This is a genomic window from Thioclava sp. GXIMD4215, from assembly GCF_045291555.1.
In the GTDB taxonomy this organism is placed as follows: Bacteria; Pseudomonadota; Alphaproteobacteria; order Rhodobacterales; family Rhodobacteraceae; genus Thioclava; species Thioclava litoralis.
Map to the genome: position 1 here is coordinate 510,988 of NZ_CP149515.1, position 56,495 is coordinate 567,482.

54 protein-coding genes and 1 riboswitch (2 of these 55 only partly in view) are annotated in these 56,495 nt (G+C 63.4%); of the genes, 35 read left to right on the forward strand and 19 right to left on the reverse strand.

The features are described 5' to 3' along the window. Positions 1–312, forward strand: partial view of a sugar porter family MFS transporter gene (locus tag WDB86_RS02450; protein WP_406736497.1) — the 3' end only. Its footprint begins 1,143 nt before the window's first position; 312 of the gene's 1,455 nt are visible here — the last part of the coding sequence; its start codon lies beyond the left edge, outside the window; its stop codon occupies positions 310–312. A gap of 27 nt (positions 313–339) precedes the next feature. On the opposite strand, the gene WDB86_RS02455 is transcribed toward WDB86_RS02450, so the two are convergent. The 8 genes from WDB86_RS02455 to queF all read right to left on the reverse strand — a co-directional run bounded on the left by WDB86_RS02455 (position 340) and on the right by queF (position 8,549). Further along, on the reverse strand, positions 340–1,701 hold the full coding sequence (locus WDB86_RS02455) for a cytochrome P450 (RefSeq protein WP_406736498.1): 1,362 nt from the start codon (positions 1,699–1,701) through the stop codon (positions 340–342). Then, entirely contained in the window at positions 1,698–2,936 is a 1,239-nt protein-coding gene (locus tag WDB86_RS02460) for a hypothetical protein (protein WP_339109511.1), read from the reverse strand. Before WDB86_RS02460 ends, WDB86_RS02455 begins: the two co-directional genes overlap by 4 nt. A 57-nt stretch (positions 2,937–2,993) precedes the next feature. Further along, a complete protein-coding gene (locus tag WDB86_RS02465; RefSeq protein WP_406736499.1) occupies positions 2,994–3,722 on the reverse strand; it encodes a M48 family metallopeptidase in 729 nt (242 codons plus the stop codon). Beyond that, positions 3,719–4,387 (reverse strand): DedA family protein, encoded by a 669-nt coding sequence (locus tag WDB86_RS02470; protein ID WP_339107393.1) that lies wholly within the window; start codon positions 4,385–4,387, stop codon positions 3,719–3,721. The genes WDB86_RS02465 and WDB86_RS02470 overlap by 4 nt, the downstream gene beginning before the upstream one ends. Further along, positions 4,384–4,755 carry a hypothetical protein gene (locus tag WDB86_RS02475; protein ID WP_406720821.1) on the reverse strand — a complete coding sequence of 124 codons (372 nt, stop codon included), beginning with the start codon at positions 4,753–4,755 and terminating at the stop codon, positions 4,384–4,386. Before WDB86_RS02475 ends, WDB86_RS02470 begins: the two co-directional genes overlap by 4 nt. Next, positions 4,752–5,933: a vWA domain-containing protein gene (locus tag WDB86_RS02480; RefSeq protein ID WP_406736500.1), complete on the reverse strand. Its 1,182-nt coding sequence runs from the start codon at positions 5,931–5,933 to the stop codon at positions 4,752–4,754. Before WDB86_RS02480 ends, WDB86_RS02475 begins: the two co-directional genes overlap by 4 nt. 108 nt (positions 5,934–6,041) lie before the next feature. Further along, positions 6,042–7,346, reverse strand: a complete 1,305-nt coding sequence (locus tag WDB86_RS02485; RefSeq protein WP_406736501.1) for a DUF2927 domain-containing protein — start codon at positions 7,344–7,346, stop codon at positions 6,042–6,044. 738 nt (positions 7,347–8,084) lie between these two features. Then, a complete protein-coding gene (gene queF / locus WDB86_RS02490) occupies positions 8,085–8,549 on the reverse strand; it encodes a preQ(1) synthase (protein WP_339107389.1) in 465 nt (154 codons plus the stop codon). Between the two features lie 280 nt (positions 8,550–8,829). Between queF and WDB86_RS02495 the strand changes: the two genes are divergently transcribed. The 6 genes from WDB86_RS02495 (at position 8,830) to WDB86_RS02520 (ending at position 14,298) form a co-directional block, all read left to right on the forward strand. After that, a complete protein-coding gene (locus tag WDB86_RS02495) occupies positions 8,830–9,942 on the forward strand; it encodes a Ppx/GppA phosphatase family protein (RefSeq protein ID WP_339107388.1) in 1,113 nt (370 codons plus the stop codon). A gap of 3 nt (positions 9,943–9,945) precedes the next feature. After that, on the forward strand, positions 9,946–10,701 hold the full coding sequence (locus WDB86_RS02500; RefSeq protein ID WP_339107387.1) for an RlmE family RNA methyltransferase: 756 nt from the start codon (positions 9,946–9,948) through the stop codon (positions 10,699–10,701). Between the two features lie 133 nt (positions 10,702–10,834). Beyond that, positions 10,835–11,785, forward strand: coding sequence for a helix-turn-helix domain-containing protein (locus WDB86_RS02505; protein ID WP_406720818.1), 951 nt, complete (start codon positions 10,835–10,837; stop codon positions 11,783–11,785). A 171-nt stretch (positions 11,786–11,956) separates the two neighbouring features. Further along, positions 11,957–13,486 carry an aldehyde dehydrogenase gene (adh, locus tag WDB86_RS02510; RefSeq protein ID WP_339107385.1) on the forward strand — a complete coding sequence of 510 codons (1,530 nt, stop codon included), beginning with the start codon at positions 11,957–11,959 and terminating at the stop codon, positions 13,484–13,486. 75 nt (positions 13,487–13,561) lie between these two features. Beyond that, positions 13,562–13,903, forward strand: a complete 342-nt coding sequence (locus WDB86_RS02515) for a DUF779 domain-containing protein (RefSeq protein WP_406736502.1) — start codon at positions 13,562–13,564, stop codon at positions 13,901–13,903. A 149-nt stretch (positions 13,904–14,052) separates the two neighbouring features. Beyond that, entirely contained in the window at positions 14,053–14,298 is a 246-nt protein-coding gene (locus tag WDB86_RS02520; protein WP_339107383.1) for a hypothetical protein, read from the forward strand. A gap of 274 nt (positions 14,299–14,572) precedes the next feature. Here the strand turns inward: WDB86_RS02520 and WDB86_RS02525 are convergent, their stop codons facing one another. Together WDB86_RS02525 and miaA are read right to left on the reverse strand one after the other, a co-directional pair. Next, a complete protein-coding gene (locus WDB86_RS02525; protein ID WP_406736503.1) occupies positions 14,573–15,457 on the reverse strand; it encodes a helix-turn-helix domain-containing protein in 885 nt (294 codons plus the stop codon). Between the two features lie 97 nt (positions 15,458–15,554). Then, positions 15,555–16,436 (reverse strand): tRNA (adenosine(37)-N6)-dimethylallyltransferase MiaA, encoded by an 882-nt coding sequence (gene miaA, locus WDB86_RS02530; RefSeq protein ID WP_406737069.1) that lies wholly within the window; start codon positions 16,434–16,436, stop codon positions 15,555–15,557. Positions 16,437–16,580: 144 nt separating this feature from the next. Between miaA and pyrH the strand changes: the two genes are divergently transcribed. From pyrH to lpxB, 12 genes are all read left to right on the forward strand, one after another. After that, positions 16,581–17,315, forward strand: coding sequence for a UMP kinase (gene pyrH, locus WDB86_RS02535; protein ID WP_339107381.1), 735 nt, complete (start codon positions 16,581–16,583; stop codon positions 17,313–17,315). Positions 17,316–17,401: 86 nt separating this feature from the next. Then, on the forward strand, positions 17,402–17,965 hold the full coding sequence (gene frr, locus WDB86_RS02540) for a ribosome recycling factor (RefSeq protein ID WP_339107380.1): 564 nt from the start codon (positions 17,402–17,404) through the stop codon (positions 17,963–17,965). Positions 17,966–17,999: 34 nt separating this feature from the next. Further along, positions 18,000–18,776 (forward strand): polyprenyl diphosphate synthase, encoded by a 777-nt coding sequence (uppS, locus tag WDB86_RS02545; RefSeq protein WP_406720814.1) that lies wholly within the window; start codon positions 18,000–18,002, stop codon positions 18,774–18,776. Beyond that, complete coding sequence (locus tag WDB86_RS02550; protein ID WP_406736504.1) at positions 18,773–19,567, forward strand: phosphatidate cytidylyltransferase; 795 nt, start codon at positions 18,773–18,775, stop codon at positions 19,565–19,567. The genes uppS and WDB86_RS02550 overlap by 4 nt, the downstream gene beginning before the upstream one ends. 3 nt (positions 19,568–19,570) lie before the next feature. Further along, positions 19,571–20,734: a 1-deoxy-D-xylulose-5-phosphate reductoisomerase gene (dxr, locus tag WDB86_RS02555; protein WP_406736505.1), complete on the forward strand. Its 1,164-nt coding sequence runs from the start codon at positions 19,571–19,573 to the stop codon at positions 20,732–20,734. A gap of 13 nt (positions 20,735–20,747) precedes the next feature. Next, entirely contained in the window at positions 20,748–22,094 is a 1,347-nt protein-coding gene (gene rseP / locus WDB86_RS02560) for an RIP metalloprotease RseP (RefSeq protein ID WP_406737070.1), read from the forward strand. 155 nt (positions 22,095–22,249) lie between these two features. Beyond that, positions 22,250–24,595, forward strand: coding sequence for an outer membrane protein assembly factor BamA (gene bamA, locus WDB86_RS02565; protein ID WP_406736506.1), 2,346 nt, complete (start codon positions 22,250–22,252; stop codon positions 24,593–24,595). A gap of 40 nt (positions 24,596–24,635) precedes the next feature. Continuing rightward, the gene (locus WDB86_RS02570) at positions 24,636–25,331 is read left to right on the forward strand and encodes an OmpH family outer membrane protein (protein WP_406736507.1); all 696 of its coding nucleotides are present in this window, start codon (positions 24,636–24,638) and stop codon (positions 25,329–25,331) included. 133 nt (positions 25,332–25,464) lie between these two features. After that, positions 25,465–25,926: a 3-hydroxyacyl-ACP dehydratase FabZ gene (gene fabZ / locus WDB86_RS02575; protein WP_339107374.1), complete on the forward strand. Its 462-nt coding sequence runs from the start codon at positions 25,465–25,467 to the stop codon at positions 25,924–25,926. A 10-nt stretch (positions 25,927–25,936) separates the two neighbouring features. Then, positions 25,937–26,737 (forward strand): acyl-ACP--UDP-N-acetylglucosamine O-acyltransferase, encoded by an 801-nt coding sequence (gene lpxA, locus WDB86_RS02580; RefSeq protein ID WP_339107373.1) that lies wholly within the window; start codon positions 25,937–25,939, stop codon positions 26,735–26,737. 25 nt (positions 26,738–26,762) lie between these two features. After that, positions 26,763–27,563: a UDP-2,3-diacylglucosamine diphosphatase LpxI domain-containing protein gene (locus tag WDB86_RS02585; RefSeq protein ID WP_339107372.1), complete on the forward strand. Its 801-nt coding sequence runs from the start codon at positions 26,763–26,765 to the stop codon at positions 27,561–27,563. Further along, complete coding sequence (gene lpxB / locus WDB86_RS02590) at positions 27,563–28,714, forward strand: lipid-A-disaccharide synthase (RefSeq protein ID WP_406736508.1); 1,152 nt, start codon at positions 27,563–27,565, stop codon at positions 28,712–28,714. The genes WDB86_RS02585 and lpxB overlap by 1 nt, the downstream gene beginning before the upstream one ends. A 90-nt stretch (positions 28,715–28,804) precedes the next feature. Here lpxB and WDB86_RS02595 read toward each other — a convergent pair whose 3' ends face one another. From WDB86_RS02595 to cobU, 6 genes are all read right to left on the reverse strand, one after another. After that, a complete protein-coding gene (locus WDB86_RS02595) occupies positions 28,805–29,683 on the reverse strand; it encodes a transglutaminase family protein (protein ID WP_339107370.1) in 879 nt (292 codons plus the stop codon). A gap of 3 nt (positions 29,684–29,686) precedes the next feature. Next, a complete protein-coding gene (locus tag WDB86_RS02600) occupies positions 29,687–32,104 on the reverse strand; it encodes a circularly permuted type 2 ATP-grasp protein (RefSeq protein WP_406736509.1) in 2,418 nt (805 codons plus the stop codon). A 24-nt stretch (positions 32,105–32,128) separates the two neighbouring features. Continuing rightward, positions 32,129–35,461, reverse strand: a complete 3,333-nt coding sequence (locus tag WDB86_RS02605) for a DUF2126 domain-containing protein (RefSeq protein ID WP_406736510.1) — start codon at positions 35,459–35,461, stop codon at positions 32,129–32,131. A 126-nt stretch (positions 35,462–35,587) separates the two neighbouring features. Beyond that, positions 35,588–36,340 (reverse strand): adenosylcobinamide-GDP ribazoletransferase, encoded by a 753-nt coding sequence (locus tag WDB86_RS02610; protein WP_339107367.1) that lies wholly within the window; start codon positions 36,338–36,340, stop codon positions 35,588–35,590. Further along, entirely contained in the window at positions 36,337–37,374 is a 1,038-nt protein-coding gene (cobT, locus tag WDB86_RS02615) for a nicotinate-nucleotide--dimethylbenzimidazole phosphoribosyltransferase (protein WP_406736511.1), read from the reverse strand. Before cobT ends, WDB86_RS02610 begins: the two co-directional genes overlap by 4 nt. Continuing rightward, entirely contained in the window at positions 37,371–37,883 is a 513-nt protein-coding gene (cobU, locus tag WDB86_RS02620; protein ID WP_339107365.1) for a bifunctional adenosylcobinamide kinase/adenosylcobinamide-phosphate guanylyltransferase, read from the reverse strand. The genes cobT and cobU overlap by 4 nt, the downstream gene beginning before the upstream one ends. Positions 37,884–37,931: 48 nt before the next feature. Between cobU and WDB86_RS02625 the strand changes: the two genes are divergently transcribed. The 4 genes from WDB86_RS02625 to cobD are packed head-to-tail and all read left to right on the forward strand — an operon-like array spanning position 37,932 to position 41,346. Continuing rightward, entirely contained in the window at positions 37,932–38,516 is a 585-nt protein-coding gene (locus WDB86_RS02625; RefSeq protein WP_406736512.1) for a histidine phosphatase family protein, read from the forward strand. Between the two features lie 11 nt (positions 38,517–38,527). Continuing rightward, positions 38,528–39,406, forward strand: a complete 879-nt coding sequence (locus WDB86_RS02630) for a propanediol utilization protein (protein WP_406736513.1) — start codon at positions 38,528–38,530, stop codon at positions 39,404–39,406. Next, a complete protein-coding gene (cbiB, locus tag WDB86_RS02635) occupies positions 39,406–40,344 on the forward strand; it encodes an adenosylcobinamide-phosphate synthase CbiB (RefSeq protein ID WP_406736514.1) in 939 nt (312 codons plus the stop codon). The genes WDB86_RS02630 and cbiB overlap by 1 nt, the downstream gene beginning before the upstream one ends. Positions 40,345–40,371: 27 nt before the next feature. Next, positions 40,372–41,346, forward strand: coding sequence for a threonine-phosphate decarboxylase CobD (gene cobD / locus WDB86_RS02640; RefSeq protein ID WP_406736515.1), 975 nt, complete (start codon positions 40,372–40,374; stop codon positions 41,344–41,346). Here cobD and WDB86_RS02645 read toward each other — a convergent pair. Next, positions 41,326–42,771, reverse strand: coding sequence for a cobyric acid synthase (locus WDB86_RS02645; protein WP_339109508.1), 1,446 nt, complete (start codon positions 42,769–42,771; stop codon positions 41,326–41,328). The genes cobD and WDB86_RS02645 overlap by 21 nt on opposite strands. Before the next feature lie 311 nt (positions 42,772–43,082). Continuing rightward, positions 43,083–43,721, reverse strand: coding sequence for a cob(I)yrinic acid a,c-diamide adenosyltransferase (cobO, locus tag WDB86_RS02650; RefSeq protein ID WP_406736516.1), 639 nt, complete (start codon positions 43,719–43,721; stop codon positions 43,083–43,085). Positions 43,722–43,759: 38 nt separating this feature from the next. Next, positions 43,760–43,971: riboswitch (cobalamin riboswitch) on the forward strand. Between the two features lie 90 nt (positions 43,972–44,061). On the opposite strand from cobO, the gene WDB86_RS02655 reads away from it, so the two are divergent. The 7 genes from WDB86_RS02655 to cobJ are packed head-to-tail and all read left to right on the forward strand — an operon-like array spanning position 44,062 to position 52,018. Next, positions 44,062–44,430, forward strand: coding sequence for a DUF1636 family protein (locus WDB86_RS02655; protein ID WP_406736517.1), 369 nt, complete (start codon positions 44,062–44,064; stop codon positions 44,428–44,430). A 3-nt stretch (positions 44,431–44,433) separates the two neighbouring features. Continuing rightward, positions 44,434–45,477 (forward strand): cobalamin biosynthesis protein CobW, encoded by a 1,044-nt coding sequence (gene cobW, locus WDB86_RS02660; protein ID WP_339107358.1) that lies wholly within the window; start codon positions 44,434–44,436, stop codon positions 45,475–45,477. Between the two features lie 3 nt (positions 45,478–45,480). After that, a complete protein-coding gene (gene cobN, locus WDB86_RS02665; protein ID WP_406736518.1) occupies positions 45,481–48,741 on the forward strand; it encodes a cobaltochelatase subunit CobN in 3,261 nt (1,086 codons plus the stop codon). Continuing rightward, positions 48,738–49,928, forward strand: coding sequence for a precorrin-3B synthase (locus WDB86_RS02670; RefSeq protein WP_406736519.1), 1,191 nt, complete (start codon positions 48,738–48,740; stop codon positions 49,926–49,928). The genes cobN and WDB86_RS02670 overlap by 4 nt, the downstream gene beginning before the upstream one ends. Next, positions 49,928–50,557, forward strand: a complete 630-nt coding sequence (locus tag WDB86_RS02675) for a precorrin-8X methylmutase (protein WP_339107355.1) — start codon at positions 49,928–49,930, stop codon at positions 50,555–50,557. Before WDB86_RS02670 ends, WDB86_RS02675 begins: the two co-directional genes overlap by 1 nt. A 1-nt stretch (position 50,558) precedes the next feature. Then, a complete protein-coding gene (locus WDB86_RS02680; protein ID WP_339107354.1) occupies positions 50,559–51,275 on the forward strand; it encodes a precorrin-2 C(20)-methyltransferase in 717 nt (238 codons plus the stop codon). Next, positions 51,272–52,018, forward strand: coding sequence for a precorrin-3B C(17)-methyltransferase (cobJ, locus tag WDB86_RS02685; protein WP_406736520.1), 747 nt, complete (start codon positions 51,272–51,274; stop codon positions 52,016–52,018). The genes WDB86_RS02680 and cobJ overlap by 4 nt, the downstream gene beginning before the upstream one ends. Here cobJ and WDB86_RS02690 read toward each other — a convergent pair. After that, entirely contained in the window at positions 52,000–52,779 is a 780-nt protein-coding gene (locus WDB86_RS02690; RefSeq protein WP_406736521.1) for a cobalt-precorrin-6A reductase, read from the reverse strand. The two genes, cobJ and WDB86_RS02690, sit on opposite strands and share 19 nt — an antisense overlap. Here WDB86_RS02690 and cbiE point away from each other — a divergent pair. The 5 genes in view from cbiE to cobA are tightly spaced (each overlapping or abutting the next) and all read left to right on the forward strand, a layout consistent with a single transcriptional unit that may run on beyond the window. Further along, positions 52,778–53,968: a precorrin-6y C5,15-methyltransferase (decarboxylating) subunit CbiE gene (gene cbiE, locus WDB86_RS02695; protein ID WP_406736522.1), complete on the forward strand. Its 1,191-nt coding sequence runs from the start codon at positions 52,778–52,780 to the stop codon at positions 53,966–53,968. The two genes, WDB86_RS02690 and cbiE, sit on opposite strands and share 2 nt — an antisense overlap. Next, the gene (locus WDB86_RS02700) at positions 53,965–54,354 is read left to right on the forward strand and encodes a cobalamin biosynthesis protein (protein ID WP_406736523.1); all 390 of its coding nucleotides are present in this window, start codon (positions 53,965–53,967) and stop codon (positions 54,352–54,354) included. Before cbiE ends, WDB86_RS02700 begins: the two co-directional genes overlap by 4 nt. Beyond that, a complete protein-coding gene (cobM, locus tag WDB86_RS02705; RefSeq protein WP_339107349.1) occupies positions 54,351–55,136 on the forward strand; it encodes a precorrin-4 C(11)-methyltransferase in 786 nt (261 codons plus the stop codon). The genes WDB86_RS02700 and cobM overlap by 4 nt, the downstream gene beginning before the upstream one ends. Next, positions 55,133–56,443: a cobyrinate a,c-diamide synthase gene (locus tag WDB86_RS02710; RefSeq protein WP_406736524.1), complete on the forward strand. Its 1,311-nt coding sequence runs from the start codon at positions 55,133–55,135 to the stop codon at positions 56,441–56,443. Before cobM ends, WDB86_RS02710 begins: the two co-directional genes overlap by 4 nt. Further along, positions 56,440–56,495, forward strand: the beginning of a protein-coding gene (gene cobA / locus WDB86_RS02715; RefSeq protein ID WP_339107347.1) for a uroporphyrinogen-III C-methyltransferase. The gene runs 679 nt beyond the window's last position; only the first 56 of its 735 coding nucleotides appear in the window; the start codon lies at positions 56,440–56,442; the stop codon falls past the right edge of the window. The genes WDB86_RS02710 and cobA overlap by 4 nt, the downstream gene beginning before the upstream one ends.

Below are 56,495 nucleotides of genomic sequence, written 5' to 3' on the forward strand. Positions count from 1 at the left end.
TTCGGTGCCAGCTGGGGGCCGGTCATGTGGGTTCTCTTGGGCGAGATGTTCCCCAATAAAATCCGCGGCATGGCGCTTGGCGTGGGGGGCGCGGCGAATTGGCTGGCCAATTTCGTGGTGTCGACCACATTCCCCGTGCTGGCCGCGATCGGGCTGGATCTGGCCTATAGCCTCTATGCGGGCTTTGCGTTGATCTCTTTCTTCATCGTCTGGAAAATGGTGTCGGAGACGCGCGGTATGAGCCTAGAGGATATGGTCGAGGGCAAGCCTTCAGGCCATATCCCCGAGGCCGAACGGGTCGCCGGAGAATAAGCTGAGACCGCCCTTCGGGGCGGTTTTTCATTGGCGCGGCGTAAGGGTCAGCCAGATGCCGTTTTTGCTGCGCACGGTCAGCTGGGCGGCAGGCCGGGGCGGGCGCTCGGGCAGGGCGGTCAGGCGGAAGTCGCGCAGGATCAGCGACAGGAGCAGCACACCCTCGGCCATCGCAAATCCCGCACCGGGGCAGACGCGCGCACCGGCTGAAAAGGGGATATAGGCCTGACGCGCGCAGCTTTTGCCGTTTTCCGTCTCCCAGCGGGACGGGTCAAAGCCATCGGGATTGTCCCACAGCAATTCATGGCGGTGCAGATGCCAAGGCGAGATCACCACCTGCGATCCGCGTTTAACGGGGCGCTTGCGGAAGGTCTCGGGGCAGGTGGTCTCGCGCACGAACATCGGCACCGGCGGATATAGCCGCATGGCCTCGCGGAAGACGGCGCGGGACAGTTTCAGCTGTTTCAGCAGCGCCATATCGGGGGGGGCGGTCGCAGGCAGGCAGCGCGCCTCCTCGGCCAGTTGTTCCTGCCAGTCGGGGTGGGTCGCCAGCAGATAGAGCGCCCAAGCCAGCGCCGAAGCCGAGGTTTCATGCCCCGCCAGGAAGAAGATCGCCACCTGATCGACCATCTCATCGGTGCTGAAACGGGTGCCGGTTTCGGGATCGGTCATGGTCATGATCTTGGTCGCCAGATCATCGGGGGCTGTGCCCTGCGCGATCTCTTCGGCGCGGTGGCGCGTGAGCTCTTCGATCAAGCGCCGGATCTGGGTCGCCGTTTCGCGGGTCTGGCGCGAATGCGGGCGCGGCAGCCAGCGCGGCAAGGGCAGAAGGGCCGCCAGATTGACCACAGGGGCCGACATCTGATGGGCGCGGAAGGCGGTAAATACCTGCGCGGCAGTGCGGTCCTCGATCGGTAGCGAAAACAATGTGCGAAAGATGACATCTGCCGCCACATGCGAGGTTTCCGGTTCTATATCAATAGGCTGTCCGGCACTCTTGTGAAGGCGCTTCAGGCAGTTCAACCCTGCTTGCCACATATCGGGCAGGCTTTGATGTAGCTTGCCGCCCTCGAAGGCGGGGTCGATGATGCGGCGCTGGCGGGCCCATGTCGGCCCATTTGTCACAAAGACCGAATTGCGCAGCAAAGGGGCCAGACCCTCGCGGATACGGTCGGATTTCGGAAAATCCTGCGGGCGGGCGCGCAGCACCAGATCCACCAGCTCGGGCGTGTTGCACAGATAGGACCGGAAGAAGGGCGTGCGGAATTCCGCCATCTTGGCGCGATAAAGCCGTGCCGGTTGCGCCGAGAGGATATCCTGTTTGAACAGCCGGATATAGCGCCAGAGCGAGACCTTATCGGGGCGCGGTGCGGGTTTCGGCGGGGTCATGACATGGACCGGAAGCGGTTGACGGGCGTGGCAAGCCTGCTGGGCGAAGGTGCGCGCGTGGCATAGCGTTGGGCCAAGGTCAGCGGGCCTGCGGTGATGCGGAAGTAATCATAATCCTGCACGCGATCAAAGGCGCATAAGTATTGGAAATGCAACCTGAAAAACCGTCTGCGTTCAGCCTTCCAACGCGCCTCGCTCAGGCTTTGCCGGAATGCGGCCGAGAAGATCAGGGGGCCGGTCTGTCGGGCGGGGGCAACCCCGCTGACCCCTGCCGGATCGCAAAGCGCGAAACAGCAGCCGTCGCCCATAGCCGTGACATCCACCCAAGTGACCCTGTGGCTGGCGGCAAGCCTGTGCAGGTCGCCACGCAGCCGCTCTGCCTTGGGCAGGAAGCTGACCATCGGCACGACATGGCCAAGCGTCAACAGGGCCAGAGGCGTGTCAGAGGCGGGCGCGCGCCGGTCCAGCTCTGCCAGAACCGAGATTGCCACATGCGCTCCCGAACTATGGCCGATCACCAGCACCTCGTCCCAATCCTCGTGCAGGGCATGGGCGATCCGGTCTGCGAATTGCTGGATGCGGCTGTCGAGCGTTGCGGGATAGGCCCCGTTCCAGCGGGCGGTGAAGGCATAATCATGCAGCAGGTAATAGGCATAGAAGCGGTTATCATGGGCGCGAAACCAGCGCAGGATCACGCCCAGCACCGCGCCCGCAGGCAAAAGCGCCAGCAAGGCGAGCGGGTGTCGGCCAAGCCCCAGCGCCTCGCCCGCCCAGAATGTGGCCCCATAGACCGCCGTGGCCGCCAGAAGGCCCAGCAGCAACTGGGTCAGCAACGCCACCACCGGATAAAGCGCGGCAATCACCGGCCCAAGGCGGAGCCGCATCAGGCGGAACAGCGCCGCGCTGCCGATATAGCGCCACGCGGTCTGGACCAGTTGCAGATAGGTGGCGGCGATAGAGCGCCCCATCGACGCGCGCACGATATCCGACCAGAGCAGCACCTCGATCACCGCCTCGACCTGTTGCCCGTCTTGCGTTGAACTTACCTGCCAGCCGTATTTACCCGCGCTTCCACTGGCTTTCTGGCTGATCTCGTACCCCGAGATCGCTGCCTGCTGGGCGCTTTCGCGGCGATAGAGTTCGCGGTAGCGGCGCGGCGGAAACGGATCATAGCCGGGGATATAGAACACCCGCCGCCTGCGCAGCCCCTGATCTTGTGATTGCTGGTGCACCATTGACCCTGCCTGATCTCTTTGCGGCACGATAGCGCCTAAATCCTGCGAAAGTAAGAATTATTGCAGGCGGCCCGAAGGCGGGGCCGATGGCGGCTTTGATCCCGTGCCCGTCCATTTCGCAACATTCCGGCGGATGGTCTCGACCCGCAGGCGGGTCTCGGGATGGGTCATCAGCCATGCGGGCGTGCTGCGTGGTCCCTGCCGGGTCAGGGCATCGAGCTTTTCGAAAAGCCGGATTTGCGGCTCGGCCCCGTAGCCCGCCTTGATCATCAGCGCGGTGGCGAATTCATCGGCCTCGTATTCGTCCTGCTGGCTGAGGCGCGCGGCCAAAGCCCGCGTGGCCAGATTGGCCAGCAGCGGACCGAGAAACGGCACCATCCGCCCCAGAACCGAAAAGATCAGCATCCGCACAAGGTTCTGTCCCGCGAAGTCGATCATCCGCCGCTTCGAATGCCCCAGTGCCACATGCCCCAGCTCATGCGCGATGACCGAGAGTAACTCTTCGGCGCCGACCTCGGCGCTTTCGTAGCGCCGCAGGAAGCCGCGTGTCAGGAATACCCGCCCGTCCGGCGCGGCAAGGCCGTTGATCGTGGGCACTTCCTGCACATAGACCGGAATGGCGCGCAACTCCATCGCGGCGGCCAGTCGGTCGACCCCTGCCAGCAACAAAGGGTCCTTCAGGCGTGTCGCGCTTTTATCAAGGCGCCGCGCAAGGGACCATGCGGAGACCTGCCACATCACCACTGCGGCCAGCACCGGCAGCAGAAGAACCAGAAGCCGTATCATTCGGACACCTGCGGTAGGCCCTCGACGGGGACCTCCGGCAGCATTCCCTCAGCATCGGAGACCTGATGCGGTGCCTTGCGGCGGACACTGCGCCATAGCCAGCGCCCCAGAAAAATCGCGACCGTGGCGGCGGCAATCGTGCCGATGATGCTGCCCGCCAGATCCGACGCCGCCGAGAGATTGGTCCCGAACACCATGCCCAGCCCGATATAGAGCGAGACCCAGACGCTTTCGCCCGCAACCGAGGCCAGCCAGAAGCGGTGGCGCGGATAACGGGCGGTGCCTGCGGCAAAGTTGACATAGGGGCCAAGCGGCGAGAACAGCCAGCGCGACAGGAAGATCGCCCAGCCGCCATTGCGGTCCAGACGGGTCAGCGCCTTGGCCATCAGGCGCGCGCGCTTGCTTTCGGGTTCGGGCAGGTGGCGGGCCACGATCCGCCCGATAGCATAGCCCAGCCTGTCACCGCAGACCGCCCCCAGCAGCGCCGCCGGAAACAGTGACCACAGATCCAGATCGCCCGAGGCCACAAAGGCGCCGCCTGCCAGCATCACGAGCGAGGCGGGCACGGGCAGGGCAAGGCAACTGCCGAAGGTAACCAGTGCAATCAGCCATGGCCCCCAAAGAGGAAGCAGCGCCAGAAGCTGGTCTGTCAGCTGCGCCATCATGGGCTCTGCTCCGCGCGGACCATAGCGGGCAGACCTGTTTTCAAACGGTCAATCAAGACGGATACCGGTACTCCTTCCGCGCGCGCCAGATCGCGCAATCTCGGTTTATGCCCCAGCTCGGTCTGATCGGACAGATCCAGCAGGACCTCGACCCGATCCTGCGGCAGGTCCCATGAGCGGGCAATATAACGCGGTGTCATCCAGCTTTCCGGCGTTCTTTCGTGATGCCCCGGATCGGCCCAGTAAACCGCGCGGTCGATCGTGTGCCAGGCAAAGACCGCCGTCAGGCCGACCGCCAGAACGAAGACCAGCGAGAGTAGCCGATGGCGGCACCAGATACGGTGGCAGCGGATGAGATTGGAGTTCATGAGAGTGCCTTTACCCCTTGGGAGATACCGTCCAAGGTCAGGGGATACATCTGGTTTTCGAAGATCTGCCGGATCATCTGGGTGGAGTGGGTCCGGGCCCACAGAGACTGCGGCGCGGGGTTGAGCCAGATATGGCGCGGCCATTGCTGGCGGGCGCGCTCCAGCCAGATCTGGCCCGGCTCGTCGTTCCAATGTTCATTGGCGCCACCCGCAACCGCGATTTCATATGGCGACATGGCCGCATCGCCGACAAAGATGCAGCGGTAATCGCTGCCATACTGGTGCAGGATGTCCCATGTCGACAGCCGCTCCGTGAAGCGACGGCGGTTCTCTGTCCAGACATATTCGTAAAGACAGTTATGGAAATAGAAGTGCCGGAACTGCCGGAACTCGGTCTTCAGGGCCGAAAACAGCTCGTCCACCAAGGTGATATGGTCATCCATCGAGCCGCCCACATCCAGAAACAGCAACAGTTTCACACCGTTGCGCCGCTCGGGACGGGTTTTGACATCAATATAGCCCGCATCGGCGGAGGCGCGGATCGTGTTGGGCAGGTCCAGCTCGGTGGTGGTGCCCTCGCGCACCCATTGCCGCAAACGACGCAACGCGATTTTCATATTGCGCGTGCCAAGATCGAGACCATCATCGAAATCCCGAAATTCCCGCTTATCCCAGACCTTTACGGCACGTCTTTCACGTGATCTATCCTGCCCGATCCGCACCCCTTCGGGATTATAGCCATAGGCCCCGAAAGGGGACCGACCCGCCGTACCGATCCATTTGCTGCCCCCCTGATGGCGGTCTTTCTGTTCGGCCAGACGCGCGCGCAGGGTGTTCATCAGGTCTTCGAAACTCCCCGCACCCTCCATCATGGCCTTTTCCTGCGGGCTGAGCGTGGCCTCGGCAAGGGCTGTCAGCCACTCTTCAGGCAGATCGAAGGCGGTAAGGACATCGTCTAAAGAAAGCGTCTCAAGCCCTTGAAAAGTGGCAGAGAAAGCTTTGTCGAACCGGTCGATATGGGCTTCGTTCTTTACCAGCGCGCTGCGGGCGAAATAATAGAACGCCTCGCTGTCATACAGACATAAACCGCGCGAGAGACCTTCCAGAAAGGCCAGATATTCCCGCAAGGATACGGGCACCTGATGCTGGCGGAGGCGAAGAAGGAAGGGACGGAACATCTCGGGTATCTTTATGGGCGGGTCGGGAGCCAGTGTGGCATATCCGGTTGCAAAAGACAGCCGTAATAGACGGGGCCGCTACAGGAAAATGCAGCGGCCCCGTCGGGATCATTCCGCGAAAGCCATCATCGCGCCGCCGCTCTGTCCCAGCGTTTTTTGCGCCTGCTTGCGGATCGTTTGCAGCTCGTAGGCCAGCTTTCCGTTGCCCGAAGCGCTGGAATTCTGCAATCCGCGTGTGCTGAGGAGGATGGCCTGATCGGCGCGTCCGGACCCCAGCGCAAAGGTCGCAAGCTGCATATCGGTATGCGCTGTCTGCATATAGGCCCGTGGCGTGATCGCAAAATATTCGCTGGCTTTCAGATAGGCCTGAAGCGCCTGATTGGGATCATTGGGCGACAGCCGTCCCAGAAGATACCATGCAAACCCCATGCGGGTATCCGTCCAGCCCTGCGCCGCCGCGATCTGGATCGCCTGCCGCGCCGCCGCCTGCCGGCGACCGGCCCCGCCCGAGGCCATCGCGCGGTTCACGGCATCCTCGTAGCTGCGCGGTGTCGGGTCCGACAGCACGCGGCTGAACTGCCCGCCCGAGGGATTGATCCGCGACAGCACAGCGGGCAGCGCCGCCATGACTTCGGGCTGGCTCATGCCCGAATGCAGTGCCGGATCATACCATGCCCGCAGGATCGTCATGTCATGACGGGTGAGGGTGGAGACGAAGTTATCATCATTCCAGACCGAATCCGGAATGCGATACAGATCGTTCAGCGGCCCGAGCCCCTGACTGATTTCCTCGTTCAGGCAGTCATGCAGCTCTTGCGCTGACACATCTGCCGGAATGAACACCGCCGCACGGGTCCGCTGCTTCACGCGCGTCCAGTCCGAGACCGCGGAACGCCGCGTTTTGCGGTATTCCTCCCAGGAGGTGACATTGGGCGTCACGAAACAGGCGACACTTGGCACCAGGCTGCGCATCTCGCGTCGTGGCACAAATTCGACCGTTATCCTGTTGGAATTACCGGTTTTAGCCGAAATCGGTATGCCCGCTTCGCGTTGCAGCCGCGAGATCAGCGTGCCCAGCTCGCTGGGCGCTCGCGCCGGAACCTTGCCGGTGAGAACCACCGAAATCGGCCCCTCGAAACGCGTGAACTGTGCCAGGGGCCGCCCCGATTCAAGCTCGAACCCGAGTTCGAGGAAATCGGTGGCAAGCTGGCTGTTGCTGGCCATATTGCTGGATGACACACGCGGCGCGACCTGTCGTGACAGGTCATCATGCGAGGCCGCAAATGCGGCAGTTGAAGCCCGCGCGGATGGCGTGACTTTCGGGTGATCGACCGTGCATCCCGAAAGAAGCGCAGCCGTCGTGCCAGCGGTCAGACCCGCTAGAACACGTTTTGTAAAGTTGCTCTTGGGCATAGCCAATGAGCGCAGTGGACACGACCCCTCGTGTCTCACTGCATTACGCAGAAATTGGAACCGCATGGCAGTGCGTTCCCCCAGTTATTTTACCCCACTACACGCTAAAACGTGCATCTTCGTGAGTAAACGTTTGGTTTACGATTGTATAAACTTTAAGGCAAATTTGGACGAAATCCGTCGGTCGCATCTTCATTTTGCCGCAATGAGACCATCTTTTCCGATGATGCCCCTGAAATCGAGGGTTTTGGTCACATTCCCGCCATAAAGCCCTTTGATCCTTGGGTGAAATCTTGGCAATTCAACGGTTTGTTTCTCAAACTTAAGCTAATATTTAACGATCAGAGCCATAGATTTCCGCTTTTTCACGGGATGTAGGCTGACCGTTTTCTGAGCAAGCTCAAAATGTTCCGTTTACGTTCCTGATGGGCCTTCAGAATCAAGACGTTCATTCCCGCCCGAACAGGCTGCCATCAAGTGCGGGCGGGAATGAGAGCGCTTCGACGGATCGCGTAATGGGGTGAAGAGCGACGCCGGAACGCTTTACGTAAGGAGAAGATCGCGCATATCGGTTACGGTATTATAAACATGCTTATTATGAGTTGATCTTTCCTGTTAAAATGCAATTAACGGTTTAGTTTCCCTAGGGGCCGGAAGTCAAGCGGTGCCTGCGGATCGTTTGCGCAAACAAAAACGCGCCCGAAAGGGGGCGCGTTCTTTCTCACTGTGAAAACCTGCTCAGCCGCGGCCACGATAGGGCGGAACGCCCTGATCGGGGATCCAGACGCCCTCGGGCTGGGGGCCGGTCTGGAAGAAGACGTCAATCGGAATGCCGCCGCGCGGATACCAGTAGCCACCAATGCGCAACCATTCGGGGTCCAGTGTTTCGGCAAGGCGCTTGCCGATGCCGACGGTGCAGGCTTCGTGGAAATCGCCATGATTGCGGAACGATCCCAGAAAGAGCTTGAGCGATTTCGACTCTACCAGCCAGTCGCGCGGAATATAGTCGATCACCAGATGCGCGAAATCGGGCTGCCCTGTCATCGGGCAGAGCGAGGTGAATTCGGGGGCGACAAAGCGCACGGTATAGCGCGTGCCGGGATGTGGGTTGGGCACGCGTTCCAGAACCGCCTGATCGGGCGAGAGCGGCAGCTTGGTCTCGCCGCCGAGCTGTGTGAGATGGCTATAGATGTCTTCGGTCATGTCAGATCTCCTGTTGGTCTTTTTCTACGGGATGGGCGGCTGAATGGGAATATCGCAGCGCGGCCTATTCGTGATTCGATGCGCGGACCCGCGGCTCGCGCCAGAGGATCACGCAGGAGATCCGGAGCCGGACAGGCCACTGCCGCATTCGGGGCCGTATCCAGTGTCATTTCAGGTGTAGACGGTCTGGCTATTCGCGGGGCGGATTTGCTTTGGCTCTCTTGATACTCCGGAGGGGAGTGGATAGATTGGAGGCAACTTGAAATCGGAGGGCGTGACCATGACGCCCAAGCGTCCCAGGGCTGCGGGCGCGTTCCCGAATATATCGGTAGAGCACCCCGTGCGCCCGAGTCCAGACTCCAACGAGCTTTATGCCGCGCTGGATCTGGGCACCAATAGCTGCCGCATGCTGATTGCCCGTCCGAAGGGCTCTCAGTTCCATGTGGTCGACAGCTTCTCGAAAGCTGTCCAACTCGGTCAGGGGCTGGAAGCCTCGGGTCGGCTGTCGCGCTCTGCGATGGCGCGAACGGTGCAGGCGTTGCAGATCTGCCGCCGCAAGATCGAGAAACACCGCGTCAAGCGGATGCGATTGGTGGCCACCGAGGCCTGCCGCCGCGCCCGCAACGCGCGTGACTTCATCCGCTATGTCCGGCGCGAGACCGGCCTGCCGCTGGAGATCATTCCGGCGGAAGAAGAGGCCCGCCTTGCGGTGATTTCTTGCGGGTCTTTGGTGCGGCCCAATACCGAGCAGGTGCTGGTGGTCGATATCGGGGGCGGCTCGACGGAACTCGTGTGGATCGACCTCGAGGATGTCCCGCCCGGAGATCGGGCGCGGGCCATCATGCGGCTGGCGAACGGATTTGACCAAAGCAACATGCCGGGGCCTGCCGCGCGGGTGGTCGACTGGATTTCGGTGCCTTTGGGGGTGGCCACGCTGAAGGACCAATATGGCGATGTCGAGGATGATGCGGCGCGCTTTGCGCTGATGAGCTGGTTCTTCGAGGAAAAGCTGGCCGATTTTACGCCCTATGCCTCGGGCAGCCCGCAGGAAGGCTTCCAGATTATCGGCACCTCGGGCACGGTCACCACGGTTGCTGCTTGCCATCTGGGCCTGCGTCGCTATGACCGCAATCGGGTTGACGGGCTGATGATGAACACCTCGGAGATTGACGGGGTGATCCGGTCCTTCCTGCGGCTTGGGCCTGACGGGCGGCGGCTTGACCCGCGCATCGGGCGGGACCGTCATTCGCTGATCATGTCGGGGGCGGCAATCCTGCAGGCCCTGATGCGGGTCTGGCCCACCAACCAGCTTTCCGTGGCCGACCGTGGCCTGCGCGAGGGCCTGTTATATGCACAGATGGCCGCCGATGGCGTCCTTGAAGAACTGGAGTAGAGTATGGTCAAGACACCTACGGGCAAGAACACCTCGGGTCGGGGCCAGCGCGATCTGCGCGTGCGGGTCAAAACGGCAAAGGGCCGCAAGCTGAGTTCGACGCTCTGGCTTGAGCGCCAGTTGAACGACCCCTATGTCGCGCGGGCGCGCAAGGAAGGCTATCGCGGGCGGGCGGCGTTCAAGATCCTTGAGCTTGATGACAAATACCGCTTCCTCGTGCCGGGGGCGCGGGTGGTTGACCTTGGCTGTGCGCCGGGGGGCTGGTGTCAGGTGGCGGTCAAGCGTGTGAACGCGCTTGGCGAGAAATCGGGCAAGAAGGTGGGCACCGTTCTGGGCGTCGATCTGCAGGAGGTCGATGCGATTGCGGGGGCCGAAGTGCACCAGCTGGATTTCCTTTCCGAGGGTGCTGACGATAAGGTGAAGGCGTGGCTGGGCGGGACGGCCCATGTGGTGATGTCCGATATGGCGGCGGCTTCTTCGGGGCACCAGAACACCGACCACCTGCGCATCATCGCCTTATGCGAAGCGGCCGCCTATTTTGCCTTCGATGTGCTGGAAGAGGGCGGCACCTTTGTGGCTAAGGTCTTGGCAGGTGGGGCAGAAAACGAATTGCTGACCATCTTGAAAAAGAATTTTACGAAGGTTGCCAATGTCAAACCTCCGGCGTCCCGCTCGGATAGTTCGGAGAAGTTCGTGGTGGCGCAAGGCTTCCGCGGCAAGCGCCATGAAGGCGAGGACGACGAAGACGGAGAGCTTTGATCTCCTTGACTTCGGGTCTGAGCGGCGCCCATCGCTCAGACAGCGTTTGCATTGAAAAGCGCTTCCGGCCTATCCTTCGCTTGTGCAGGGAAGAGAGGGGAGGCTTTTCAATTTGCGTATTATGCAAGAGTCCATGAAAGACCGTCATAGCGATCGTATTCAGGCTGTGATTGCGTCGAATTCTGCGGCAGGACGTTCGGGCGTCGCTGCAAGCTGGCGCCGTTCATTTATTCACCACAAACTGGACCCTTCGGTTGCACCGGGCCGCGAGCGCCTGACATCCAACGAGATTCGTGACCGGCAGGAGATCGTCGGCCCGATGATCCGGCTGGCGGCCTCGCATCTGGACCGGCTCGCCGCGACCGTGGCCGATAGCGGTTGCAGTGTCTTTCTGTCGGATGCGCATGGTGTCGTGCTGGATGAACGTATCCGCAGCGCCGATATCGACGGGTTCCAGTCCTGCAATCTGGTCACCGGCACCGATTGGTCGGAGCAGGCCGAAGGCACCAATGGCATCGGCACCTGTGTGGCCGAGGAACGCCCCGTCACGATCTGGCGCGAGGATCATTTCCGCGAGAGCAATACCGTGCTGTGCTGTAGCGGGGCCCCGATTTTCGGACCGAGCGGGCTATTGTCGGGGGTGATTGATGTCAGCTCCGCGCGTCTGGATCTGGATGCCTCTTATGCGCGGCTGCTGGCGGTCAGCGTTCAGGACACCGCGCAGCGAATCGAGACGGCGCTGTTCCGGTCGCAATATTCCGATGCGCGGATCGTGTCGCTGGCCGAAGAGGAAAGCGGTGGCCAGAGCGTGGCGTTGCTGGCGCTTGACCGCGATGATCTGGTGGTTGGGGCAACCCGCGCGGCACGGCGCAGGCTGAACCTGAACTGCGGTGTGCTGGGGACGATTCCCGCCGCCGATCTGCTGGATCTGGCCCCCAAACAGGGGCTGGATGCCGCCCAGCGGGCCGAGATGTCGCGTGCTCTGGCGCGCAGCGGGGGCAATGTGACCGCTGCCGCCCGTGCCTTGGGGATCGGGCGCGCAACCTTTTATCGCAAGGCAAAATTTCTGGGCCTGAAGGTCTGACGCGGCCGCGTGTCTGACCGCGTGTCTGGCGGCGGGCAGAAGGCGGGCTGTCTCACCTGTGAGACATCTACGACTTTCTTCCTATGCATAGCGCCTATGCAAAGCGGTTGTTTGTTGTAAAGATACATCCAGACCGGCGCATATGCCGGAGTTCTTTGGGAGGAGACAAAAATGGCCAATGATCTGGCATCCGAATTCAAAGGCGTGATGGTTTCGCCTTTCCGTCAGCGTTATGACAACTTCATCAACGGTCAGTTCAAAGCTCCGAATGCGGGCCGTTATTTCGAGAACATCACGCCCCTCACCGGCGGTGTGATCGGCGAGATCGCCCGCTCCGATGCTTCGGACGTCGATGACGCGCTTGATGCCGCCCATGCTGCAAAAGAGGCTTGGGGTCACAAAACCTCGCCCGCGCAACGCGCCGCTGTCCTTCTGGCCATCGCGGACCGTATGGAAGCCAATCTCGAACTGCTGGCAACGGCAGAGACCTGGGATAACGGCAAGCCGATCCGTGAAACCCGCGCGGCAGACGTTCCGCTGGCCATCGACCACTTCCGCTACTTCGCAGGCGTCCTGCGCAGCCAGGAAGGCACCATGTCCGAGATCGACGAGGACACCGTGGCCTATCACTTCCACGAGCCGCTGGGCGTTGTCGGCCAGATCATCCCGTGGAACTTCCCGCTGCTGATGGCAGCATGGAAAATGGCACCGGCACTGGCGGCAGGCAACTGTATCGTTCTGAAGCCGGCAGAGCAGACCCCCGCGACCATCATGGTCTTCGCGGAACTGGTCGCCGACATCCTTCCGCCGGGCGTGCTGAACATCGTCAACGGGTTCGGCCTCGAAGCCGGTAAGCCGCTGGCGTCGTCCAAGCGTATCTCGAAGATCGCCTTCACCGGTGAAACCACCACCGGCCGTCTGATCATGCAATACGCGTCGGAAAACCTCATTCCGGTGACGCTGGAGCTGGGCGGCAAATCGCCGAACATCTTCTTCTCCGACGTCTGCCGCGAAGATGATGCCTTCTTCGACAAGGCGATCGAGGGCTTCGTTCTCTTCGCGCTGAACCAAGGCGAGGTCTGCACCTGCCCGTCGCGTGCGCTGATCCAGGAAGACATCTACGAGCAGTTCATGGAGCGCGCCATCAAGCGCACCCAGGCGATCATCCAGGGCGACCCGCGCGATGCGGCGACCATGATCGGTGCGCAGGCTTCGGCCGAGCAGAAAGAGAAGATCCTGTCCTATATGGATATCGGTCGTAAGGAAGGCGCGGAAGTGCTGACCGGCGGTGCGGCGGCTGAAATGTCGGGCGAGCTGGCCAATGGCTACTACATTCAGCCGACCATTCTGCGCGGTCACAACAAGATGCGCGTCTTCCAGGAAGAGATCTTCGGACCGGTTGTCTCGGTGACCACCTTCAAGGATGCCAATGAGGCGCTTGAAATCGCCAATGACACGCTCTTCGGTCTGGGTGCGGGCGTCTGGTCGCGCGATGCGAACACCTGCTACCGCTTCGGTCGCAACATCCAAGCGGGCCGCGTCTGGGTCAATAACTACCACGCCTATCCGGCGCATGCGGCCTTCGGTGGCTACAAGCAGTCCGGTATCGGCCGCGAGACCCACAAGATGATGCTCGACCACTACCAGCAGACCAAGAACATGCTGGTCAGCTACAACCCGAACAAGCTGGGCTTCTTCTAAGCGCCGTTCGAGGGTAAAATGTTCCGGATCGCCCGGCCCGCGAGGGTCGGGCGGTCTGCCAAGAAGGGAAAGAGCATGACACAGGTCAGCGCAACCGAACCCGCCCTGACGCTTTTGGCAGAGATCGTGGCCGAGCATGGTCCGGTTCTGTTTCACCAATCCGGCGGGTGCTGTGATGGCTCTGCGCCAATGTGCTATCCGCAGGGCGAGTTCCGGCTTGGCGAGAATGACGTGAAGCTGGGCGAGATCGGCGGAATGCCCGTTTACATGTCCGGCAGTCAATACGAGGGCTGGAAGCATACGGACCTGATCATCGATGCGATCCCCGGTCTGGGTGGCGGCCAGTTCAGTCTTGATAACGGGCGCCCGATGCGGTTTCTGACGCGCTCCGATATCTGTCGCCTGCCCGAAGACTAGGCAGCGCGGCCCGGAAATGCACGTTTGGCGAAAGTAAGTTTTCGTTATAACGGGGTTTGGCTTAAAACTGTTAAATGCTTGTTAACTGTTTCATGTAACCTCCTGACTGTAACCAGGCGAAACTGGCTTGCAGTAGGGAGGAAGTGTGTATGTACCAGTCCCGTATCTTGTCGCGGGAGAGTGCGACAGATCCTGTCTTGGAGGATGACCGGTCCTGTGTGGATCGCGAGACCCGTTCCCATGACGATCATGGCCGCGCTTTGCGCCAGATTACCCATCATACCCGCCGTATTCAGGCGACAGAGCTGCATGTCGATGCGCAGCGCCGCAAGATCAGCCTTGAGTTGGGGCTGATACAGCAGGGGCTAGGGCTGGGCATGGGCACGAAACGCTAAGTCACGCGAGACCTGCGCCCCTAGGGGCGTGGTGTTTCCGGTCCTTTCCGGAGCCATGCTTCCGTTGAACATGCCCCCCCCCTGAAAGGGCCGGGCAGGCAGGGGAACGCCTTGGCAGAGCCTTTTTTGCAAGGTGTTCGCCAAAGAGACCCGCCAAGGGCGGGGGCAGCCGTTTTCCTCTCTATCGCCACTGGAGTGATATCTGGTCAAGCGCGTTGAAGGGCGGGCTGGCTTATTGCTCTGCGCTATGCCCGAGGGCAAAATGATCGAGGTGTCAGGGTCTTGTCTGCCGGAAATGACTGGGCGTGCTCCCGGTCTGGCTATGGAAACTGCGCGCGAAATAGGTCTGGCTGCGGAACCCCAGCCGCGCGGCGATGTCCTTGATGGGCATGTCGGTATCGTGCAGCAGTTTGCGGGCCTCGTAAAGCCGCCGCTCCTGCAGCAGATCCGAAGCCGGACGGCCACAGGCATCACGGCAGGCACGCGACAGATGGGTGGGCGTGACCCGCAGCTTCATCGCGTAATCCGAAACGCTTTGGGTCGCGCGGAAGTCGCGCTCCACAAGGGCGGTGAAACGGTTGACCAGTTGCCGCGTGGCCTTGCCGCGCAGATCGTCGCGCGGTGACAGCGCGATCTGACGCTCCAGCCAGACCGATAGCAGGCCGAGATAATGCTGGGCGGCGCGTGGTGCGGCGGGTCGGGTAGAGCACGTCTCGCGCCCGAGATTGTCCAGCAGGCCCGTCAATTCGCTCTGGTCCTGAAGGTCGCGTATACGCAGGTGGTGGGGATGCGCCGGAAAGGAGGGGTCGTGATCTTGCCCGAGAAACAGTGCAAGCCCTTGTGTTGTATTGCTGATTTCCAGCCCATGCATGATACCGGCTGGCAGATAAAGCGCGTTATGGGCCCCATAGCCTCGTTGGATGCCGCCGATTGTCACACGGCCCTGACCGCGGGTGATCCAGTAAAGGCAGGGTTCGGACAGGGCGCGCAGGGCCTCCATCCGCCAGCGTCCGGCCTGCGACAGATGCGCGATGGGCTCCAGCCGGTAGGGCGGCGGCGCAGAGGATGTGCCGGAGAGCGAGGGAGAGCAGACATCTGGGGGATCAATCGGTAAAGAACGTCCGGTTGCAGAAAACGGCCTTGCAGAAAAAATTGCCATAACAAACTCCGAGCACTCGGATACACCCCGTCTGGAAGACTAAGACCGGTGTCGCGCTTTGACCAAGCGTTTTTTGCATTTCGGCAGGGCTGGGCGGTCAGGGGCGCGGTATCTTGTGCCAGAGCTTCATCCGGCTACGAAACCATGTGCGCTGACGTTTGGCATATTGGCGCGAGGCCGCCTGCGCCAGTGCGCGCGCCTCCTCTAGCGTCAGGCGACTCAGCAGATGTTCCACCAGTTCGGGCGCACCGATGGCTTTGGCCCAGAGCGCCTGCGGGTCCCAATAGGGCAGCACGGCGCGGGCCTCGTCGATTGCGCCTTGTTCTAGCATCAGATCGAACCGGCGGTCGATCCGCTTGGCAAGCCAGTCGCGATCGGCCTCGATCACCAGACAATGGGCCTGATCACGCGGCAGCAGAGGCGGCGGGGTGTCATCCTGCCACGCGGCCAGTCCGCGCCCTGTGCTGCGCTGCACCTCCCATGCGCGCTGGATGCGCATCGGGTTGAGCGTATCGATGCGGGCGGCGGTGGCGGGGTCCAGCTCGGCCAGAAGGGCTTCGGCGCCTTCGGTTGCGCGCCGCTGGTTGGCTTCAAGCCGGATGGCCTCCGGCGTTGCGGGAATATCGGCCAGCCCCTCGGTCAGCGCGCTCAGATAAAGGCCCGTGCCGCCAACGATGATCGGGCGCGGCCCGCCCGCACGATGCGCGTCAAGGATCTGCGCCACCTCCCGCAACCAGTGCCCGACCGAGTAGTTTTCTCCCGGTGTCTTATGGCCGTAAAGCAGGTGAGGGGCCTCGGCCTCCTCTGCGGGGCTCGGGCGGGCCGATAACACGCGCCAGCAGGACCAGACCTGAAGCGCATCGGCATTCACCACCACGCCCCCTTGCGCCTTGGCAATCGCGATCGCCAGCGCCGATTTTCCGCTCGCAGTCGCGCCCCCAATCACAACCGGACGATTTTCTTCAAGATTTTCCACGATATCGCCCGTCTGCACGAAGTTACCTCAAGTCGGATGTTACCAAATATCGCCGAAACCGCCATTCGGCGCATTTCCCGAGTTGAACCCGACGCGCATTTGCGACATTTTGCGCCCCGATGACAACTGACAAATGAGGAACCCGAGATGTCTGCGGACCAACACCCGGCAGCGAAGTATAAACGTGTCCTCTTGAAAATCTCGGGGGAAGCCCTGATGGGCGACCAAGGCTACGGCCTACACCCGCCAACCGTTGCCCGTATCGCCAGCGAAGTGAAATCCGTCCATGATCTGGGCGTCGAGATCTGCATGGTGATTGGCGGCGGCAATATTTTCCGCGGTCTGGCAGGCTCGGCCCAAGGCATGGAGCGCACCACCGCCGACTATATGGGAATGCTGGCCACCGTGATGAACGCGCTTGGCATGCAGGCGCAGCTTGAGGCGCTGGGTATCCATACCCGTGTGATCTCGGCCATCCCGATGGATGAGGTCTGCGAGCCCTATATCCGCCGCCGTGCCGTGCGTCACCTCGAGAAAAAACGCATCTGCATTTTCGCGGCAGGCACCGGCAACCCCTATTTCACCACCGATACCGCCGCGACGCTGCGCGCCAACGAGATGAACTGCGAAGCCATCTTCATGGGCAAGAACGGGGTCGACGGGGTCTATGACAAAGATCCGAAGAAATTCGACGATGCCAAGCGCTATGACCATGTGACCTATGACGAGGTGCTGCAAAAGAACCTCAAGGTGATGGATGCCTCGGCGATTGCGCTGGCACGCGACAACAACCTGCCGATTATCGTCTTCCCGCTGGACGAGCCGGGCGGCTTCAAGGGGATACTGGCAGGTCAGGGGACCTATACGCGCGTGCAGGGCTGACCCGCCCGCACCCGCGCGGCCTATACATTTGCGTGATTGCGCGCTAGATACTGTTCAAGCAAGACAAAGAAGCAGACGGAGACGACATGTCTGACGATTTCGAAATCGACACCGATGATCTGGAGCGCCGCATGGAAGGCGCAATGGGCGCGCTGAAAACCGAATTTGCCTCGCTGCGCACCGGTCGTGCGGCGGGCTCCATGCTCGACCCGATCACGGTTGATGCCTATGGTCAAATCACCCCCATCAACCAGCTTGGCACGGTCAACGTGCCCGAGCCGCGCATGGTCACCATCAATGTCTGGGACAAGGGCATGGTCGGCAAGGTTGAAAAGGCCATCCGCGAATCCGGTCTGGGCATCAACCCCCAGCTCAACGGCACCATCATCATGCTGCCGATCCCCGAGCTGAACGAGGAACGCCGCCGCGAGCTGACCAAAGTGGCCGCCTCCTATGCGGAATCCGCGCGTGTGGCCGTGCGCAACGTGCGCCGCGACGGGATGGACCAGATCAAGAAAGCCAAGGGCAATGGCATGTCGGAAGACGATGTGAAGCTCTGGGAAGGCGAAGTTCAGGACCTGACCAACAAATATACGGCGATGGTCGACAAGGCGCTTGAGGGCAAGCAAGCCGAGATTATGCAGGTCTGAGCCTCGACGGAATGCAGTGCGAAAGGCGGCCCAAATGGCGCTGAGCAAGCGAAAGCAGGGCAAGGACCTGTCGGCTTCGACGCAAGGTGGCGACATCGATTACGGTGTACGCCATGTTGCCATCATTATGGATGGCAACGGGCGTTGGGCCAAAAACCGGGGCTGGCCGCGTCTGGCCGGTCACCGGCGCGGTGCGGAACGGATCAAGGAAATCACCAAGATCTGTCCCTCGCTCGGCGTGCGCTACCTGACGGTCTATGCGTTTTCGACAGAGAACTGGAAACGCTCGACCGAGGAAGTGCTGGGCCTTATGGCCATTTTCTCGCGCTATATCGAGAAAGAGGCGGATTCGCTTTCGGCGCTTGGTGTCAGGATGCGCTTTATCGGTGCGCGCGGGCGGCTGGATGGCAAGCTGGCGCGGCTGATGGCCAGTATCGAAGACCGCACGAAACATAATGACCGCCTGACCATGACGGTGGCGATCAATTATGGCGGACGGCATGAACTGGGCCGTGCGGCAGCGCAGATGGCGCGGGATTTTGCTGCCGGTCTGATTTCCGAGGAGGCGCTGACAGCCGCCGCAGAGGCCACGCTTGAGGCCCGCCTCGATACGGCGGGGCTGCCCGATCCGGATCTGGTGATCCGCACCTCCGGCGAGACCCGTACCTCGAATTTCCTGCCTTGGCAGGCCGCTTATGCGGAATATGAATTCACCCAGACACTCTGGCCCGATTTCACACCGGCAGAGCTGGAAGGGATTTTGGCGCGGTTCGGCAATCGCGACCGGCGCTTTGGCGGGGTGAAGGCATGACCCAGACGGCTGGACGCTGGGGGGATCTGCGCAAGCGGGTCGCATCCGCGATTGTCATGGCGGCGATCGGCGCGGTCGCGGTGGGCTGGGGCGGTCTGGCCTTTGCCACCGTCTGCTGCATCGTGACGGGACTGATGATCTGGGAGCTGTCGGCGATGACGGCCCCCGACCGCACCGCACGCGCCATCCTTCTGGGGCTGATCGCAGCGGGGACGCTGGCGCTGATCCTGTTCATGCATTCGCCCTTCTACCTGCCGCTTCTGATCCTGCCGCCCATCGCGGGGCTTTGGCGTCCGCGCCGCGACCGGCGCTTTTTCACCAGCTATGCGCTGGCGATCATGCTGACGGGCTACGGGCTTGTGGCTCTGCGTGAAGGGCAGGGTGTGGGGGCGATCACCTGGATCATCTGTGTGGTCGTGGTTTCCGACGTGTTGGGCTATTTCGTGGGCCGCATGGTTGGCGGGCCGAAATTCTGGCCCAAGATCAGCCCCAAGAAAACATGGTCCGGCACCGTGGCAGGCTGGGTCGGGGCGCTGGTTCTCGGCTTCGGCTTTGTGCAGCTGGGCGGAGGCGCCGCACTGATCTGGATGTCCCCGCTTCTGGCCTTTGCCGGTCAGCTGGGCGATATTTTCGAGAGCTGGCTGAAACGGCGCTCGGCGGTCAAGGACAGCTCGTCGCTGATCCCCGGTCACGGGGGGGTGCTGGACCGTTTCGACGCGCTGATCGGCGTGGTGCTGGTGCTTCTTCTTCTTGCACAATTCGGAGAGCTGCCGCTGACGGCAGCCGGTTAAACAATGCGCATTTCAGTTTTCGGGTCGACGGGGTCTATTGGCGAAAGCACTTTCGATCTCTTGCAGCGATCCGATCATCAGGTCGTGGCGCTGACGGGCGGGCGCAATGTGCGGCGTCTGGCCGAACAGGCCATCGCGCTGAAGGCCGAACTGGCGGTGACCGCCTATGACGACTGTCTTCCCGCGCTGCGCGAGGCGCTTGCAGGCACCGGCATCGAGACCGCCGCAGGTACACAGGCCCTGATCGAGGCTGCCGAGCGCCCTGCCGACTGGGTGATGTCGGCGATCGTGGGGGCTGCGGGTCTTGCACCGGGGTTCCGCGCCCTGAAACAGGGGGCCACGCTTGCGCTGGCCAATAAGGAAAGCCTGGTGACCGCAGGGCCTTTGCTTCTGGCCGAGGCCGAGCGTCACGGTGCGCGCATCCTGCCTGTCGATAGCGAGCATTCTGCCGTGTTTCAGGCGCTGGTGGGCGAGGATATCGCGGCGGTCGAGCGCATTATCATCACCGCTTCGGGCGGGGCGTTCCGTGACTGGCCGATGGAAAAGCTGGCCACCGCGACGGTGGCGCAGGCCTCCAGCCATCCGAACTGGAATATGGGGCAGCGGATCACCATCGATTCCGCTTCGATGTTCAACAAGGCGCTGGAAATCATCGAAACGCGCGAGTTTTTCCGCGTGGCTCCCGAGAAGATCGAGGTGCTTGTCCATCCCGAAAGTATGGTGCACGCGCTGGTCGGGTTTCGCGACGGGGCGCTGATGGCGCATATGGGCGCGCCCGATATGCGCCATGCCATCGGCTATGCGCTCAACTGGCCCGAACGGGCCGAGCTGCCTGTCGAGCGTCTGGATCTGGCCAAGCTCGGTGCGCTGACTTTCCGTGCGCCCGACGCCGCGCGTTATCCGGCGCTGCGGCTGGCCTATGAGGTGATGGAGATCGGCGGCACGGCGGGGGCGGCCTTCAACGCCGCCAAAGAGATCGCGCTTGACGGGTTTATCGATGGCCGGATCGGTTTTCTGGATATGGCCACCGTGGTCGAAGAGGTGCTGGACGAGATGTCGGCACGTCAGGGGCTTTGCAATTCGGCGCTAAGTCTGGATACCATCGCTTATACCGATGCCGAGGCCCGTGCGCTGGCGTCGCATTACCTGACCAAAGTCACCAACTGACGTAAAGCAAGGAATTGATCGCGTGGATTTGCTGCCGGATCTGGGGAATTTCGTCTTTACGGTCGTGAGCTTCGTGGTCGCCCTGTCGATCATCGTCACGATCCATGAATTCGGGCATTATATCATCGGACGCTGGTCGGGGATCAAGGCCGAGGTGTTCTCGTTGGGTTTCGGGCCGCGTCTGATCTCGCGCACCGACAAGCATGGCACACGCTGGCAAATCGCGGCGCTTCCCTTTGGCGGCTATGTCAAGTTTCTGGGCGATGCCAATGCGGCCTCGGCCAAGGCCAATGACGCGGAAATGGCGCAGCTCAGCCCCGAAGAGCGCCGTCACACCATGCATGGCGCGCCGCTCTGGGCGCGGGCGGCGACGGTGATCGCGGGGCCGCTGTTCAATTTCATCCTGTCCATCGCGGTGATTGCGGGGCTGATGCTTTACACCGGCACCGCCACCGATAAGCCGGTGATCGGGACGCTGTTCGAGCTGCCTGAAGGCACGGGCGATCTGCAAAGCGGCGACCAGATCCTGTCGGTTGCGGGCAAGGCCACGCCCGATTACCCCGCATTCAGCGAGGCGCTGGATACGGCGCCCACCGGTCCGGTGCTGCCGATGCAGGTGGACCGCAACGGCCAGACGATCGATCTGGACGGGCCGCAGCTTTTCCCGCCGCGCTTTACCGGCGTGACCCCCAAATCCGCCTCTTATGCGGCAGGGCTGGGCGAGGGCGATGTGGTTACCTCGATTGACGGCATGCCGGTCTGGACCTTCGAGGATCTGCGGCAGGCGGTCGCAGGTTCGAATGGCCGGACACTGAAGCTGACGGTCTGGCATCCGGCAACGAAAGAGACCACCGAGGTGGCCCTGACCCCCAAACGCACCGATATTCCCGCGCCCGATGGCGGCTTCGAGACGCGCTGGATGATTGGCGCGACCGGCGGGTTTGTCTTTGCCCCCGAAACCCGCCCGACGCGGCTGGGCGAGGCGCTGAACGGAGCGGTAAGCCAGACATGGGGCATCGTCACGCAATCGGTCTCGGGGCTGGCCAATATGGTGGCGGGCAATATTTCCTCGTGCAACCTGCAAGGGGCCATCGGCATCGCGCAGGGCTCTGCGGCGGCGGCCAAATCGGGGCTGGAGAATTTCATCTGGTTCATTGCGGTGCTCTCGACCGCCGTGGGCTTTCTGAACCTCTTCCCGATCCCCGCTCTGGATGGGGGGCATCTGATGTTCTATTGCTATGAGGCGATCGTCGGCAAACCGCCCTCAGACCGCATTATGAACGTGCTGATGTCGATCGGGATCGCCGCTGTGCTGAGCCTGATGGTCTTCGGTCTGTCCAACGACATTTTCTGCCCCTGATTGACGGGAACCGGCCAAGGCTCGGGCGCTGGGGCAGCCGAAGCGCCGAATTGATGAAAACCGTCTGGACAAAGGGGTTCTTCGCTTTGACAACCCCTCACAGACTCGGTATCGACAGATTAACAAAGAAGGCTGCCGAAAGGGTGGAGAGGGCGATGTTGAACAGGCAAGAAGGCCGGCAAGGTCTTGGACAAATTTCCGGTATTCTCGCACCAGCGGCCCTGTCGCTTGCTGTGGCACTGACAAGCGTGGCACTGCCGGACTCGGTTCTGGCGCAAAGCTACAGCTTCTCGTCGGTGTCGATCTCGGGCAACGAGCGCGTGGACAACGCCACCGTTCTGGGCACCGCAGGCATCAAGGCGGGCGAAAGCCTCAGCGCGGGCCAGCTCAATGAAGCCTATCAGAAGCTGCAATCCTCGGGGCTGTTCGAGAAGGTCGATCTGGAGCCGCAAGGCAGCACGCTGAAGATCACTGTGCAGGAATATCCGACGATCAACGTGATCAGCTTCGAGGGCAACCAGCGGATGAAGGACGAGGCGCTTGCCAAGATCGTCCAGTCGCAAAGCCGCCGTGTCTATAGCCCCGCCACCGTCGAGGCCGATGCCCAGCTGATCGCCGAAGCCTATGCTCAGGGCGGTCGCGTCAATGCCCGCGTCGAGCCCAAGGTCATCCGCCGCTCCAATAACCGCGTGGATATCGCCTTCGAGATCAAGGAAGGCAAGGTCACCGAGATCGAGCGGATCTCCTTCACCGGCAACCATGCTTTCTCGGATCGCCGTCTGCGTCAGGTCCTGCAAACCAAACAGGCGGGCATCCTGCGGGCGTTCATCCAGCGCGATACGTTCGTGGCCGACCGCGTCAATGTGGATCGCCAGCTGTTGACCGATTTCTACCGCTCGCGCGGCTATCCGGATGTGCAGGTCAATGGTGTCTCCTCCGAGATGACCCGCGAACGCGACGCCTTCTTCATGACTTTCAATATCAGCGAAGGCCAGCAGTTCAAATTCGGCAAGATCTCGACCGTCTCCGAAGTGAACGGGGTAAGCGCGGACGAGTATTCCAAGCTGAGCAAGATCCGCGCGGGCGCGATCTACACGCCCACCGCCATCGATCTGGCCGTGACGCGGATGGAAGAGAAAGCCCGTCAGGCCGGTCTGAACTTCGTTCGGGTCGATCCGCGTGTGACCCGCAACCCGCGCACCGGCACGCTGGATGTGCAGTTCGCGCTGGTCAAAGGCCCGCGTATCTTTATCGAGCGCATCGATATCGAGGGCAATACCGCGACGCTGGACCGTGTGATCCGTCGTGAATTCCACTCGGTCGAAGGCGACCCCTATAACCCGCGCGAGATCAAGCGCTCCGCCGAGCGTATCCGCGCCTTGGGCTATTTCTCGAATGCCGATGTGAACACCCGCAAGGGCACCAATGATGATCAGGTCATCGTTGACGTGAACGTGACCGAGCAGCCGACCGGCTCGCTGACCTTCGGTGCAAGCTATGGCGCCTCTGCCGGTTTCGGGATTAATGCCTCGCTGAACGAGCGCAACTTCCTCGGGCGTGGCCAGCAGCTTTCGATCGGCATCGGGACGACCTCGGATAACCAGACCTCGGTGATCAGCTTCACCGAACCCTATCTCTTCGGGCGCGATCTGGCGGCAACGGGGCGGCTGTTCTATAGCACCACCGATAACGACAACTCCGATTACTCGACCATGCGTGCGGGCATCCAGCCCTCGATCGAGTTCCCCGTGGCCGAGAATGCGCGCCTGAAACTGCGCTACGAGTTCAGCCGCGAAGAGCTGTCCGATGTGGACACCTATGATGCAAGCGCGGCAACCGGCTCGTCGCCGATCCTGTCGCGCGAAGAGGGGGCCCGCTACAAATCGGCGGTGGGATATACCTATACCTTCGACACCACGGAGACCAATATCGACCCGCGCTACAGCTATCTGCTGCGCTTCGATCAGGAATTCGCGGGTCTGGGCGGCGATGTCGAGGCGGTGACGACAACGGTTCTGGGCCGCGCACAGCGCAAGGTCTGGAATGACGAGGTGACGCTGCGTGCCGAGCTGGAAGGCGGCGCGATCATTGCCTCCTCCGGCAATACCACCATTCTGGACCGCTTTACCGGAAACGGCAAAATCCGCGGCTTCGAATCCAACGGGATTGGCCCGCGCGATACGGCCGCGCCCAACGAAGACGCGCTTGGCGGTAAATATTTCGCAGTCGCCCGCCTCGAGGCGCAGTTCCCGCTGGGTCTGCCCGAGGAATATAAGCTGGGGGGCGCGGTCTTCCTTGATGCCGGCTCTGTCTGGGGTCTGGACGATACCGATGGTGTCGAAGAGGTCGATGACGGGTTCCACCTGCGCTCGGCCATCGGTGTCTCGCTTCTGTGGGACAGCTTCATCGGCCCGCTGCGTCTGAACTTCTCCAAGGCCATCGTCAAAGAGGATTACGACGAAGAGCAGAACTTCGACCTGACCGTGTCGACGAAGTTCTGATCCGATGCGATGGGCGTGGTATAGGGCGGGTGCTTCGCGGATGATCGGTGCTGCGGCGCTGTTTGTCCTGCCCGCCTGTATCCTGCCGGTTGCTGTCATGGCGCAGGACGCCAAAGGGGTCACCGTCTCGCGCGATGGGGCGGTGGCGGCCAATATGCCGATCCTGACGCTTGACTGGGAAGAGCTTTACCAGAAATCGGCCTGGGCGCGGCGCGTGAAGCAGCAGCTTGCGCAAGAATCGACACGGCTCGCGGCCGAAAACAAGCGCATCGCCGATGATCTGATCGAGGAAGAGAAGACGCTGACGCGGCGGCGTGCCACCATGACCCCTGAGGCTTTCCGAAGTGCGGCCGATGCGTTTGACGAAAAGGCCACCGGCATCCGTGCGGCACAAAAGGCCAAGGCCGAGGCGCTGGCCCGTCAGGTCGAGGCCGAGCAACAGGCCTTCCTGAAGGCGGCGCTGCCATTGCTGGATGATCTGCTGCAGCAGAAGGGCGCGCAGATCGTCATCGACCGGCGGGTGATCATCCGTGGCCTTGCGCAGATCGACGTGACCGATGACATGCTGGAAATCGTCGATAGCAAGCTGGGCACCGGAGAGCCGCAGCCCGTGCCGAAAGAGCTGGGCGGGGATGCGCCCGATCCGCCTGCACAGCCTGCGCCGGCGTCAAATTCCGGCACCGCGCCCGATCTTCTGGAGGAAGAGCCGCTGCCATCCGGTCCGAGCGCGCCATAAACGGCCGACCACCCGCAATCCGGAGGCGGGTATCGCTTTCGCTTTTCTTGCAAAGTTCTGATTGGCTTGCTAATCCATGCTCCCGGCCTCATTGGCTAACTATGTCGTCGGCAAAAGATAAAAGGGACAGAAAATGACCGAAGCCGCCCCCTATACCGAGGCCGATCTGGCGCTCATCAAACGCATGCTGCCGCATCGCTATCCGTTCCTGTTGGTGGACAAGGTCATTGACATTGTCCCGATGGAAAGCGGCGTTGGCATCAAATGTGTCACGTCCAACGAACCGCATTTCGAAGGCCATTTCCCGCAAGAGCCGGTGATGCCCGGGGTGCTGATCGTGGAAGCAATGGCACAGACCGCTGCTGTGATCACGGGCATTTCGAAGAACCTGATCGACAAGGATATGTCGGTGTATTTCATGTCGATGGATGGTGTGAAATTCCGCCGCAAGGTCGTGCCCGGTGATGTGCTGCGCATGGAGCTGACGCTCAAGCGTGGCGGTGGCAAGGTCTGGAAGTTCGAGGGCCGCGCGCTGGTTGATGGCGAACTGGCCTGCGAGGCGCAGCTGACCGCCATGATGGCGACGGCGAAGTAAGGAGACAGGCATGGCGATCGATCCTACCGCCGAGATCCACGCATCTTCCATTGTGGAAGAGGGGGCCGTCATCGGCCCGGGCTGCAAGATCGGTCCTTTCTGTCTAATCGGCTCCGAAGTGGTTCTTGCGGCCAATGTCACGCTCAAGAGCCATATCGTGGTCACCGGTGCGACCGAGATCGGCGAGGGGACAGAAGTGTTTCCCTTCGCCTCTCTGGGACAGATCCCGCAGGATCTGAAATTCAAGGGCGAGAAAACGCGGCTGGTTATCGGCAAGCGGAACCGCATCCGTGAATATGTGACGATGAATACCGGCACCGAAGGCGGTGGCGGTCTGACCAAGGTGGGCGATGACGGGCTGTTCATGTCGTCCTGCCATGTCGGCCATGACTGCATCATCGGTGACCGGGTGATCTTGGTCAATTCGGTCGCTGTGGCGGGGCATTGCCATATTGATGACGATGCGATTGTCGGCGGGCTTTCGGGGGTACACCAATGGGTGCGGATCGGGCGCGGTGCCATGATCGGGGCGCTGTCGATGGTGGCCGCCGATGTCATGCCCAATGCGCTGGTTGCCGGTCCACGGGCGCAGGTCGAGGGGATGAACCTTGTCGGACTGCGCCGCCGTGGCACGGACCGCACCGAAATCAATGCCTTGCGCGATCTTTATAAGGCGTTGGGCGAGGGCAATTTCCGCGAGGTGGCCCGCGAACATAACGAGGCCGGACCGGAGAGTGAACTTGTGCGTGAAGTGCTTGATTTTATTCTGGGACCGTCGGATCGTTCGTTCCTGACGCCGCAACATAAATAAGGCCCGAAAGAGAATGGACGGACAGATGAACCCCAAGACGATTGCCCTGATCGCCGGTCAGGGAGCCGCACCGAAGCTGTTGGCGCAGGCTGTGCCGGGGCTGACGGTCTGCGAGATGGACGGGTTCCCCTGCGAGATCGGCGGCGAAGAGGTGATCCGCTTCCGCTTCGAGCGGCTGGTGCCCTTTCTCGACGAGCTTGTCGGGCGCGGGATCACCCATGTGGTCTTCGCGGGCGCGCTGAGCCGTCCGAAGATCGAACCCGAGATGTTCGATCTGAAAACCGCGCAACTTGTGCCGCGGATGCTGGGGGCTATGCAGCAGGGCGATGATGCCACGCTGCGCGCGGTCATCGAACTGTTTGCCGAATGGGACATCCAGACGCTGGGCATTCACGAACTTCTGCCGCAGCTTCTGCCGCCTGCCGGATTGCGCCTCGGCGCGATTTCCGAACGCGACGAGAAAGACGCCGCGCGGGCGGCGGCGATTGTCGCGGCGATGGGCGCTGTGGATGTGGGGCAGGGTTGCGTTGTGTCGAACGGGCTCTGTCTTGCGGTTGAGGCCCAGCCGGGCACCGATGCGATGCTGGATTTTGTCAGCCTGCACAAGGCACTGAACCCCGGTGGCGGGGTCTTCTACAAGGCGCCGAAGCCGGGTCAGGACCGCCGGATCGACCTGCCGGTGATTGGTCCGCAAACCGTGGCGCGGGTCGCCAATGCGGGGCTTGCGGGGATTGTCATAGAAGCCGGCGGTGTGATGGTGCTGGATCAGGCCGCCACGGCGGATGCCGCGACCAAAGCCGGAATCTTCCTCTGGGTGCGCCCCTGATGCGGGTGTTCGTCATCGCGGGCGAACCGTCGGGTGACAAGCTTGGCGGCGCGTTGATGGCAGGGTTGAAATCGCTGGTGCCCGAGATTTCTTTCACGGGGATCGGCGGGGTGCATATGGAAGAAGAGGGGCTCAGGAGCCGCTTCCCGATGGAAGAGCTTTCGGTGATGGGGATCGCCGAAATCCTGCCCAAATACCGCGAACTCAAGCGCCGGATCCGCGAGACCGCCGAGGCCATTCTGGCGGAGGCGCCGGATGTGGTGATTTCGATCGACAGTCCCGATTTCTGCCTGCGCGTCCACAAGATCGTCAAAGCGACGCGTCCCGCGCAGAAGGTCGTGCATTATGTCGCGCCCTCGGTCTGGGCATGGCGGGCAGGGCGCGCGGCCAAGATGGCGAAGACCGTCGATCATGTTCTGGCGCTTTTACCGTTCGAGCCGCCCTATATGGAAGCGGCGGGGATGAGCTGCGATTTTGTCGGGCATCCGGTGGTGACCGAACCGCGTGCCACCGCCGAAGAGGCCGCAGCCTTCCGCGAAACCCATATGATCGGCCCGAACCAGCCCTTGGTGCTGTGTCTGCCCGGATCGCGCAAATCCGAAGTTGCGCGTCTGGGGGCACGGTTTGACGAGGCGCTGATGCAGCTACGCGACCGCGAGCCGGGCCTGCGGGTGGTGGTGCCGACGGTGCGGGGGGTCTCGAAATTCGTGCGGCAGATGACGGCCCGCTGGCCGGTTGCGCCCATCGTTGTCGAAGCCAGCGAGGACAAGCGCGCGGCTTTTGCGGCGGCCGATCTGGCGCTGGCGGCCTCGGGCACGGTCTCGTTGGAGCTGGCCGCTAACCGCACGCCGATGGTGATTGCCTATGATGCCTCGCGCATCACATGGCATATCGTCTGGAATATGATGAAAATCGACACGGTAACCTTGGTCAATCTGGTTTCTGACACCCGTCAGGTGCCCGAATTTCTTGGCCCCAACTGTCAGCCGCGTCTGATTTCGGAAAAGCTGTTGCAGCTGCTGGAAGATCGCGAGGCCCGCGCCGGTCAGATCGCGGCGATGGAGCTGACCATGCAGCGTCTGGGCGAGGGGGGCGATCCTCCCGGTCTGCGCGCGGCGCGCTCGGTGCTGGGCTTTCTGGATCGCGCCTGAACGGATCCGGGTTTGATTGGGCCATAGACCTGCCAAACGGGAAAGGTCTCGGCCCCTGAACGTCCTCGGCTTTGCCCGCATCCCTCTTCCCTATGGGCGCGGGATCACATCGACCGCTTGCGTGGTCGTGGCCCCGCCCATAGACCGTAGCGCGCCGCGCACGGGGGCCACATCGGCATAATCGCGCCCGTAGCCCACCACGATATAATCGGTCCCCGCGAACTGGTTATTGGTCGGGTCGAACTCGACCCAGCCCATTTCCGATCCCGCCCATGCCCGCACCCAGGCATGCATCGCATCGGCCCCTTCCAGCCGCTCCTGTCCGGGCGGGGGATTGGTGCGCAGAAACCCCGACACATAGCCTGCCGGAATGCCGACCCCGCGCAGCGCGGTGATCATGATATGGGCGAAATCCTGACAGACCCCGCGCCGTGCGGTGAAGGCTTCGGTAGCGGATGTGTCGACGGTGGTGGCGCTTGCATCAAATTCCATCTCGCGGTGCAGCGCATGGCCGATCGCCTCGATGGCCTCAAGGGTGCTCATCTCGCGGATCAGGCAGTCCTGCCCGAAAGCGGTAATGGCGGGGCTGCGCAGGATACGCGCCGACGGTTGGGTGAAATGATGCGGCGCGAGGGGGGCAAGGCTTGCCTGCTGCGCCAGCTCGCGCGGGAGGGTCTGCAGGCTTGCCGAGACATCCATCGCGCGCGGATCCTCTTTGCGCTCGACCTTGGCTGTGACCTCGAACCGCAGCGCCGAGACAGGGCGCGCCCATGCCACCTGACTGGCGGATGTGCCGAAATAATCGGTGAGATCATGGCGCTCGTCAGGGCGGGGCGTAACGACAAGGGCGGCGGCCTGCACCTCTTGCAGACCCGCCAGCCGCGCAGGCATCAGCCGCAGCATATTGCGGGCGCGATCCGTGGGGTAATCGTAATGGTATTCGATGACAAGTTTCAGATCATAGAACATCGGTCATCTCAGATAGGCGGTGGTCAGAAGGTCGGAGACCTGTCCCAATTCATGGCGCAGGTGGCGCAGGCGCTCGGGGGTCAGATCGTCGGGTTCGGCACAGCTGAATTCGGTTTCAAGCTGCATCAGCGCCCGCATCAGCGCATTGGGGCGGCCATGATCCATCGCATGGGGCATCCGCCGCGCCAGATCGCACATGCGCGTCATCAGAAAGGCCAGCGCGCGCGGGTTGTCGCCATCCAGCGCCAGCAGGTCCAGCACGGTGTCGCGGCTGGTTTCCACGCGGAAGCGCCGTTGATGGGTGATCACGCTGTCACAGACCTCGACCGCCAGATCCAGCCCGCCTTCGGGGCTGTCGGGGGCGGCGTAGAGTTCCAGCAGGGTGGTCGTGGCATCAGCGCGTTCCAGCGCTCGCCCGAAGGACAGGAAATGCCATGCGGAAAAGCGATACATATTCTCGTGCACCAGCCCCGAAAAACCGGTGATCTTGCGCAGGAAAACCGACATGGCGCGGGCGGCATCATCGCCCGGCTTTGCGGTTTTCTGCAAGCGCCGCGCCGTGGACAGAAGATCGCCAAGCGCGTTCCAGCCATCGGTGGAGAACCGGTCGCGCACCTTGGCCGCACAGCCCTGCGCCATCTCTAAACGTCCCAGAAGCGTGTCGGGGATCGCTTTCTCGAATGTATAGCCCACCGAGGCAAGGTAGCTGCGCATCAGCTTGAGCCGCGGATCGGCGCTGTTTCCGGTGGCCGCCAGCCGCAGATGATAGGCGCGAAGCAGGCGGATCGCGTCCTCGGTCCGTTCGATATAGCGGCCCAGCCAATAAAGGTTGTCGGCAGCGCGTGCCGGCAGAATGCCCGGATCGCTGCGCAGGAAACGGCCGGTCTTTTCGGGGGCAAGGCTCTCTTGCGAGACCGGATGATCGGCCACGATCCAGACATCGGCCACCGAGCCGCCCCGCTGCATGGCCAGCGCCGTGGGGTCTTCGGAGCGCCCGATACGGGCATAGCCGCCATGCAGGAAGCGCCAGCCGGTTTCGGTGCGCGCGGCAAAGACCCGCACGGTCATCGGGCGGGGGGTGATCTGCGCCTCTCCTGCGGCATTGCGCGACCATGCAGGCGTGGTGGATAGCGTCACGGCTTCCTGTCCCACAAGGCTGCGGCCTTCCTCTTCAAGCCATTTTGTCACCGACTCACGGGCCGAGCCGCGAAACTGCCCGCCCAGAGCCGTGGTGGCATTCAGGTCAAAGGGCAGGTTCACCGCATAGGCGGAGCCGATCATCATCCGCTTGGCATTGGCGTTGACATAGGCACGGGCATCGGCGGCCCCGCACCACCATGTCGCGATATTGGGCAGGGTCAGCGGTTTGCCGGTCAGCACCTCGCAGATGCGCGGCAGGAAGGCCAGCATGGCGCGCATCTCCAGAATGCCCGATCCCAGCGCATTGGCCATGCCAAGATGGCCCTGCCGGATGGCCTCCATCAGCCCCGGCGTGCCGATCTGGCTGGTCTCGTCCAATTCGATCGGATCGGCAAATCCGGCATCAATCCGCCGCCAGAGCGCCCCGAGCGGCTGTGGCCCCGAGATGGTGCGCACTTTGGCCCGCCCGTCCTCGACGACAATATCTTCCCCCTCCAGCAGCGGGATGCCCAGATAGCGGGCGATATAGGTATGTTCGTAATAGGCTTCGTTCGAGGGGCCGGGGGTCAGGATTGCCGGTGTCGCGCGCAGGTGCTCGCGATCTTCGGCAAGCCGTTCGGACGCTTGCAGAAAGGCCCCGAAAAATCCGGCATGACGATGGATATAGGCACGCGGGAACCGTTCGGGAAAGGCGCGCCCCGTGGCCATGCGGTTTTCCAGCGCGAATCCCGCCCCCGAGGTAGCCTGTGTCCGATCGCCCAGCACAAACCACGACCCGTCCGGCGAGCGCCCGATCTCGAAGGCCAGAAAATGCAGGTAATGCCCGCCCTTGGGCTGCACCCCCACCATCGGGCGCAGGAATTGCCTGGACCCCGCGATAAGTTCTGCGGGCAGGTGGCCTTGCGTCACCAGATCGGCAGGCCCGTAAAGATCGGCCATCACCTGTTCCAGAAGATCGGCACGCTGGGTCAGCCCCTCGCAGATACCGCGCCATTCCGCCTCGTGCAGGATGACCGGAATATGGCTGAGCGGCCAGCTACGTTCGGTCAGCGGGTCATTGGAATATTGCCGGTAGAACACGCCCGCATCGCGCAGATACAGATCGGCGCGTTCGAAACGGGCCTCGATCTCCTCGGGCGAGAGCCGCAGGAACCGCTCGACAAAGCGGCGCCAGACCGGTCGCATCCGGCCTGTCGCGTCGAAAAGCTCGTCCGCCACCCCCTTTACGGGTGTATACCCTGCCAGCAGCGGGCTGGCAGGCGGGTTTGGTCTATCGGCCATCGCTTCGCCCTAAATGTTCTGCGCCTAGATCAGCCCGACTGGGCGGCGCAGGTCAAGCGTGAGCGGAAATTCGGGGTGGGGCTGTTCCACCTTTGGCACATAGGCGCCGGGTGTGTGGCCGAAGGGCTGGAAGCGCGCGAGACGCCGCGCCTCGGCCTCATTGGCATTGACGGGGAAAGTGTCATAATTGCGCCCGCCCGGATGGGCCACGTTATAGGTGCAGCCGCCAATCGCACGGTTCGACCATGTGTCATAGATGTCAAAGACCAGAGGCGCATTGGTGGGCAGCGTCGGGTGCAGCGATTCCGGCGGCTTCCATGCCTTATAGCGCACCCCCGCGACCGAAGTTCCCGAGGTGCCCGTGGGGGTCATCGGCATGAAGCGCCCGTTACAGGTGACCTTATAGCGGTCTTGGTGCAGCGAGGTCATCTTGACCTGCATCCGCTCGACCGAGCTGTCGGTATAGCGGACGGTACCGCCAATCGCGCCGGTCTCGCCCAGCACATGCCACGGCTCCAGCGCCTGTTTCAACTCCAGATGGACGCCCTCGACGGTGATCTGCCCGCAGAAGGGGAAGCGGAATTCTTCCTGCGCCACAAACCAAGCGGGGTCGAAGTCATAGCCATGCAGGCTGAGGTCTTCCAGAAGCGAGAGGAAGTCCTGCCAGATGAAATGCGGCAGCATGAAGCGGTCATGCAGCACGGTGCCCCAGCGCACGGGGCGGCCCTCGATGGGCGATTTCCACGCGCGGGCAATGATCGCGCGGATCAGAAGCTGCTGGGCCAGCGACATGCGCGGATGGGGCGGCATTTCGAAGCCGCGGAACTCGACCAGACCCAAACGCCCTGTGGGGCCATCGGGCGAGTAAAGCTTGTCGATGCAGATCTCGGCGCGGTGGGTATTGCCTGTCACATCAATCAGGATATTGCGCAAGAGGCGGTCGGTCAGCCAAGGCGGCACCGACATATGCGGCTGGATCTGGTGGAGCGCGATCTCAAGTTCGTAAAGACTGTCATGGCGGGCCTCGTCGATCCGTGGCGCCTGCGAGGTCGGGCCGATGAACATGCCCGAGAAGAGATAGCTGAGCGAGGGGTGCCGCTGCCACGTCAGGATCAGCGATTTCAACAGATCGGGGCGACGCAGGAAGGGGCTGTCATTGGGGGTCTCGCCCCCCACCACCACATGGTTGCCGCCACCCGTGCCGGTATGGCGCCCGTCGATCATGAACTTGTCAGCGCCCAGACGCGAGAGGCGGGCCTCTTCATAGATCGCCTCGGTGGTGGCCACGCAATCCTCCCAAGAATGGGCAGGATGGATATTGACCTCGATCACGCCCGGATCGGGGGCCACGCGGATCACATTCAGGCGCGGGTCATTTGGCGGCGCATAGCCTTCGATATGGACCTTCAGCCCCAGATTGGCGGCGGCGGCTTCGGCGGCCCGCAGAAGGTCCAGATAATCCTCCAGCCAGACCACAGGCGGCATGAAAACGCATAGCCGCCCGTCACGCGGTTCGACCGAAAGGGCGGTGCGCACGAAACCGTCGATCTCGGGCGAGCCCTGTGGGACAAAGCCCTGCGTCACAGGCTCGGACGGGATGAAAGAGGCCATCGGCTGGCTGAGCCGTTCCGCCGGTTTCACCGGATCGCGCTTGGGCAGAGGCGGGCGCGGAATCGTCGGATCGGCGGGGTTGTGATAGGGGTATTGCGCGGCACTCAGATGTGGCAGCGAGGCCAGCGGCAGGCGGTAGCCTGCGGGGCTGTCACCGGGTGCCAGCAGCATCGCACCGCGCCGCAGCTTCCATTGTTCAGAGCGCCAACCCGCACCGCCCGCCTTGGCCTGCCAGCGCTGCACCGGCAGCACAAAGGCCGTGGGCGTGGTCAGGCCGCGATCAAAGACTCGGGCAATCCGGTGACGCGCCTCGGCATCTTCCAGTTTCGAATTCTTGGGCGTCACATTCTCGGGCAGCTGGGCTTCTTTCACCAGCCATTCGGCGGGGTCCTCATAGGCGGGGATGACATAGTTTTCATCGACATCCAGCTGATGGGCGATCTCGCGCATCAGCTCTTGCGCCTGATGGGGCGTGGCATCCTGCGAGGTGCCTTCGGGGGCGATCAGGTCATTATTGGACCAGACCGGCTGGCCATCATGGCGCCAATACAGCGAAAACGTCCAGCGCGGCAGGGTCTCGCCCGGATACCATTTGCCCTGACCGTAATGCAGGAAGCCACCGGGGGCAAAACGCGATTGCAGCTTGCGGATCAGCACATCGGCGCGGTCGCGTTTTTGCGGGCCGACGGCGGCGGTATTCCATTCCTCGGACTGGAAGTCATCGATCGACACAAAGGTCGGCTCGCCGCCCATCGTCAGGCGCACATCGCTTGCGACAAGATCGCGGTCAACCTGTTTGCCCAGATCATTCAGCGCGTCCCAAGCCTCGTCGGAAAACGGCTTGGTGATCCGGGGATGTTCGGCCACGCGCGTGACCTGCATGTCGAAATCGAACGCGACCTTGGGCGTGCCATCGGCGGTGAAGCCCCCCGCAATCGGCGCGGCGGTGCGGTAATGGGGGGTGGCCGCCAGCGGGATATGGCTTTCGCCCGTCATCAACCCCGAGGTCGGGTCCAGCCCGATCCAGCCCGCGCCGGGCAGATAGACCTCGACCCAGGCGTGCAGATCGGTGAAATCATGCTCGGTCCCCGAGGGGCCATCGAGCGCCTTCACATCGGGTTTGAGCTGGATCAGATAGCCCGAGACAAAGCGCGCGGCAAAGCCCAACTGACGCAGCACCTGCACCAGAAGCCAGCTGCTGTCACGGCAGGAGCCCGACTTCAGCGTCAGCGTTTCCTCGGGCGTCTGCACGCCCGGTTCCAGCCGGATGGTGTAATCGACAAGGCCGGAAATCTGCGTATTCAGCCCGACCAGAAAATCCACCGTGCGGGTCTTCTTGCGCGGAATGCTGGCGACAAAGGCGTCCAGCAGTTTGGTGCTTTTTTCGGGCGTGCGATAGACTGCCAGATCGGCGGCATAATCGGCGGGGTAGTCGAAGGGCCAATGCTCGGCGGATTCCTCGACGAAGAAATCGAACGGGTTATAGACCGTCATATCGGCCACAAGATCGACCTCGATCTTGAATTCGCGCACGGGCTCAGGGAAGACGAAACGCGCCAGCCAATTGCCATAGGGGTCCTGCTGGAGGTTCACGAAATGCTCGGCAGGCGTCACTTTGAGCGAATGCGAAATCACCTTGGTACGCGAATGGGGCGCAGGCCGCAGCCGGATGATCTGTGGCCCAAGCATGACATTTCTGTCGTATTTGTAATGGGTAAGGTGATGAATGGATGCATAGATCGCCATGACGCGCTGTCCTTCCAAGGCTGTTAAGACAACCTAGGCAAGCCATGCGCGCAAGGGCCAGCGATTTCGGCGGGCCGCTGGAAGTTTCCCGCCGCCCGCCGGTGTGCGATTATTTTTTAGGCAAATTCAGATCAGTGCCATAAGGCCGATCCAGCCCATGATTTCGGCCACTTGCTGGCTGGCCCCTAAGACGTCGCCGGTCTGGCCGCTGATCTGGCGCCGCGCCACGATGGCGACAGCCCCGCCGCCAGCCAGAACGCATAGCGCCACAACCGGTGCCATCCAGCCGGTCAGGCTCAGCCCCAGCGCGCCATAGAGCAGCGCCAGTGTCAGTGCCGACCGTGGCACCCCATGCGCGGCATGGCCCATCCCGTCCGTGCGGGCAACCGGCATGACATGCTGCCACAGCGCGATCTGTGCCCGCGAGGCCATCGACAGCGCGATCAGGGCTGCCGCCGCCAGATGCGGCCCGTGGGTGTAAAGCGTGGCAATCCCGCAGGCGCGCAGACCATAGGCCAGCACCAGCGCGGTCACCCCGTAGCTGCCGATCCGGCTGTCACGCATGATCTCCAGCTTCTTCTCGCGGTCGCGCCCGCCGCCCAACCCGTCGGCCAGATCGGCCAGCCCGTCCTCATGCAGCGCCCCTGTAAGAAAGGTCAGCGCAACCAGACAAATCAGCGCGGCGGCAAAGGCGGGCAGCCCCAGAAGGGCCGATAGCCAGAGGCTGAGCGCACCGCCAACCCCGATGACCAGACCGGCAATCGGATAGGCCCAGACCGTATGTCCCAGACTGATCCGTTCTTCGGGCAGGCGCCCTGCGGGCAGGCGCGACAACAGCATGATGGCAAGTTGCAGCTCGGCCAGACGTGCGCGGATCATTGTGCGGACACCGCCGGTTCTTCCGCCCCGTCGACCCCCGCTTCGGCAAAGGTGGCCATTCCGTTATGGCATTCCAGCGCCGAGCGCAGGATCCCCAGCGAAAGGGCCGCGCCCGTGCCCTCGCCAAGGCGCATGTCGAAATTGAGGATCGGTTGTTTATCAAGCGCCGCCAGCAGCTTGCGATGGCCCGGCTCGACGCTGACATGCCCCACAAGGCAATGCGCCAGAAGGGCGGGGTCTACGCCGTGAAGCGGGGCCGCCGACGCGGTGCAGATAAACCCGTCCAGCAGCACGGGGATACGATGCATCCGCGCCGCCAGCACCGCACCGCAGATCGCGGCCTGTTCACGCCCGCCCAGTGCCGCCAGAATATGCTTGGCAGACAGTCCCTTATGGCGCTCCAGCCCGCGGCTGATGGCCGAGATCTTGCGCATCACGCCCGCATCATCCGATCCGGTGCCGCGCCCGACCCAATCGCCGACCTCACCGCCAAACAGGGCCGCGGCCAGCGCCGCGGCAATGGTCGAGTTGCCGATCCCCATCTCGCCCAGAATCAGCACATCCGCTTCGGGGTCCACCGCCGCCGCCCCGCGATTGAGCGCGTCCAGCGTTTCGGCCTCGGTCATGGCGGGCGCTTGCGTGAAATCCGCCGTGGGCGTGTCCAGATCCAGCGCCACAGCCGAAAGTTCGGCCCCGTTGGCACGGCAAAGCTGGTTGATCGCCGCCCCGCCATGTTCGTAATTGGCCACCATCTGCGCGGTCACCGATTGCGGGAAGGGATTCACCCCTTGGGCACAAACCCCATGATTTCCGGCAAAAACAAGGGCTTGCGCCTTGCGGATATGCGGGCGCTCGCGGCGTTGCCAGCCCGCCATGAAGATCGCCAGATCCTCCAGCCGCCCCAAAGACCCCGGCGGCTTGGTCAGCTGGTCCTGACGGGACTTGGCCAGATCGGCCGCAGCATGATCGAAGACCGGCAGCTTGTCGGCCAGAACGTCCAGTTCGGACAGGGCGGAAAGAGGAAAGAGGCTCATTGCGGTTTGACCTTTAACGCATAGCCGCAGGTGACCAGATAGACCTCGTCTGCTAGCGCGGCTATTTTTTGATTAACGTGCCCCTGCGCGTCTCTGAAACGACGCGCAAGAGCGTTTTCGGGGACGATTCCCATACCAACCTCGTTGGTGACAAAAACCACCGGAGATGTCAGGCGAGACAAAGTGGCAAGAAGCGCGTCCAGCTCCTGTGCCAGATCGCGGTCTTCCATCATCAGATTGGTCAGCCACATGGTCAGGCAATCGACAAGGCGCGGGGCGGTGCCATCTGTCTCGCGCAGGGCTCGGGCAAGATCGATCGGGGCTTCGATATCGCGCCAGCCCGTCACGCGGCGGGCACGGTGTTCATCGACACGCTCCTGTGTCTCGTCGTCCCAGATTCGGGCGGTGGCAATATAGATCGCGGGAGAGCCAAGGCGCTGTGCCTGCTCCTCTGCAAGGCGGGATTTGCCCGAACGGGCCCCGCCGGTCATTAGTATGATCTTGCTCATCGAGCGATGACAAAGCAGAAAAGGGCTGAAAAGCAAAGAGGAAGATTCATGTCGATCACGCCCGCGTCAGAGGCGACCGAGCTGGTTCTGATCCGGCACGCGCCTGTTATCGGGGATGGCTGCGTCTATGGGCGGCGCGATCTGGCAGCCTGCCTTCCCGCGCCCGAGCAGCTGGCGCGGGTCGCCCTGACGGTGGGGGCGGTGGACCGGATCGTGGCCAGTCCCGCGCTACGCTGCCAGCAGACAGCCAAAGCGCTTTGGCCCACAGAACCGATCACCCTGAACGCCGATCTGTGGGAGCAGGATCTGGGGGCATGGGAAGGGCGCGCCTATGCCGAGCTGCCCGATCTGGGGCCGCTGCCGCTAAAGGATCTGGCGGCGCATCGCCCCCCTGACGGGGAAAGCTTTCTGGATCTGGGGCAGCGGGTCATCCGCGCGATCGACACGCTCGCGGCGTCACCGGGGCGGATTGCGGTGGTCGCCCATGCGGGCAGTATCCGTGCGGTTCTGGGCTGGGCCACAGGCGCGCTGCAGGGTGGATTGCGCTTTGGCATCGACCCTTTGTCGCTCAGCCATGTGACAGTCCTGCGGCCCGAGGGAGCGGTGATTACCGCCGTGAACCGATGCGTCTGAGCGACCGCCCGATGCCGCGCCACGCCGCCGTTCGGGTCAGTGGCCATTTCGGGGAATTCCTGCAGGGGCGGCTCGGGCCTTCAGGGCCGGTGGCGCTGGTGTCGGTGCCTTGTGCGCCACTACAGGCGGTGCTTTCGGTGCAGCCGTCCCGCGTCTTCGGGCTGCATGATCCGATGCGGCTTTTGCCACGTGACGCGCTGCGCCGGCTTGGACAGTTGCTGCGCCCGCTACGGGGTGGCCCGCTACGGGGGGGCAGGCTTCCGGGGCGGCTAAGGCTGGCCACCAATATGCTGCCCGGCGCGGGGACGGGGGCCTCGACTGCGGCCTTGGTGGCGGTGATTCGCTATCTGGCCCCCTGGCTGGCCCCGCAGGAGGTCATGCGGATCTGCTGGCAGATCGAGGGGGCAACCGACCCGCTGGCCTTTGTCGAACCCACAGCGCAGCTTTGGGCCTCGCGCTTGGGGCAGGGGCTGGTGCCGCTTCCGGCCCCGCCGCCGATGCGCATCATTGGCGGGCTCTGGGGTGGGCCCGAACGGACCGATCCGGCAGATAGCCGCTTTGCCGATCTCTGCGATCTGGTGCCACAATGGCACGGCGCGGCGCAGCGGGGCGACTTGCCGGAGATTGCCCGTCTGGCATCGTTGAGTGCGGCGCGCACGGCAGCCATCCGGGGCCCGACCGCCGATCCTACCGCAGAGATTGCAAGCCAGCTTTCCTGCCTCGGCTATCTGCGCGCGCATACCGGTTCTGCCCGTGGGCTGATCCTCGAGCGGACGGCGCCGCCTGCGCAACGTCAGGCGGCACATGACAAATTGCGTGCGGCAGGATATGGGCGGGTGATGGAATTCACCCTTGGGGCCATGTCGCCGCAAGACGGGCGGAGAGAATGATGACAGGCGCGCTTTTGATGGTGATCGGGCTGGTGGCGGATGGCCTCTTTGGCTGGCCGCAGGCCGTGTTCCGCCGCATCGGTCATCCGGTCACATGGATCGGGGCCCTGATCAGCGCGCTCGAGCCGCGTCTGAACCGGTGCCACTGGTCCGACCGGCAGCGGTTCTGGGGCGGGGTGACGACCTCTGTTCTGGTGATCGGGGTCACCACGGGCATGGCCTGTCTGGTGCAATGGATGCTGCCCGAGACGTGGATCGGCACGCTTTTGCTGGGGCTATGCGCGTGGCCGCTGATCGCGGCGCGTTCGATGTATAGCCATGTGGCCGCTGTGGCGCGCCCGCTTTGTGCGGGCGATCTGCCGCAGGCACGGATTGCGGTGTCGATGATCGTCGGGCGCGATCCCTCCCGTCTGGACAGGGCGGGGGTCGCCCGTGCCGCCCTCGAGAGCCTCGCCGAGAACACCTCCGACGGGATTGTGGCACCGGTCTTCTGGGGTGTCGTGCTGGGCCTGCCGGGGATTGCGGCCTATAAGGCGATCAATACGCTGGATTCCATGATCGGCCATCGCAACGCGCGGTATGAGTGGTTTGGCAAATTTGCGGCGCGGCTGGATGATCTGGTCAATCTTGCGCCTGCACGGCTGAGCGGGGGACTTTTTGCGCTGGTTTCCGCGCCGATGCGCGCGCTGCGGGTGATGCGCCGTGATGCGGGGCTGCATCGTTCGCCCAATGCGGGCTGGCCCGAAGCCGCTTTGGCCGCAGGGCTTCAGGTGCGCCTGTCCGGTCCGCGCATCTATGGCACCCATATGGCCGACGAGCCTTTCGTGAATGCCGCGGCCCCCGATCCCGTGCCGCAGGATCTGCAACGCGGATTGCGGCTTTATCTGCGGGCGATGGGGCTTATGGGGCTCTGTCTTCTTGCTCTGGCCTTTGTCTGAAACGGCCCCTGTTCTGAAAGGTATCCTATGCGCGATCACGGCGGAAATCTCGATCAGGCGATGGCCATATTCGGGGGCGATGACTGGATCGATCTCTCGACCGGCATCAATCGCGTGCCTTATCCCGTGCTCGCGCTGCCGTCGCAGGCCTATACCGATCTGCCGACGCGCAGCGCGATGGAGGGCCTTCTGGCCGTGGCGCGCCGGACCTATGGCCTGAAAGAGGCCGCGATTGCCGCGCTGGCCGGTGCGCAGGCCGCCATCCAGACCCTGCCGCATATCATCGGCGGGCCGAAACGGGCGCGGGTGCTTGGCCCTACCTATAACGAACATGCTGCCAGCCTGCGACAGGCGGGCTGGGAGGTGCAGGAGGTCACCACGATCGCAGAGCTGCACGGGGCCGATCTGGCGGTTGTGGTCAACCCCAACAACCCCGACGGGCAGAGCCATCCCGCCACGACATTGCTGGCGCTGCGTCAGGAGGTCGGCGCGCTGGTGGTCGATGAAAGCTTTGCCGATCCGCGCCCCGATCTGTCAGTGGTGGCCCATCTTGGTGCGCCGGATCTGTTCGTGCTGCGGTCCTTCGGGAAATTCTACGGTCTGGCCGGGCTGCGCTTGGGTTTCGTGCTGGGGGCAGAGGCCCAGATTGCGCAGATCCGGCAGATGGCGGGTCCGTGGCCGGTTTGCGGTGCGGCGCTGGCGATCGGGCAGCAGGCGCTGGCCGATACCCGCTGGCAGCAACAGACCTGCGCGCGGCTGCATGAGGATGTCATCCGTATGGACAGCCTCGCACAGCGCGCGGGCTGGCAATGGGCGGGCGGGGCCGAACTGTTCCGGCTATACGAGACCCCCGATGCCACAGGCGCGCAGACCCGCCTCGCGTGTGCCCGCATCTGGAGCCGGATTTTCCCGTGGCATCCGCGCTGGATCAGGCTGGGCCTGCCCGGTTCCGCGCAGGAATGGGCACGGCTGGAGGCGGTCCTAACGGGCGAGGGCCAGTAGCCCCGCCACATCCAGATGCGCTTCCAGATGGTCGGCAAGCCGGTCAAGCGTCGCCTCGACCAGCGCGCCGTGATTCATGCCGCTAGACTGTGCCCCCAGCGCGCGCAGCCATGCGCTGCGGAACCCGTCATCACCGAACATCCCGTGCAGATAGCTGCCGCTGACCCGTCCATCCGCCGATATCGCCCCCTCGGGCGTGCCCTCGACATAGGCAAAGGGGCGCGCCCTATCGGGGCCATCACTGCGCCCGATATGGATTTCATAGCCGGAAAACATCGCGCCCGAGGCGGCATGACGGGCGCTGACGCGGGTCAGGCGCTTTTGCGCCACCATCTGCGTATCGACCTCCAGAAAGCCCAGCCCCGCCTCGGTGCCCGCAGGCCCTTCCAGCCCGTGCGGGTCCTGAATGCTGCGGCCAAGCATCTGGTATCCCCCGCAAATCCCCAGAATATGCCCGCCGCGCCGCAGATGAGCCTGCAGGTCGATATCCCAGCCTTGCGCGCGCAGGAAGGCCAGATCGCCGCGCGTCGATTTCGATCCGGGCAGAATCACCAGATCGGTGTCTCCGGGTAGGGCCTGACCGGCCCGCAGGATCGAGACCTGAACCGAAGGCTCCTGCATCAGGGGGTCGAGATCATCGAAATTGGCAATGCGCGACAGCCCCAGACAGACCACTTTCAGCCCCGCCCCTTGCGAGACTTTCGGCAGGTCCAGCGCATCCTCGGCAGGGAGGCGACCGGCCTCGGCAAACCACGGCAGAACGCCGAACCCGCGCCATCCGGTACGTGTCTCGATCAGCCGATAGCCCTCATCGAAAAGCCGTGGATCTCCGCGGAACTTGTTGATCAGGAAGCCGGCAATCTGCGCCGCATCCTGCGCGGACAGAACGGCCTGCGTGCCCACGATCTGCGCGATGACCCCGCCGCGGTCAATATCGCCCGCCAGCACCACCGGCACATCCGCGGCACAGGCAAAGCCCATATTGGCAATGTCATTGGCGCGCAGATTGACCTCGGCAGGGCTGCCCGCGCCCTCGACGATCACCAGATCATGGCGGGCGCGCAAACGGTTGAAACTGTCCAGAACCGCGCCCATCAGGGACGGTTTCAGCGCGGCATAGTCCCGCGCACGCACGGTGGTCAGGCGCTGGCCCTGCACCACGACCTGCGATCCCGTCTCGCTTTCGGGCTTGAGCAGGACAGGGTTCATATCGGTGACGGGCTCCAGCCCGCATGCCAGTGCCTGAAGCGCCTGCGCCCGACCGATTTCGCCACCATCCGCCGTGACCGCAGCGTTATTGGACATGTTCTGCGGCTTGAACGGGGCCACCGTCAGCCCGCGCCGCCGTGCGGCCCTGCAAAGCCCCGCCACCAGCATCGATTTGCCGACATTGGAGCCCGCGCCCTGAATCATCAGCGCCACCATCACGCAGCCCTCCGGCCTGTCACGTCACGCTGCGCCGCGCCAGGGCAGCCCCGTCCCCAAGCCGCCGAGCACGGGCGGGACTGCACCGCATCTCGACCAAGACAGTGGCAGCTGGCTTCGGGAAATGCGGTGCGCCCACCTTCTGCCAGCTTCGGGACCCTGCCGAATGTGGCAGGAGCATCATGGCGTAACATCGTTAAAATAACCTTGTTTTCCCTCATCCCGAAAGCCCCGCATATAAACTGGTCCGGCAGGGCTTCCAAAGGACGATGCGTCAAGCAAGCCTTTTCGCAAAAACGGCCCGCGATCGTTCAGAATTCCACGCCTTTCTGGCCCTTGATCCCCGAGCGGAACGGGTGCTTGACCAAGGTCATCTCGGTGACCAGATCGGCGACCTCGATCAGCGCGTCCTTGGCATTGCGCCCCGTCAGCGCCACATGGGTCATCGGCGGTTTCTCGTCGCGCAGGAAGGTCACGACCTCGTCGATATCCAGATAGTCATAGCGCAGCGCGATATTGATCTCGTCCAGCAGCACGAAACGGATTTCCGGATTGCGGATCAGCTCTTTCGCTTTTTCCCACCCGCGCTTGGCCATCGCGACATCTCGGGCGCGGTCCTGCGTTTCCCAGGTAAAACCTTCCCCCATCGCGTAGAACTGGCAGATATTGGAGAAATGCTCTTCGATCAGACGACGTTCGCCCGTATCCCATGCGCCCTTGATGAACTGCACGACAGCGCAGGGCATTTCATGGGCGATACAGCGCAAGATCATCCCGAAACCGGCAGAGGATTTGCCCTTACCTGCGCCGGTATTGACGATGATCAGACCTTTTTCGCCTTCCTTGGTGGCCATGATCTTGTCACGGGCGGCCTTCTTCTTGGCCATCTTGCTGGCATGGCGGTCGGCCATATCTTCGGGCGAGGGGGTCGTTTGCGATGTCTCGGGCATCGGGATCTCCTTCCTTGACAAAGGCGGGGCACTCACGTCTTTTAGCCCTGCGTTCAGGTTCCTGTCTATGACAGGTGAAAAGGGAATGCGATAGGGACGGTGCGACACGGTCCCAAGCGCAGCCGCCCCCGCGACCGTGACCGAAGAGGCCGCATGCCACTGGAGCCATCCGGGAAGGCGCGACCGGCAGGAGGAGTCTCTCTTCCTGACTTCGCAAGCCGGGAGACCTGCCTGAGACGCGGATGAGAACGGGCGATCGGGGTGTGTCGTGGCCGGACGGAAGGGGAAACCGGTGGTTTCGGCTTTCGGCCAGTGCTATGCGCCCTGTAAGGGAGAGCATATGACAGATGTAACCGTGACAATCTGCACCACCTGCCGCCGCGCAGGGGACGAGGCCGATCCGCGTCCGGGAACGCGGTTGCATCAGGCGCTGCAGCACGCCGACCTGCCGCAGGGCGTAAAGGTGCGGGCTGCCGAATGTCTTTCGGCCTGCACGCGGTCCTGTTCGATGATTCTGGCCGGCGGGGCGCAGCGTTGGACCTATGTCTATGGCGATCTCGATCCCGATCTGCATCTTGAGGATATCCTTAGCGGGATCCGCGCCTATAAGGACACCACCGATGGTCTGGTGCCTTGGCGCGCACGCCCGGTAATCTTTCGCAAACAATCCATTGCGCGTATTCCGCCGCAAAATGATCCGCAGGAGTGATCAATGACCAATCTCGCAAAGGTTCCGGTAACGGTTGTCACAGGGTTTCTGGGCGCGGGCAAAACCACGCTGATCCGCCATCTGATGCAAAACCCGCAAGGCCGCCGTCTGGCCGTGCTGGTCAATGAATTCGGCACCGCAGGGGTGGATGGGGATATCCTCAAATCCTGCGCCGATGAAAACTGCCCCGAGAATAACATCCTCGAACTGGCCAATGGCTGCATCTGCTGCACCGTGGCCGATGAATTCATTCCCACCATCGAACGCCTACTGGCGCTGCCTGAAACCCCCGACCATATCCTGATCGAGACCTCGGGGTTGGCGCTGCCCAAACCGCTTCTGAAAGCCTTCGACTGGCCTGCGATCCGTTCGCGGATCACGGTGGACGGGGTGATCGCGCTGGCGGATGCCGAGGCTGTCGCCTCCGGCCAGTTCGCGCCCGATCTGGGAGCGGTCGATGCACAGCGCGCCGCCGATCCCTCGCTTGATCATGAAACGCCGCTGTCGGAGGTCTTCGAGGACCAGATCGCCTGCGCCGATATCGTGCTTCTGTCCAAAGCCGATCTGGCGGGCGAAGAGGGGCTGGCAAAAGCCCGTGCCGTCATCGAGGCCGAGGCCCCGCGCAAGCTGCCGATCCTGCCGATGACCGAAGGCGAAATCGACCCGCAGGTTATCTTGGGGCTGAATGCGGCGGCGGAAGACGACCTTGAGGCGCGCCCGTCCCATCATGACGGCCACCACGACCATGAACATGACGATTTCGACACGATTGTCGTGGATCTGGGCGAGATCGAGGATATCGCAGGGCTTGAGGCACGCATGATCGCGATGGCGGGGGATCTCAATATCCTGCGGATGAAAGGCTATCTGGCGGTGAAGGGCAAGCCGATGCGCTATCTGGTGCAGGCGGTGGGCACCCGCCTGCGCGGCCAGTTCGACCAGCCTTGGGGCAGCCGTCCGCGTGCCTCGCAGCTGGTGGTGATTGCCGAGCATGATCATATCGACCGTGCGGCGATCGAAACCGCTTTGGGACTGGTATCGGCCTAAATCATGCATGTCGTCTTTCGCGAAACTCACGGGCTTGATCAATCCGATCAGCCGCAGGATCTGGCGCAGGCCCCTGCGGATCTGGTGGTGCTGTCCTTTTCCGATAGTGATCTGGGCGCGTTCGCGGCAGGCTGGAAACGTGCGCAGGGGGGCAGCCCGCTGCCCTCTTGCCGACTGGCCAATCTGGTCGCGCTGAAACATCCGCTTTCGGTCGATACCTATGTCGAACAGACCCTTTCGGGGGCGAAGGGCGTGCTTGTGCGGTTGATTGGTGGCGAAAGCTACTGGCCTTACGGGCTGGCCTGCCTGCAGGATCTGGCGCGGCGCAAGGGCATCGCACTGGCGGTCCTGCCTGCGGACGGGCGCGAGGATGCGCGCCTTGATGCGCTTTCCACGCTGCCGGTCTCGACATTGCGGCGCTTGCAGGCGCTGTGCGATGCGGGCGGGGCGGTGGCCGCACAGGCCGCGCTGGCCCAGCTTGCTCTGGCTGCGGGGCTGTATGCGGGGCCGGTGGCGGGGCTGAAATCGGTGCCCGATTACGGGTTCTACCTGCCCGAAAAGGGCGTTATTGCGCCGCCCGAGGACACCGGGCCGGTGGCCTTTGTGACCTTCTACCGGTCCTATCTGACGGCGGCCGATACCGCCCCTGTCGATGCCTTGATCGAAGCGCTTCGGGCGCGGGGATTTGCAGCTTTCGGGGTCTTTGTGCCCTCCCTGAAAGCGGCGGGTGTGCCGGATTGGCTGCGCGGTGAGATTGCGCGGCTCAAACCGGTTGCAGTCGTCAATGCCACCGCGTTTTCGGCGCAGGGTGCCGAAGGTGGCTCGCCCTTGGATCAGGCCGATGTGCCGGTGGTGCAGGTGGCGCTTTCCACCGCGCAGCGCCGCGATTGGGCCGCCTCCGAGCGCGGTCTCGCCCCTTCGGATCTGGCGATGCATGTTGTACTGCCCGAGGTGGATGGCCGCCTGTTTGGTGGCGTGATCTCGTTCAAAAGCCCCGGCAAACGCGATCCGGATCTACAATATTCCCGTTTCGCCCATCGCCCCGATCTGGGGCGGGTCGCGCAGGTTGCCGAACGGGTTCTGGCGCTGTATCGGCTCGGTCAGATGCCTGCCGCGCAAAAACGTCTGGCCTTCGTGCTTTCGACCTATCCGGGCAAGAGCTACCAGATTGCCCATGCGGTGGGGCTGGATGCCTTGGCCTCGGTGGAACATCTGGTGGCGACGCTTGCGGAAGAGGGATATCCCCTGACCAAAGTCAGCGATCTGGGCGCCGTCTTGCAGCATGCCGTGCTGCACTATTCGCTGGATGACTACCGGCTGGCGCTGGCCAATCTGCCCGACAGTCTGCGCGATGATCTGGCCGAGGCATGGGGTGCCCCCGAGGATGACCCCGCCTGCCGCAACGGGCAGTTCCGGTTTCCGGCGATCCGCTGTGGTAAGGGGGTCGTGGCTTTGCAGCCCGAACGCGCCGATCGTGCCTCGCGCGAGACGGATTATCACGATCTGTCACGCGTGCCACGTCATGCCTATGTGGCCTTCTATCTCTGGCTGCGTGGCCAGACCGATGCGGTCCTCCATATGGGCGCACATGGCACGGTTGAATGGCTTCCCGGGAAATCTGTCGCCTTATCAGAAGCTTGCTGGCCAGAGGCCCTGCTGGCCGCCTGTCCTGTCATCTATCCGTTTATCGTGAATGATCCGGGCGAGGCCGCACAGGCCAAGCGTCGCATCGGCGCTGTAACGATTGGCCATGTGCCGCCGCCCTTGGCGCAGACCGCGATGCCTGAAAGCCTGATGCGGCTGGAGGCGTTGATGGATGAATATTCCACCGCCGACGGGTTGGACCCCGCCCGCCGCGACCGCCTTATTGCCGATATCCGTGCCGAGGCACAGGGGCGCGGGGTAGAGGCCGATCTGGGGATCGCAGAGGCCGCCTCGGCCGCCGAGGCGATCACCCGCCTGGATGCGTTCGTCTGCGACATCAAGGAAAGCCAATATGCCGAAGGGCTGCATGTGTTTGGCACCGGTGCCTGCGGCACGGCGGAGACGCAAGGGGTGATCCGCGCGCTGGCGGGGCGTTTCGTGCCGCCCGGTCCTTCGGGCAGTCCGCATCGGGGGCGGGCGGATGTGCTGCCGACGGGGCGCAATCTCTTTACCACCGATCCGCGCGCAGTGCCGTCGCGGGCGGCCTATACCCAAGGGGTCAAGCTGGCCGAAGAGCTGATCCGCCGTCACCTGCAGGATCACGGGGATTGGCCACAGGGGCTGGTTGTCGATCTGTGGGGGTCGGCCACGATGCGCACCGCAGGCGAAGAATTTGCGATGGCGCTGCATCTTGCCGGTATCAAACCGGTTTGGGATAGCAATTCCGAACGGGTTTCGGGGTTCGAGCTGGTGCCGCTGGCCTTGCTCAACCGTCCGCGGATCGATGTGACCTTGCGGGTGTCAGGGTTGTTCCGTGACGTGTTTCCGGGGCTGGCGCAGCTTTTCGAACTGGCGGCAGAGGCTTTGGCACAGCGCGAGGAAGCGGCAGAAGACAATCCCTATCTGGCCAGAACCCCGCGCGTTTTTGGCCCCAAACCCGGTCTTTACGGGTTGAATATGGGAGAGGCGCTTGAGGATTATTCCGATGAGGGGCGCGTGATGGCGGGGGAGGCATGGCTGAATGCTTCGTCCCATGCGATTGATGCCAAAGGAAATATCATGCCCGCCCGTGCGGCACTCGAGATGCGGCTGGCAGAGGCGGATACATTCGTGCATCTGCAGGATCTGCCCGAGACGGATCTTCTTGTGGCTTCGGATTATGCCGCGCATGAGGCGGGGTTTGCGGCAGCAATGGCGCGTCTGGGGCAGGCGGCCCCGAAATCCTACCATCTGGATGCCACCCGTCCCGATCAGCCCCGTGCCCGTGCCTTGACGGAAGAAATCGCCCGTGTGGTGCGGGCGCGCGCCGCCAATCCGGATTGGGCCGATAGCATGATGCAGCACGGCTTTCGTGGCGGGGCTGAAATTGCCGCGACACTGGATCATCTTGCCGCGTTCGCGCATCTGTCACGCGCTGTGCCGAGCCATCTGTTCGACCTCTATTTCGAGGCCACTCTGGGCCGCAGCGAGGTGGTCGATTTCCTTGAAAAGGACAATCCGCAGGCACTGGCGGCGATGTGGGATAGGTTTCGGGCCTTGTCTGATGCTAACCTCTGGGTTACGCGGCGCAATTCGATTCAGGATGCGCTGGCTCAAACCGCTTTGGGAGCAGATGAATGACACAGGCCACAGGGCAGCCGCAGGCCCCGCAAGGCAATGCAGCGCAGATCAGGGGGTGGTGCCCCGGTGCCCATAGACCGATGCTGTCGGGCGACGGGCTGGTGGTGCGGGTCCGGCCTTGGTACGGGCGGCTGACGAAAGGGCAGGCAGGGGCGCTGGCGGGCCTGTCCGCGCAATTCGGCAACGGTCTCATCGACCTGTCCTCGCGCGGCAATCTGCAGCTGCGGGGGATCCGGCCCGAAGATCACGAGGCCGTGCTGAAGGCGCTGGCACCGTTGGGGCTGCTTGATCATTCGCTGGCTGCCGAGACGCGGCGCAATGTCATCACCCAGCCCTTCTGGCAGATGGGCGATCTGACCCAGCGGCTTGGCGATGCGCTGAGCGCGGCGCTGGCCGGTGAGGACGGCCCCGCGCTTCCGGCGAAATTCGGCTTTGCGGTGGATTGCGGCGAGGTGCCCCTGTTGCAGGACGCCTCTGCCGATATCCGGCTCGAACACGGGCAGGCGGGGTTGATCTGCCGTGCGGACGGGGCCAGCGCCGGACGTCCCGTGACCGTGCAAACGGCTGTGGCGGCCTGTCTGGAGATGGCCGAATGGTTTCTATCCAGCGGCGGCATGACCGAAGGGCGTGGCCGGATGCACCGGCATCTGGCGCAGGGGGCGGATCTGCCGCCTGCATGGCGCGAAAGCCCCAAACAGAAGGGGGCGGCGCCCCCCGCTCCGGAGCTTTTGCCACAGGGTGCGTTTTTTGGCGTGGCCTTCGGGCAGATCAGGGCCGAGGAACTGGCCGAGATTGCCAGCTATGGCAAGCTGCGTCTGACGCCGTGGCGCATGGTTCTTGTCGAGCAGGCCCGTGAATTTCCGCATATTGCCAGTGCTGTGACCAGGGCCGATGATCCGCGCCTGCGGATGTCTGCCTGCACGGGCGCGCCTGCCTGCCCGCAGGGTCTCAGCCCGACGCGGCCTCTGGCACAGAAGATCGCCAGACAGGGCCTGCCGGCTGGCGGGCACCTGCATATCTCGGGCTGCACCAAGGGCTGTGCCCACCCGCAGGACTGCGACATGGTGGCGGTGGCGACCGCCAGCGGATGGGCCTTTGGCCGGAACTGCCGGAGTTCGGCGCTGGCTGCGGGGCATTTGAGTGAAACCGAATTGACCAAAGAAATCAGAGAAGGCGCGGGGGACTAATGCCGCATTTATACGAAACCGACGGGGCCAAAATCTACGCGGAGAGCTTTGCGACGATCCGTGCCGAGGCCGATCTGGCACGGTTTGACACGGATGAAGAACCGGTTGTGGTGCGGATGATCCACGCCGCGGGGCTGGTGGGGCTGGAACGCGATGTGATATTTTCGCCGGGCATGGCCAGCATTGCCCGCGCCGCCCTTCAGGCGGGGGCCCCGATCCTGTGTGATGCGCGGATGGTCTCGGAAGGCATCACCCGCGCGCGGTTGCCTGCGCAAAACGAGGTGATCTGCACCTTGCACAGCCCCGATATCGTCGAGCGTGCGAAGGCGATGGGCAATACGCGTTCGGCGGCGGCGCTGGAGCTGTGGCGCCCGCATCTGGCCGGTGCGGTGGTGGCCATCGGCAATGCGCCCACGGCCCTGTTCCATCTGCTCAATATGCTGGAAGACCCCGACTGCCCGCGTCCGGCGGCGATTATCGGCTGCCCTGTTGGCTTTGTGGGGGCGGCGGAATCCAAAGAGGCATTGATGCAGGATCTGCCCGTGCCCTCGGTCATCGTGCGCGGACGCTTGGGCGGCTCGGCGATTACCGTGGCGGCCGTCAACGCGCTGGCCAGCCGGAAGGAATAAGATGGGCAAGCTTGTCTGTGTGGGGCTTGGCCCCGGCGATCCCGATCTGATGTCGGTTCGGGCGCATCGTCTGGTGGGGGCGGCCCGTCATGTCGCCTATTTCCGCAAGAAGGGGCGGATGGGGCAGGCGCGCCGCATCGTCGAGGGCCTGTTGCCGGACGGGGTCACCGAATATCCGATGGATTATCCGGTGACGGTCGAGATCCCTTTTACCGACCCCGAATATAACCGCCTGCTTTCGGAATTTTACGACGATTGGGCCGAGCGCCTTGCCATGCTGTGTCAGGGGCAGGATGTGATCGTGCTCTGCGAGGGCGACCCCTTCTTCTACGGCTCGTTCATGCATCTCTATACCCGCCTCAAGGACCGTATTCCCGTTGAGGTCGTGCCCGGAATTACGGGGATGTCGGGCTGTTGGACGGCGACCGGCGCGCCGATCACATGGGGCGATGATGTGTTGACCGTTGCGATGGCGACCCTGCCCGAGGCCGATCTGGCGGCACGGATCGCGCAGACCGACGCACTTGTGGTGATGAAGATCGGACGCAATCTGCCGAAGCTGACCCGCGCGTTGCAGAGCGCCGGTAAATTCGGGGATGCGTGGATCGTCACGCATGGCACGATGGACAACCAGACCGTGCGACGGCTTGACGAGGTCACCGGCGAGGTGCCCTATTTCTCGATTGTTGTGGTGCATGGGCAGGGGCGCAGACCATGAGCGGCTGGTTGCAAGTGGCGGGGCTTGGCCCCGGTGACGAGGATCTGGTGACGCCGCAAGTGCAGGCCGCGCTGTCCGAGGCCACCGATATCATCGGCTATATTCCCTATGTCCGCCGCGTGCCCGACCGTGCGGGGCTGACCAAGCATGAAAGCGACAATCGGGTCGAGCTGGACCGCGCCCGCCATGCGCTGGAACTGGCCGCCAAGGGCGCGCGGGTGGTGATTGTCTCCTCCGGCGATCCGGGGGTGTTTGCAATGGCTTCGGCGCTGTTCGAGGCCCTTGAGGCGGGGCCGCAGGGCTGGCAGGATCTCGATATCCGTATCCTGCCGGGCATTACAGCGATGCTGGCGGCCAGTGCGCGGATCGGGGCACCGATGGGGCATGATTTCTGCGCCATCAACCTGTCGGATAACCTCAAACCGTGGCCGATCATCGAGAAGCGGCTGCGGCTTGCGGCACAGGCCGGATTTTCGATGGGCTTCTACAATCCGCGTTCGGCCTCGCGCCCGCACCAGTTCGGTCAGGCTTTGGCGATCCTGCGCGAAGAGTTGCCCGCAACGGTGCCGGTTTCCTTTGCGCGCAATGTCTCGCGCCCTGACGAACGGATTGTGACGGTGTCTCTGGGGCAGGCCCGTGAAGACATGGCCGATATGCGCACCGTCGTGATTCTGGGCACCGCCGAAACACGGCAGGTCGGGCGGTTCACCTATACGCCGCGCTCTTATCCCGAGGCATCCTGAACGCCATGATCTCCCGCGGCCCCTGCACCGGTGCTTTCAAGCCAGCCCAGAACGTCATCGGCGTGATGGAAGATCCGGCGCCCTGCAAGTGTGGGGCGTTCGATCATGATCACCGGAATCTGCAACTGGCGGGCCGCCTCGATTTTGGCTTCCGCCCCGCGTCCTCCGGCGTTTTTGGCCACCACAAGCGTGATGCAATGCTTGGACATCAGAGCCAGATCCTGCGCCGTCTCGAACGGTCCGCGTGCCAGCACGACCTGCGCATCGGGCAGCGGCAGCGGATCTGTGGGCGGATCGACAAGACGCAGCAGGTAATGATGCTGGGGCGCCCCAGCGAAAACCGCAAGGTTCTGCCGTCCGATCGCCAGAAAAATGCGGCCGGGCGTGGCAGGCAGCGCGGCGGCGGCGGCTTCCATATCGGGCACGGATCGCCAGCGGTCGCGCGGCCCCGCCTGCCAGGGCAGCCGCTCGAAGCTGCACAGTTGCACAGATTCTGCCGCACAGGCATGCAGGGCGTGGCGGCTCATCTGCGCGGCAAAAGGATGGGTCGCGTCGATGACATGGGTGATGGTCTCGTGCCGCAGATAGTGGCGCAGCCCTTCGATACCGCCAAATCCGCCCACCCGAAGCGGCAGCGGCTGCGCCACCGGCGCGCGGGTGCGACCGGCATAGGAATACACCGCGCTCTGGCCCGAAACAGCCAGAAGGCGCGCCATTTCAGCGGCTTCGGTGGTGCCACCCAGAAGAAGGATACGGGACATGGGTAAGCCTTGGCTGCACATAATCGGTTTGGGCGAGGATGGACCAGCGGGACTGTCGGATGCAAGCCGCGAAATTCTGGCACGCGCGGCGGTCATTTTCGGCGGGCCGCGCCATCTGGAGTTGGTGGGGGCGGGGGCGCGCGGGCGCGCGTGGCCGATCCCCTTCGATCTGGCCCCCGTTCTAGCGCTGCGCGAGGGACGGCCCGCAGATCTGGAGGTGGTGGTTCTGGCGTCGGGCGATCCGTTCTGGCACGGGGCGGGCGGATCTCTGGTGCGCCATCTGTCGCCGCAGGACTGGATCTGCCATCCGGCGGTCTCGTCGGTGTCATGGGCTGCGGCGCGGCTGGGCTGGCGGCTGGAAGAGGTGACAAGCTTCGGTCTGCATGCCGCCCCGCTGGCCCGCATGCGCGCGGATTTGCAGCAGGGCGCGAAGCTGGTCGTGACGTTGCGCGGCGGTGCACAGGTGCCCGACCTCGGGGCCTATCTGACGGGCTTGGGCTTCGGGGCGTCGGAGCTGACGGTCTTCGAGGCGCTGGGGGGGCCGAGAGAGCGCCGTCACCGGATGCGCGCCGATCAGGTGGCAGGTCATTTCGGCGCACCGGTTCTGGTGGCGATTGCCGTTGCGGGCGGGCGGGGCCTGCCGCGTGGCTTCGGCCTGCCCGATGATCTTTTCACCCATCACGGCCAGATCACCAAACGCCCCGTTCGGGCGCTGACGCTTTCGGCGCTGGCCCCGCGTATGGGCGAAAGGCTCTGGGATCTGGGGGCGGGATGTGGCTCTATCTCGGTGGAATGGGCTTTGGCAGGCGGGCAGGCCAGCGCGCTGGAGCCGCGCCCGGACAGGCTGGCGCAGATTGGACAGAACGCCGCGCAATTCGGTGTCGAGCACCGTATCGATATCCATGAAGGGCAGTGGCCCCAGACCCTGCCATCTGCCGCCCCCGATGCCGTTTTTATCGGCGGCGGGCTGTCGCGCGAAGGGTTCGAAGCGCTTTGGGCGCGGATACCCGCAGGCACACGTCTGGTGGGCAATGCGGTGACGCTGGAAAGCGAGGCGCTGTATCTGGCGCTTCAGGCCGAATGTGGCGGGCATCTGCTGCGGGTCGAACTGGCCGAAGAGGCACCGCTGGGGCGCATGCGTGGCTGGAACAGGGCACGACCGATCCTGCAATGGAGTGCCATCAGATGACGCGGGTGCTGGGAGTGGGGCTGCAATCGCGTGCCGAAAGCGCGGCCCTCGCGGCGCTTCTTGATGCCGCCCGCGAAGCTGCGCCCGATATGCTGGCGATCCTTGCGGATAAGGCCGATCATCCCGCGCTTCAGACCGTGCTTCAGGCCGTGCAAGCCGCTGGTTTGCCGGTCTGCCTGATTGCGCGCAGCCGTTTGAACGGGGTTGCGACCCCCACATATTCGGCCCGCGTGGCCGAGAGGTTCGGCACCGGCTCGGTGGCCGAGGCACTGGCGCTTGTGGCGGCAGGGCCGGAGGCGCGGATCGTGCAGCCAAGGGCTATCTCGCCCTGCGGCACAATGACGACCGCCCTTGCCGACAGCCTGAAGGGAGAGAAGAAGGAATGACCGTTTATTTCATCGGCGCGGGCCCGGGGGCCGCCGACCTGATTACCTTGCGCGGGCGCGATCTGATTGCCGCCTGTCCGGTCTGCCTCTATGCCGGATCGCTGGTGCCCGAGGCGCTGCTGGCGCATTGCCCGAGCGGCGCGCGGATCATCAATACCGCTCCGCTGTCACTGGACGAGATCATCGCCGAACTCCGTAAGGCGCATCAGGCCGGGCAGGATGTGGCGCGGCTTCATTCGGGGGATCTGTCGATCTGGTCGGCGATGGGCGAACAGCTGCGCCGTCTGCGTGCCGAGGCCATCCCCTACGAGATCTGCCCCGGCGTGCCCAGCTTTGCGGCGGCGGCGGCGGCACTTGAAACCGAACTGACCCTGCCCGGTGTCGCGCAATCGCTGGTGCTGACGCGCACCTCGGGCCGCGCCTCGCCCATGCCGGAAAACGAGACGCTGGAAACCTTTGCACGCAGCGGCGCGACCTTGGCGATCCATCTGTCGGTGCATGTGCTTGACGAGGTCGTCGCGCGGCTGACCCCGTTTTACGGGGCGGATTGTCCGGTGGCCGTGGTCTGGCGCGCAAGCTGGCCCGACCAGCAGATCCTGCGCTCGCATCTGGGCGAGGTGATTGCCGCCAGTGACGGGCTGCGCGGGCGCACGGCACTTATTCTGGTGGGGCGGAGCCTTGCGCAGGAAGGCTTTGCCGAGAGCTGCCTTTACGCGGGCGATTACGACCGCCGCTACCGCCCCGTGGGCACCGCGCCGCGCTTTCCGGAGGGGCAGGAATGATCCCCGACGGGCTGATCGTCTCGGCCACCGGATCGGGCACTGGCAAAACCACGCTGACATTGGGCTTGCTCCGCGCCTTCCGGCGGGCGGGCGTGGTGGTCCGCCCGTTCAAGGCGGGGCCGGATTACATCGATCCGGGCTTTCATCATGCGGCCTCGGGCATGGCCTCGGCCAATCTTGACAGCTGGGCGATGCCGACGGGGCTGATGGGGCAGATCATCGCCACTGCGCAGGGGGCCGATCTGGTGATCGCGGAAGGCGCGATGGGGTTGTTTGACGGGGTCGCCGCGATCGGGGCTACGGCGCGCGGGACGGCGGCGGATCTGTCGGCGCTGACAGGCTGGCCCGTGGTGCTGGTGATCGATGCATCCGGCCAGGCACAATCGGTCGGCGCGGTGGCCTTGGGCTTTGCACGGCTGCGCGCCGATGTGCGGGTGGCGGGCGTGGTGGTCAACCGCGTGGCCAGCCCGCGTCACGAGGCGATGGTGCGCGAGGGTCTGGCCGCAGCGGCTGTGCCCTGTCTGGGCTGCCTGCCGCGGGTCAGGGGGCTTGAAATGCCCTCGCGCCATCTGGGGCTGGTTCAGGCCAGCGAGCGCCCCGAGCTTGAGACACAGATTGACGCGATGGCTGATCTGGTGACCGCCCATCTGGATCTGGCGCAGATCCGTGAACTGGCCGCACCGACGCAATGTCCCGCAGGGGCCGGACGCCCCGTTCCCCCGCCCGGACAACGCATCGCGCTTGCGCAGGATCAGGCATTTTCCTTTCTCTATCCGCATCTTGTAACAGGATGGCGCGCCGCAGGGGCCGAGATCATGCCCTTCTCGCCGCTGGCGGATGAGGCCCCCGACCCAAGCGCCGATTGCGTCTGGCTGCCCGGTGGTTATCCCGAATTGCATGCAGGGCGTCTGGCTGCGAACGGGCGTTTTCTGGCGGGTCTGACGGCCTTGGCCGGAACCCGCCCCGTGCATGGCGAATGCGGCGGCTATATGGTGTTGGGGCAAGGGCTTGTCGATAAGGACGGGCACCGCCACCAGATGGCAGGATTGCTGGGGCTCGAGACATCCTATGCGGCGCGCAAGATGCATCTGGGCTACCGGCTGGCCACCTTGGCCGCGCCCATCCCCGGTCTGGCGGCAGGCCAAAAGCTGCGCGGGCACGAGTTCCATTTCTCGACCATCCTCGCGCAACCCGATCTGCCTTTGGCCGAGGTGGTGGATGCGGCGGGTGCATCGGTGGTGGAAACCGGCTCGCGCAGGGGCTATGTCAGCGGGACATTCTTTCACCTGATTTCGGAGGTCGCATGAGCGGTTTCGTCAGTTTCGTCTCGTCGGGTCCGGGGGATCCGGAGCTTTTGAC

Bases quoted from the DNA above. Each gene is read 5' to 3' on its own strand.
- uppS (WP_406720814.1), top strand. From the start codon at position 18,000: ATGGCGCTGAGCAAGCGAAAGCAGGGCAAGGACCTGTCGGCTTCGACG.
- lpxB (WP_406736508.1), top strand. From the start codon at position 27,563: ATGCGGGTGTTCGTCATCGCGGGCGAACCGTCGGGTGACAAGCTTGGC.
- WDB86_RS02470 (WP_339107393.1), bottom strand. From the start codon at position 4,387: ATGATGGCGCAGCTGACAGACCAGCTTCTGGCGCTGCTTCCTCTTTGG.
- WDB86_RS02710 (WP_406736524.1), top strand. From the start codon at position 55,133: ATGATCCCCGACGGGCTGATCGTCTCGGCCACCGGATCGGGCACTGGC.
- cobO (WP_406736516.1), bottom strand. From the start codon at position 43,721: ATGCCCGAGACATCGCAAACGACCCCCTCGCCCGAAGATATGGCCGAC.
- WDB86_RS02570 (WP_406736507.1), top strand. From the start codon at position 24,636: ATGATCGGTGCTGCGGCGCTGTTTGTCCTGCCCGCCTGTATCCTGCCG.
- cobJ (WP_406736520.1), top strand. From the start codon at position 51,272: ATGAGCGGCTGGTTGCAAGTGGCGGGGCTTGGCCCCGGTGACGAGGAT.
- WDB86_RS02505 (WP_406720818.1), top strand. From the start codon at position 10,835: ATGAAAGACCGTCATAGCGATCGTATTCAGGCTGTGATTGCGTCGAAT.
- frr (WP_339107380.1), top strand. From the start codon at position 17,402: ATGTCTGACGATTTCGAAATCGACACCGATGATCTGGAGCGCCGCATG.
- WDB86_RS02585 (WP_339107372.1), top strand. From the start codon at position 26,763: ATGAACCCCAAGACGATTGCCCTGATCGCCGGTCAGGGAGCCGCACCG.
- WDB86_RS02595 (WP_339107370.1), bottom strand. From the start codon at position 29,683: ATGTTCTATGATCTGAAACTTGTCATCGAATACCATTACGATTACCCC.
- WDB86_RS02460 (WP_339109511.1), bottom strand. From the start codon at position 2,936: ATGGTGCACCAGCAATCACAAGATCAGGGGCTGCGCAGGCGGCGGGTG.
- WDB86_RS02655 (WP_406736517.1), top strand. From the start codon at position 44,062: ATGACAGATGTAACCGTGACAATCTGCACCACCTGCCGCCGCGCAGGG.
- pyrH (WP_339107381.1), top strand. From the start codon at position 16,581: ATGTCTGCGGACCAACACCCGGCAGCGAAGTATAAACGTGTCCTCTTG.
- WDB86_RS02520 (WP_339107383.1), top strand. From the start codon at position 14,053: ATGTACCAGTCCCGTATCTTGTCGCGGGAGAGTGCGACAGATCCTGTC.
- cobD (WP_406736515.1), top strand. From the start codon at position 40,372: ATGCGCGATCACGGCGGAAATCTCGATCAGGCGATGGCCATATTCGGG.
- cobT (WP_406736511.1), bottom strand. From the start codon at position 37,374: ATGAGCCTCTTTCCTCTTTCCGCCCTGTCCGAACTGGACGTTCTGGCC.
- fabZ (WP_339107374.1), top strand. From the start codon at position 25,465: ATGACCGAAGCCGCCCCCTATACCGAGGCCGATCTGGCGCTCATCAAA.
- WDB86_RS02455 (WP_406736498.1), bottom strand. From the start codon at position 1,701: ATGACCCCGCCGAAACCCGCACCGCGCCCCGATAAGGTCTCGCTCTGG.
- WDB86_RS02610 (WP_339107367.1), bottom strand. From the start codon at position 36,340: ATGATCCGCGCACGTCTGGCCGAGCTGCAACTTGCCATCATGCTGTTG.
- WDB86_RS02690 (WP_406736521.1), bottom strand. From the start codon at position 52,779: ATGTCCCGTATCCTTCTTCTGGGTGGCACCACCGAAGCCGCTGAAATG.
- lpxA (WP_339107373.1), top strand. From the start codon at position 25,937: ATGGCGATCGATCCTACCGCCGAGATCCACGCATCTTCCATTGTGGAA.
- adh (WP_339107385.1), top strand. From the start codon at position 11,957: ATGGCCAATGATCTGGCATCCGAATTCAAAGGCGTGATGGTTTCGCCT.
- bamA (WP_406736506.1), top strand. From the start codon at position 22,250: ATGTTGAACAGGCAAGAAGGCCGGCAAGGTCTTGGACAAATTTCCGGT.
- WDB86_RS02605 (WP_406736510.1), bottom strand. From the start codon at position 35,461: ATGGCGATCTATGCATCCATTCATCACCTTACCCATTACAAATACGAC.
- WDB86_RS02600 (WP_406736509.1), bottom strand. From the start codon at position 32,104: ATGGCCGATAGACCAAACCCGCCTGCCAGCCCGCTGCTGGCAGGGTAT.
- WDB86_RS02475 (WP_406720821.1), bottom strand. From the start codon at position 4,755: ATGAACTCCAATCTCATCCGCTGCCACCGTATCTGGTGCCGCCATCGG.
- WDB86_RS02550 (WP_406736504.1), top strand. From the start codon at position 18,773: ATGACCCAGACGGCTGGACGCTGGGGGGATCTGCGCAAGCGGGTCGCA.
- WDB86_RS02515 (WP_406736502.1), top strand. From the start codon at position 13,562: ATGACACAGGTCAGCGCAACCGAACCCGCCCTGACGCTTTTGGCAGAG.
- WDB86_RS02670 (WP_406736519.1), top strand. From the start codon at position 48,738: ATGACACAGGCCACAGGGCAGCCGCAGGCCCCGCAAGGCAATGCAGCG.
- WDB86_RS02500 (WP_339107387.1), top strand. From the start codon at position 9,946: ATGGTCAAGACACCTACGGGCAAGAACACCTCGGGTCGGGGCCAGCGC.
- WDB86_RS02525 (WP_406736503.1), bottom strand. From the start codon at position 15,457: ATGGCAATTTTTTCTGCAAGGCCGTTTTCTGCAACCGGACGTTCTTTA.
- WDB86_RS02480 (WP_406736500.1), bottom strand. From the start codon at position 5,933: ATGTTCCGTCCCTTCCTTCTTCGCCTCCGCCAGCATCAGGTGCCCGTA.
- cobM (WP_339107349.1), top strand. From the start codon at position 54,351: ATGACCGTTTATTTCATCGGCGCGGGCCCGGGGGCCGCCGACCTGATT.
- WDB86_RS02645 (WP_339109508.1), bottom strand. From the start codon at position 42,771: ATGGTGGCGCTGATGATTCAGGGCGCGGGCTCCAATGTCGGCAAATCG.
- cobW (WP_339107358.1), top strand. From the start codon at position 44,434: ATGACCAATCTCGCAAAGGTTCCGGTAACGGTTGTCACAGGGTTTCTG.
- WDB86_RS02630 (WP_406736513.1), top strand. From the start codon at position 38,528: ATGCCGCGCCACGCCGCCGTTCGGGTCAGTGGCCATTTCGGGGAATTC.
- dxr (WP_406736505.1), top strand. From the start codon at position 19,571: ATGCGCATTTCAGTTTTCGGGTCGACGGGGTCTATTGGCGAAAGCACT.
- WDB86_RS02485 (WP_406736501.1), bottom strand. From the start codon at position 7,346: ATGCCCAAGAGCAACTTTACAAAACGTGTTCTAGCGGGTCTGACCGCT.
- WDB86_RS02465 (WP_406736499.1), bottom strand. From the start codon at position 3,722: ATGATACGGCTTCTGGTTCTTCTGCTGCCGGTGCTGGCCGCAGTGGTG.
- cobN (WP_406736518.1), top strand. From the start codon at position 45,481: ATGCATGTCGTCTTTCGCGAAACTCACGGGCTTGATCAATCCGATCAG.
- cobU (WP_339107365.1), bottom strand. From the start codon at position 37,883: ATGAGCAAGATCATACTAATGACCGGCGGGGCCCGTTCGGGCAAATCC.
- WDB86_RS02700 (WP_406736523.1), top strand. From the start codon at position 53,965: ATGACGCGGGTGCTGGGAGTGGGGCTGCAATCGCGTGCCGAAAGCGCG.
- WDB86_RS02495 (WP_339107388.1), top strand. From the start codon at position 8,830: ATGACGCCCAAGCGTCCCAGGGCTGCGGGCGCGTTCCCGAATATATCG.
- queF (WP_339107389.1), bottom strand. From the start codon at position 8,549: ATGACCGAAGACATCTATAGCCATCTCACACAGCTCGGCGGCGAGACC.
- WDB86_RS02680 (WP_339107354.1), top strand. From the start codon at position 50,559: ATGGGCAAGCTTGTCTGTGTGGGGCTTGGCCCCGGCGATCCCGATCTG.
- cbiB (WP_406736514.1), top strand. From the start codon at position 39,406: ATGACAGGCGCGCTTTTGATGGTGATCGGGCTGGTGGCGGATGGCCTC.
- cbiE (WP_406736522.1), top strand. From the start codon at position 52,778: ATGGGTAAGCCTTGGCTGCACATAATCGGTTTGGGCGAGGATGGACCA.
- WDB86_RS02625 (WP_406736512.1), top strand. From the start codon at position 37,932: ATGTCGATCACGCCCGCGTCAGAGGCGACCGAGCTGGTTCTGATCCGG.
- WDB86_RS02675 (WP_339107355.1), top strand. From the start codon at position 49,928: ATGCCGCATTTATACGAAACCGACGGGGCCAAAATCTACGCGGAGAGC.